The sequence below is a fragment of the Cohaesibacter haloalkalitolerans genome (assembly GCF_003574655.1).
GTDB lineage: Bacteria > Pseudomonadota > Alphaproteobacteria > Rhizobiales > Cohaesibacteraceae > Cohaesibacter > Cohaesibacter haloalkalitolerans.
This window is the reverse complement of the sequence record NZ_QNUM01000014.1, coordinates 1-54,809: the sequence shown is the minus strand read 5'-3', so window position 1 is coordinate 54,809 and position 54,809 is coordinate 1. Positions and strand designations below refer to the sequence as shown.

General features: G+C 59.9%; 39 protein-coding genes. 35 read left to right on the top strand and 4 right to left on the bottom strand.

Going from position 1 to position 54,809, the window contains the following annotated elements:
- Positions 1 to 253: 253 nt before the first annotated feature.
- From DSL70_RS21460 to DSL70_RS21375, 18 genes are all read left to right on the top strand, one after another.
- Positions 254 to 1,180, top strand: a complete 927-nt coding sequence (locus tag DSL70_RS21460; RefSeq protein ID WP_119310032.1) for an HAD-IIA family hydrolase — start codon at positions 254 to 256, stop codon at positions 1,178 to 1,180.
- A 377-nt stretch (positions 1,181 to 1,557) separates the two neighbouring features.
- The gene (locus tag DSL70_RS21455) at positions 1,558 to 2,925 is read left to right on the top strand and encodes a hypothetical protein (protein WP_162916977.1); all 1,368 of its coding nucleotides are present in this window, start codon (positions 1,558 to 1,560) and stop codon (positions 2,923 to 2,925) included.
- A 7-nt stretch (positions 2,926 to 2,932) separates the two neighbouring features.
- A complete protein-coding gene (locus DSL70_RS21450) occupies positions 2,933 to 4,147 on the top strand; it encodes an AAA family ATPase (protein ID WP_119310030.1) in 1,215 nt (404 codons plus the stop codon).
- On the top strand, positions 4,144 to 5,121 hold the full coding sequence (locus DSL70_RS21445) for a DUF58 domain-containing protein (protein ID WP_119310029.1): 978 nt from the start codon (positions 4,144 to 4,146) through the stop codon (positions 5,119 to 5,121). Before DSL70_RS21450 ends, DSL70_RS21445 begins: the two co-directional genes overlap by 4 nt.
- Complete coding sequence (locus DSL70_RS21440) at positions 5,118 to 6,791, top strand: hypothetical protein (RefSeq protein ID WP_119310028.1); 1,674 nt, start codon at positions 5,118 to 5,120, stop codon at positions 6,789 to 6,791. Before DSL70_RS21445 ends, DSL70_RS21440 begins: the two co-directional genes overlap by 4 nt.
- Entirely contained in the window at positions 6,788 to 9,469 is a 2,682-nt protein-coding gene (locus DSL70_RS21435; protein ID WP_119310027.1) for a vWA domain-containing protein, read from the top strand. The genes DSL70_RS21440 and DSL70_RS21435 overlap by 4 nt, the downstream gene beginning before the upstream one ends.
- Complete coding sequence (locus tag DSL70_RS21430) at positions 9,466 to 10,425, top strand: hypothetical protein (protein ID WP_119310026.1); 960 nt, start codon at positions 9,466 to 9,468, stop codon at positions 10,423 to 10,425. The genes DSL70_RS21435 and DSL70_RS21430 overlap by 4 nt, the downstream gene beginning before the upstream one ends.
- 32 nt (positions 10,426 to 10,457) lie before the next feature.
- The gene (locus DSL70_RS21425) at positions 10,458 to 11,549 is read left to right on the top strand and encodes an AAA family ATPase (RefSeq protein WP_119310025.1); all 1,092 of its coding nucleotides are present in this window, start codon (positions 10,458 to 10,460) and stop codon (positions 11,547 to 11,549) included.
- On the top strand, positions 11,549 to 13,168 hold the full coding sequence (locus DSL70_RS21420; RefSeq protein ID WP_119310024.1) for a hypothetical protein: 1,620 nt from the start codon (positions 11,549 to 11,551) through the stop codon (positions 13,166 to 13,168). The genes DSL70_RS21425 and DSL70_RS21420 overlap by 1 nt, the downstream gene beginning before the upstream one ends.
- Positions 13,161 to 15,371, top strand: coding sequence for a hypothetical protein (locus DSL70_RS21415; protein ID WP_119310023.1), 2,211 nt, complete (start codon positions 13,161 to 13,163; stop codon positions 15,369 to 15,371). The genes DSL70_RS21420 and DSL70_RS21415 overlap by 8 nt, the downstream gene beginning before the upstream one ends.
- Entirely contained in the window at positions 15,364 to 15,891 is a 528-nt protein-coding gene (locus DSL70_RS21410) for a hypothetical protein (RefSeq protein WP_119310022.1), read from the top strand. Before DSL70_RS21415 ends, DSL70_RS21410 begins: the two co-directional genes overlap by 8 nt.
- An 11-nt stretch (positions 15,892 to 15,902) precedes the next feature.
- Positions 15,903 to 17,201 (top strand): hypothetical protein, encoded by a 1,299-nt coding sequence (locus DSL70_RS21405; RefSeq protein WP_162916976.1) that lies wholly within the window; start codon positions 15,903 to 15,905, stop codon positions 17,199 to 17,201.
- 2 nt (positions 17,202 to 17,203) lie between these two features.
- Entirely contained in the window at positions 17,204 to 24,754 is a 7,551-nt protein-coding gene (locus DSL70_RS21400; protein ID WP_119310020.1) for a ligand-binding sensor domain-containing protein, read from the top strand.
- The gene (locus tag DSL70_RS21395) at positions 24,738 to 25,736 is read left to right on the top strand and encodes a hypothetical protein (RefSeq protein WP_119310019.1); all 999 of its coding nucleotides are present in this window, start codon (positions 24,738 to 24,740) and stop codon (positions 25,734 to 25,736) included. The genes DSL70_RS21400 and DSL70_RS21395 overlap by 17 nt, the downstream gene beginning before the upstream one ends.
- 109 nt (positions 25,737 to 25,845) lie before the next feature.
- Positions 25,846 to 27,696 (top strand): M48 family metalloprotease, encoded by a 1,851-nt coding sequence (locus DSL70_RS21390; RefSeq protein ID WP_162916975.1) that lies wholly within the window; start codon positions 25,846 to 25,848, stop codon positions 27,694 to 27,696.
- Positions 27,693 to 28,055, top strand: coding sequence for a hypothetical protein (locus DSL70_RS21385; RefSeq protein WP_119310017.1), 363 nt, complete (start codon positions 27,693 to 27,695; stop codon positions 28,053 to 28,055). The genes DSL70_RS21390 and DSL70_RS21385 overlap by 4 nt, the downstream gene beginning before the upstream one ends.
- A gap of 244 nt (positions 28,056 to 28,299) precedes the next feature.
- Complete coding sequence (locus DSL70_RS21380) at positions 28,300 to 28,839, top strand: TRAP transporter small permease (RefSeq protein ID WP_119310016.1); 540 nt, start codon at positions 28,300 to 28,302, stop codon at positions 28,837 to 28,839.
- 12 nt (positions 28,840 to 28,851) lie between these two features.
- Positions 28,852 to 29,904 carry a TRAP transporter substrate-binding protein gene (locus DSL70_RS21375; protein WP_119310015.1) on the top strand — a complete coding sequence of 351 codons (1,053 nt, stop codon included), beginning with the start codon at positions 28,852 to 28,854 and terminating at the stop codon, positions 29,902 to 29,904.
- Positions 29,905 to 29,982: 78 nt separating this feature from the next.
- Here the strand turns inward: DSL70_RS21375 and DSL70_RS21370 are convergent, their stop codons facing one another.
- Positions 29,983 to 30,747 carry a DeoR family transcriptional regulator gene (locus DSL70_RS21370; RefSeq protein ID WP_119310036.1) on the bottom strand — a complete coding sequence of 255 codons (765 nt, stop codon included), beginning with the start codon at positions 30,745 to 30,747 and terminating at the stop codon, positions 29,983 to 29,985.
- Positions 30,748 to 30,983: 236 nt separating this feature from the next.
- Here DSL70_RS21370 and deoC point away from each other — a divergent pair, with 236 nt between their 5' ends.
- The 14 genes from deoC (at position 30,984) to DSL70_RS21300 (ending at position 46,000) form a co-directional block, all read left to right on the top strand.
- Positions 30,984 to 31,655 (top strand): deoxyribose-phosphate aldolase, encoded by a 672-nt coding sequence (gene deoC / locus DSL70_RS21365; RefSeq protein WP_119310035.1) that lies wholly within the window; start codon positions 30,984 to 30,986, stop codon positions 31,653 to 31,655.
- Between the two features lie 93 nt (positions 31,656 to 31,748).
- Positions 31,749 to 32,795, top strand: coding sequence for an autoinducer 2 ABC transporter substrate-binding protein (locus tag DSL70_RS21360; protein WP_119310014.1), 1,047 nt, complete (start codon positions 31,749 to 31,751; stop codon positions 32,793 to 32,795).
- An 81-nt stretch (positions 32,796 to 32,876) separates the two neighbouring features.
- Complete coding sequence (locus DSL70_RS21355; protein WP_119310013.1) at positions 32,877 to 34,376, top strand: sugar ABC transporter ATP-binding protein; 1,500 nt, start codon at positions 32,877 to 32,879, stop codon at positions 34,374 to 34,376.
- 10 nt (positions 34,377 to 34,386) lie between these two features.
- Complete coding sequence (locus DSL70_RS21350) at positions 34,387 to 35,364, top strand: ABC transporter permease (RefSeq protein ID WP_119310012.1); 978 nt, start codon at positions 34,387 to 34,389, stop codon at positions 35,362 to 35,364.
- An 11-nt stretch (positions 35,365 to 35,375) separates the two neighbouring features.
- Entirely contained in the window at positions 35,376 to 36,365 is a 990-nt protein-coding gene (locus DSL70_RS21345; protein ID WP_205563508.1) for an ABC transporter permease, read from the top strand.
- 120 nt (positions 36,366 to 36,485) lie between these two features.
- Entirely contained in the window at positions 36,486 to 37,568 is a 1,083-nt protein-coding gene (locus DSL70_RS21340) for an aldose 1-epimerase family protein (protein ID WP_119310010.1), read from the top strand.
- Positions 37,569 to 37,613: 45 nt separating this feature from the next.
- The gene (gene rbsK / locus DSL70_RS21335; RefSeq protein WP_119310009.1) at positions 37,614 to 38,543 is read left to right on the top strand and encodes a ribokinase; all 930 of its coding nucleotides are present in this window, start codon (positions 37,614 to 37,616) and stop codon (positions 38,541 to 38,543) included.
- Between the two features lie 208 nt (positions 38,544 to 38,751).
- Positions 38,752 to 40,314: a putative bifunctional diguanylate cyclase/phosphodiesterase gene (locus tag DSL70_RS21330; protein ID WP_119310008.1), complete on the top strand. Its 1,563-nt coding sequence runs from the start codon at positions 38,752 to 38,754 to the stop codon at positions 40,312 to 40,314.
- A gap of 214 nt (positions 40,315 to 40,528) precedes the next feature.
- On the top strand, positions 40,529 to 41,011 hold the full coding sequence (gene nikR, locus DSL70_RS21325; protein WP_245418311.1) for a nickel-responsive transcriptional regulator NikR: 483 nt from the start codon (positions 40,529 to 40,531) through the stop codon (positions 41,009 to 41,011).
- 130 nt (positions 41,012 to 41,141) lie between these two features.
- Entirely contained in the window at positions 41,142 to 42,707 is a 1,566-nt protein-coding gene (locus DSL70_RS21320) for an ABC transporter substrate-binding protein (RefSeq protein ID WP_119310007.1), read from the top strand.
- Positions 42,704 to 43,768 carry an ABC transporter permease gene (locus tag DSL70_RS21315; RefSeq protein WP_205563506.1) on the top strand — a complete coding sequence of 355 codons (1,065 nt, stop codon included), beginning with the start codon at positions 42,704 to 42,706 and terminating at the stop codon, positions 43,766 to 43,768. The genes DSL70_RS21320 and DSL70_RS21315 overlap by 4 nt, the downstream gene beginning before the upstream one ends.
- Positions 43,765 to 44,652 (top strand): ABC transporter permease, encoded by an 888-nt coding sequence (locus tag DSL70_RS21310; RefSeq protein ID WP_205563504.1) that lies wholly within the window; start codon positions 43,765 to 43,767, stop codon positions 44,650 to 44,652. The genes DSL70_RS21315 and DSL70_RS21310 overlap by 4 nt, the downstream gene beginning before the upstream one ends.
- Positions 44,652 to 45,395, top strand: coding sequence for an ATP-binding cassette domain-containing protein (locus DSL70_RS21305; protein ID WP_119310005.1), 744 nt, complete (start codon positions 44,652 to 44,654; stop codon positions 45,393 to 45,395). Before DSL70_RS21310 ends, DSL70_RS21305 begins: the two co-directional genes overlap by 1 nt.
- Entirely contained in the window at positions 45,389 to 46,000 is a 612-nt protein-coding gene (locus DSL70_RS21300) for an ATP-binding cassette domain-containing protein (RefSeq protein WP_119310004.1), read from the top strand. The genes DSL70_RS21305 and DSL70_RS21300 overlap by 7 nt, the downstream gene beginning before the upstream one ends.
- A gap of 22 nt (positions 46,001 to 46,022) precedes the next feature.
- On the opposite strand, the gene DSL70_RS21295 is transcribed toward DSL70_RS21300, so the two are convergent.
- From DSL70_RS21295 to DSL70_RS21285, 3 genes are read right to left on the bottom strand one after another with little or no spacing between them, the layout of a single operon-like run.
- On the bottom strand, positions 46,023 to 47,405 hold the full coding sequence (locus tag DSL70_RS21295) for an FAD/NAD(P)-dependent oxidoreductase (RefSeq protein WP_119310003.1): 1,383 nt from the start codon (positions 47,403 to 47,405) through the stop codon (positions 46,023 to 46,025).
- Positions 47,398 to 47,727 carry a (2Fe-2S)-binding protein gene (locus tag DSL70_RS22690; RefSeq protein WP_280955370.1) on the bottom strand — a complete coding sequence of 110 codons (330 nt, stop codon included), beginning with the start codon at positions 47,725 to 47,727 and terminating at the stop codon, positions 47,398 to 47,400. The genes DSL70_RS21295 and DSL70_RS22690 overlap by 8 nt, the downstream gene beginning before the upstream one ends.
- Positions 47,705 to 48,802, bottom strand: coding sequence for an NAD(P)/FAD-dependent oxidoreductase (locus DSL70_RS21285; RefSeq protein ID WP_119310001.1), 1,098 nt, complete (start codon positions 48,800 to 48,802; stop codon positions 47,705 to 47,707). The genes DSL70_RS22690 and DSL70_RS21285 overlap by 23 nt, the downstream gene beginning before the upstream one ends.
- A gap of 297 nt (positions 48,803 to 49,099) precedes the next feature.
- Here DSL70_RS21285 and DSL70_RS21280 point away from each other — a divergent pair, with 297 nt between their 5' ends.
- The 3 genes from DSL70_RS21280 (at position 49,100) to DSL70_RS21270 (ending at position 54,537) form a co-directional block, all read left to right on the top strand.
- The gene (locus DSL70_RS21280; protein ID WP_119310000.1) at positions 49,100 to 50,281 is read left to right on the top strand and encodes an aromatic amino acid transaminase; all 1,182 of its coding nucleotides are present in this window, start codon (positions 49,100 to 49,102) and stop codon (positions 50,279 to 50,281) included.
- Between the two features lie 258 nt (positions 50,282 to 50,539).
- A complete protein-coding gene (locus DSL70_RS21275) occupies positions 50,540 to 52,519 on the top strand; it encodes a tetratricopeptide repeat-containing sulfotransferase family protein (protein WP_162916974.1) in 1,980 nt (659 codons plus the stop codon).
- Between the two features lie 479 nt (positions 52,520 to 52,998).
- On the top strand, positions 52,999 to 54,537 hold the full coding sequence (locus DSL70_RS21270; RefSeq protein ID WP_119309998.1) for a UxaA family hydrolase: 1,539 nt from the start codon (positions 52,999 to 53,001) through the stop codon (positions 54,535 to 54,537).
- Positions 54,538 to 54,809 lie beyond the last annotated feature (272 nt).

The window sequence follows — 54,809 nt, the reverse complement described above, 5'->3', positions numbered from 1 at the left end:
ATATCCTCTGCGCCAATGGTACTCCGTCTCAAGACGTGGGAGAGTAGGTCGCTGCCGGGCCTGCTAATAACAAACAATGCCTAAAACCCCCCGCTCAGTCGCGTACTGACGGGGGGTTTGGCGTTCTTATGCTCAAAAAAAGGACGGCGAAGGGGGAATCCAACACCCTCGTGGGTAACAAAGGTTAGCACGTAGAACAACGGCTGACGTCTGTGCTAAGGCAAGACCAATATTTTATCGTGGGATAGTTGGAATGTCACAAGCTACATTGAGTTCGGAAGAGGCCTTCAATCGGTATGAAGCTGTGCGGGAGCGGTTCCCGCTGTTGCCGGTGCTTCAGCGTGACTTGGGCGACATCTCTGCAATTTCCAGCCTCGCCGACATTGCGGGCCAGTTCGATGCCTTCGTGTTTGATGCGTTCGGAGTTCTCAATATTGGTGATAGGGCTATCGAAGGCGCATGTGAGCAAATTGATCAGCTTCGCAAAGCGGGAAAACGCCTCTTCGTCTTGACCAATGCAGCTTCTTATCGGTTTGAGCAAGTCGTTGAAAAATTTGAAAAGCTCGGTTTTTCATTTCGAGATGACGAGCTTATTTCTTCGCGCGCCGTTTGCGAAATGCATTTGGGGGAATTCGACGCTAGCCTTGTCTGGGGTGTTGTCGCCCCCAAAGATTTTATGCCCGAAGAGTTGGCGGTTAAATGTCACAGCCTGTTGGACGAGGCGGCAACATATGATCAGGCCGATGCCTTTCTGATCCTATCAAGTGAAAGCTGGACGGGCGAGAGACAGGAACTGCTGGTTGCCAGTCTTGCAAGGAAAGCTCGGCCTGTCGTTGTCGCCAACCCGGACCTGGTCGCGCCGCGCGAGACGGGGCTGACGGTCGAACCGGGCTATTACGCCCACGATCTGCTTGATCGCGTGCCCGGTCTGTCAATGATTTTTCATGGCAAGCCATTTGCCAGTGTCTATGATGAGGTCGAGCGCCGTTTGGGCGACACTGTTACGCCGCATCGAATCGCAATGATGGGCGACAGTCTGCACACGGATATCTGGGGTGCTCGTGTCAGGGGGTGGGGTTCTGTGTTGGTAACGGACCACGGATTTCTCCGAAGGCAGGATCCGTTCGAAGCGATCAGGAAAAGCGGCATCGTTCCGGATTTCATGACTCCGTCCATCTGAGGCCTGCGGTTGAAGGTGCGCTCCTCGCCGAAATTCTGTCCTCGCGCTTACCCAGAGATGCCCATATGGTGTAGCCTGATCATCACCGGATGATTCTGACCATGGACGAGCGTCGTCATAGTCTCTGACGGTATCCATCGAGGGACAGCCTATTCTTTAACTGCAATTGATTTCATATGGACACGCTACCACGTTCCGTTCCGATCTCGAATCCTGCGATTGCGCAAATGTGGTTGCGTCGTTTCCTTGCGTCTGTGCGTGTCATGGGGATTTCTGGACTGATCGCTATTGTCGCGTCGCCAGTTCTGCTTGTCGGAGTTGGCCTGTTTCCGCCTCTCCTTCCGCTTCTTTTCCTTGTGGCTGGTTCAGGGGTGTTCTTGGCGATTGCAATCGCTCTTCTGGTTCGCATCAAGGTGAAACGGGCAGAGCGGCTCTACCGTAGCGGTTCCTTCAATCGAGTTGCTGCAATCCGAACCATGGCTGCTTCGCATAAGCTCTTTATGCTGTCGCAGGGAGTTTGGTGGGGCAGTATCTTCCTGCTGTTGTCCGTGGTTATCCTTCGGGAGTTCGGGGCAATGGTGCCGGTCTTCTGCCTTGCCGGCGGGGCTCTCGGGGTTGGATCTGCGCAGTTCGCAAGTGCATTGAAAGCGCGGTCGTCTTTGTTCCGTCTCATATGCTGCAAGCAGGGGGCCGTGCCCGTTCTCGGGCGGAGTGCGCTGGTTCTTTATGCGCTGATACCCGACGAGCGATTGGCTGTCGATCGGCTCGTTGACCCGGATGGTCTGGCTTCTCTGCTGGCAGTGATCGCACATGGGGATGGCAATTCCAATGGGGCGGCCTTGCGCATTCCATTGTTTGGAGAGTGGCCGGGTCTGTCATGGCTGCGGGAAACGCGGTTACGCTTGCGGGCAAGCGTTCCGCTGTTCGGACTTGGCTGCCTTTCCGGGGTAATCACGGGTGGCATTCTTCTTTGGGGTGTCGGGCTCGATCCGATGATGAGCGGAGCGACTGGTTCCTGGCCCGCATTCGAGCCAAGGCCAGTGGTTTCGGACGGGGTGTCCTCTGATGTTGCTTCCAATGGCAAAGCAGGCTTTGCCGAAAAGGCTGGCGATGCAGTGGCCGGGGCAGGGCAAACCGGGCCGGGACATGATGGGGGCTCCGCTCGGACGGGACCTGAGCAGGACCGCAGCCAAGGTGCGCCTGGAGGGCCGGATCAGACTGCTAGCGAGGTATCAGATCTGCTACCGTCCGGCAGTCTTCCTGCCGACAAAGAGCAGGCAACAGCGCAGGACAAGGCCTCCTCGTTCATGACTTCCGTTGCTCAGGAGGATGCAGGTCCAGACACCGGTGAGACGGAGCAAACGGATGCTGAGGGTTCGGAACTTGCCGCACTGGGGGGCGGCAGGGCAGAAGCGGAGCCGCAAGCCCTTTCCGATACGCTGGCGCCTTTTCCGCCAGAGAACCGGGCCATATATCGGCTCGAGGTGGACCTTGTGCCCGGCAGGGCGACAGGTGCTGCCTCCTCGTTTGAAGGAACTGGCCGCGATCAGCGCGAAGGCATTGCCAGTGCTGCCGGGGCTGCTGAAACCGCTGGGTCACACGGTCGTGGTGCAAAAGATTCCCGCATCGAGGAAATTCACGCAAAGGCGACGAATCGTGACACAACTATGCCAACACGCCCCCATATTCCGGTGCAGCAAGTGCCCCGCTGGATGAAATCCCTGATCGCGCCGCCGTCTGAATGAGGAAGTCATGAGTCAAATCACTCCGGAACAAGCAGCCCATTTTCTGCTGCAGGTCAAACAGAGCGTGCAGCGGGATATAGTCGGGCAGGATGCCGTCATTGACGGGCTGATCGCGGCGCTGTTCACCGGTGGGCATGTGCTGCTGGAGAGCAACCCCGGGCTTGGAAAAACCTCACTGGCCGTGTCTTTCGCCAACAGTCTCAAGATGGGGGATGGCGCTGGGTATGGCCGGATCCAGTTTACGCCCGACCTTTTGCCTTCCGATATCACCGGCACCTTCATGCCCGATATGAGTGGCGGCGGTAGTGCGTTTGTGTTCCAGCCGGGGCCGATTTTCCGGCAGCTGTTGCTGGCTGACGAAATCAACCGGGCGGCACCGAAGACGCAGGCCGCGATGCTGGAGGCCATGGCCGAGAAGAAGGTCACGGTACTGGGCGAGACGCGGTCGCTGGTCGAGCGCAAGGTTCTGTCGCAGGGGATGCAGCAGGCTGGCTATGAGACCCCGTTCATGGTGATCGGCACTCAGAACCCGATCGATCAGGAAGGCACCTACGAGCTGCCTGAAGCACAGCTGGACCGCTTCCAGCTCAAGCTGCTGATGAAGCCATCCGACAGCGAGACGCTGATCGATATTGTCGAACGGGTTTCCGGCGCCAACCGGTTCCGGCGAGACGAGCGCCCGGCTCTCGATATCGATCAGTATTCAGCCGAGCAGTGCGGCTGGCTGATTGACCAGACAAAGGCACTCCTCGCCGAGACCGAGATGCCGCGCAAGATGGTCGAACATGCGGTCAATTTGGTGCAGACCACGCATGGAGCCGCCAAGGCTGATGATTTGATCGATGTCGCGTCACGAACCGGGGCCGAGATCATGCGGTTTGTCGAGCGCTATTGTGAATGGCCGCTTGGGCCGCGCGCGGCGATTGCCCTCATTCAGGCGAGCAAGGCCAAGGCCTTTCTGTTGTCGGCGGAAAGCGTCGCTGGCGACATGCAGGCCATGGCGGCCAGAGCCTTTGTCGAGATGGCTCCCGGTGCCTTGCGCCATCGCATGAAACTGAAGTTTGGCTGGCAGCGACAGGCCGTCGAGGAGTTTCCATCGCTGAAAGCGCATCGGGATGTGGAAGAGGTGCGGACCAGACTTCTATTGCATCTGCTTGCGCTCAGTGCGCCGGATGCTGCCGGTTATAGCGAGTTCTTCAAACCCTATCTTCTCAGCCAATGATCCGTTTGCGCCCCAATCCCTTTGATCCAGCAACGCTTGAGGACATCCGTCTTCAGGCGCAAAAGTCCTTTGTGACTGCGGGAACAGGGGCTCTTCTGCGGCGCAAGCTGGGGCAGTCCCTCGACTATCGTGAGCACCGGGCCTATGCCTTTGGCGATGATGTGCGCCACATCGACTGGCGTGCCTCGCTGCGCCATGGCGGCAAAGAGGATTATCTGGTGCGGTCTTTTGAAGCCGAAGAGCGGTTCCTGCTTCTCGTTGTTATTGATGACAGTGCCACCATGCGCGCCGGGCTGGGGGAGGCCGGACGGGTGAGCAAGCTCGAGATTGCTCTCTGGATCTGTGAGGCGCTTGGGCACATCGCCACAAGGCAGGCTCTTGATATCGCTCTTGCCTGCCTCGATCACGGCAGGGAGGGGGCAGATGATCGGATCGTCTTTGCCCATGGCAGGCAGATCGAAGAGCAATTCGCCCGGTTTTCTGAGATGGTGCTCAACGCTTTTCCCGTCGAGGAGGATGGCGGGGCACCTATGGCCGGGGCTCTGGGCCGGTTGCCGCAGTCTTCCGTGACGGTTTTTCTCACAGATTTCTACCGGACTGGTGACGCCAAGGTGGTGTTTGAAGAGGCGGTTTCGCTTGCCCGTCGCGGCTATCGGCAGGCGGTGGTGTGTGAGCTCGACAGCTGGCCGACGGAACGGGCCATACTCGCGGAGACCGTGGTTTCTCTTGGCCGGATCGGAAAGACGAAAGGTCGTGACGGCAGTTTTCTGGCAACAAGCCATGAGCTGGCTCTGGCCGATGACGCCATCGCCGCCCAGCGCTCCGGCTATCTCGACATGATCCATCAGGGCGGCGTGATCCATTGCCCCTGGGCGCTGTCCGCACTATTCGATCCAGCGGCGGGCGACGAAGCTTTCCGCTCCGGCTTTCGGGAGTTTCTCTTGCGTAGTGAGCTGTTCGGGAGGACCGGATGACTGGTCTGTCTTTTCTGGGCGGCAGCTATCTGGCCCTTGCCGTGGTTGGCTTGATCATTGTTGCGCTGCTGGTCCGCTACATGCGGCGATCGACTGTCCGACAGGTTGACCTCTCCTCCTTGCGGTTCCTGCCCGAACTGTCTCCTGCGACGAAGAAGCGGACGCGCTGGCAGTTCGCCGCACCACTCGCCAGCCCCCTGTTCTGGTTGCGCCTGCTGGCCCTGCTGTGCCTGTTTTCGGCCCTGCTGCTGGATGGCGTGACGCTCGCCAAACGGGAAGCACCAACGCTGGGGGTGCTCATTGCCGTTGACCAGACGCCGAGCATGGCTGCCGGCGCTCCGAGCCGGGCACAGCAGGCCCGCGCTCTGGCCGGGGACATCGCCAATCATGTTGTTGCACTTGGCGGTTGCTGGCGGCAGGTTGCGCTGCCTTTCACCCCGATCGCTGAAGGGGCGCGGGATCAACTGGCGCGCGACGGACTATCGCCAATCGAGATGGAAACGCTGCTGACGGCAAGCCTTGAGCAGGATTCGTCCTGCCTCTGGACACATGTCGCCGTAGTTTCGGATTTGCCAAGGCCGCCGCTCCTTGCCCTTGCGCCGAAGGCCGGGGGAAAAGGGCAGGCTCCAATGATGCCATTGTGGTTTGAGGTCGGAGGCACGGTTGCCAACCGGGCGCTGCTCGGGGCTGGCTTCAAGGCAGCGGGCCTTCAAGGAGACGATGCTCGTCTGACCCTTTCACTCGCCGCCTACGGTGCGCCACAAGATGATGCGGACCTTGTTGTAACTGGACCGGATGGCGAGACGATTGCGCCTGCGGAGCCGGTTGATCTCTCTGGGGATGGTCCTTTGGTGGCAAGCTATCCGGTTTCCCGCCCGGGCGTCTATCATGCAGTTCTAAGCGAGGCGGGCGGCATCGAAATCGACAACCGGCTGGACATCACCCTTGGCGCCATCGCCGGCCTGCCCATCGCGCTTGGGGCCTCGCTTTCTGGGCGTCCGATTGCTGCCTTTGCTGGTCGGATAGCTCCGCTTGTCGAAGGCGCGGACCGGGATGATGTGGTTCACCTTGACGTTTACAGGGGTGGGCAGGATGTTACCCGGCGGGGGATCTATCTCGTGGACGGGCCGCAAGGAGATGCAACGCCACTTGGCTATTTCGACAGCACCAGTCCGCTCCTTGAGGCGCTTGACCTTGATCTGCTGGAGGCGCTTCATCCGCACGGGCTTGATCGGCTGCCGCAAGGGTTCGAGGCGGTTGCCTCCGGTGCCGATGGCTCCATATGGCTTGCCACCAGAGGTGGCCCCGATCCGGCTGTGATCATGCCCGCGCCAACTGGCGGACTGGGTGCGGATCTCTCTGATCCTGCGCAACTCACATGGCTTGTGGCCTTCATCAACGCCTATCGCCTTGTCTCGAATGACCGTCAACAGTTGCTGGCGGTGACGCATGTGAACGAGGCCGGGGAACCGCTGCGGGATGTGGCCTTCGAGAGCAATCTGGCAAAGGTTGCCGGACACAATCCGTCGATTGTCGATATTCAGCCAGTTGTCCATGCTGGCGGAACTGAGGAACCTTTCTGGCCGTGGCTGCTGCTTTTGGCCGTGATGGCGCTTTGTGTGGAACGGTTCCTTGCCCTCAGGCGAGGCGGAGAAAGGAGGGCAGCATGACGGCTTGCGAGCTGATTGTTTCCCATGTCTCCCGCCTTGGCTGGGTCGCGACCTGTCAGGAAACAGGTCTGGTCGCCAGCCTTGCGAGTTGGGGCGTTTTGCTGCTGGTGGCTGGTCTGCTGCTGCTGACGCTCTGGCGTATGCTTTTGCGGCCAGCCGAGGGGAAAGGACGCTGGCGGGGGGCGGTTCTGTCTTCCGGAGCCGTTGTTCTGTCTGCGTTGCTGTTGGCTGTTGCTGCCGGAAGACCGGCGTTCCTGCACCGGCCAACGGACGGGCAGCAGCATTTCATTTTTGTGGTGGATCAGTCTGAGAGCGCCCACCGGCAGGGAGCGGCCCGCGCAGCCCGGCTCAAAGCCCTTGTCGAGGACGTTCAGGCCCTCGCCGAGGGGCGGGAACAGGCGACGAGGGTTTCTGTTCTGGATTTCGCCGCAGGGGTCGACATCCGGCTCAATCGCGGCAGCCTTGCCGACGGGCTGGCCGTTATTCTGCGCGATGACCGCTCAGAGCGCCTGTCGCGGGATGGCAGTGACCTCGCCGGTGCTATCAAGGCAGCCGAAGGGCTCGCCGATCAGCTGGGTGATGACGATGTCGTCTTTCTGATCAGCGATGGCAACAGCACCGGCGCCTCTCTTGAGGCCATCGCGGCCACCATGAAGGGACACTTGCATCGGCTCTATGTGACCACACTTGATGCTGGCGCGCCAGCAGAAGGGATCGTGTCGTCCTATCTGCCCGCCAGTGTGCAATCGGGCAGTGACCCGACCTTCCGGGTGGTGCTTGATCCGGGTGACCCGGTGCAAAATGGCGCTCAGAGCAAAGACTGGGCGTTAGCGCTTGAGCGGGATGGCGCGCCGGTCGCACTTGAAAAAAGCGAGATCCATGGAACCGGCGCCATTGAGGCTTTGCGGCTGCCTGTGCGCTTTGATGGTCGCGGGATCCACTACGCTGCGGTCAATCTTGCCAACGGGGATCAGTCTTTTGTGACCAGAGCCTTCACACTGGTCAATGCGCCGGTGCGGGTGCTCGGGGTTGGGGACACGGCGTTCCTTGACGGGCTGCCACCGGATCAGTTCCAGCTCACTGAGCGTAAGGCTGGCAATCTGTCAGGGCTTGAGGATTTTGACGTGGTGGTGTTGGGCGGTGTTCCGGCTTCCACTTTCAGCGGTGCGGACCTTGAGAGGCTCGCCGGGGCTGTTGGGTCGCGCGGGTTGGGGCTGTTGCTTGTCAACGGTCCGATGCGCGGCAGTGCCGAGGACCCGACCGTTGTTCAGAGCTATGCCGACACGCCACTCGACCCGCTGTTGCCCGTTTCGCCGGACCCGCGCTTCCTGATGGATGACCCGCCGCCACGCGATACCATCGTGCTGGTCGATACCTCCGGGTCGATGTCTGGCGGTGGTCTGGCTGCCGCCCGGTCGGCGGTTGCCGATCTCCTTGGCTATCTGCGCCCGGAAGACAGCTTGCAGCTTGTTACGTTCGGCGGCTTGTCATCGGGGCGCCAGTTCGGGACCGAGGACGGCAAGGCGGCGATTCGCGCCTTTGCCCGTCGTTTTCCCACCGGTGACAGCTCCAACGTGACCCGGGCGTTCGAGACCGCTCTGGCATCAACCGGCAATTATACATCGGTTTTTCTGATCACCGACGGCATGGTCGACCCTTATGACTATGCCAAGGCCGGTTTGTCCTTCTATTATCTGCAATATGGCAGCGGCCTTGCGCCGCTTAATGAGGAAATCGCGAAGGCGGCGCGGCAATCTCAGATCCTGCAATCCGGTCAGGGGCTTGCATTCAGGCCCGATTCCTATCAGCCGGAGGAGAAGGCGGAATTCTTTTCGCCCGACCCTGTGCATCCACGCATTGTTTCGCCGATCGAGGATATTCGCGGTGGCATAGTGACCCCCGGTGTTGCCTTCAGCTATGCGAGGGCCGATGCCATCAGGGCGCTTGTCAGCGATGGTATCGAAGGAGAACCCGTGCTCGCATTCAGTCAGTCCCGGCAGGCGCAAAGTGGTCGCACAGGGGTGTTCCTGTCGGCCTTCGATGCGGCGTGGAAAGACAGCGAAGCAGGCCGGAAGGCCATCGCGGCCAGCCTGTTGCAACTGGTCAAATGGTCGGCACGATCGCGCTATGCCTTCCGCCTTTCCGATCTTGGCGGGCAGATCGGCCTGCAAATTTCGGTGATGGAGGAGAAAGGGGCGTCGCATCTGCCACAGGGCCTGCCACAAACCTTGGCGGCAACGCTCGCTGTTGGTGGGCGGACCATCGGCATTCCGCTTCAGCCTGTTTCCGAAGACAGTGGCGTGTTTGAAGGGCGGCTGCCGCTGTCCCTGACCGAAGAGGGAACTGGCGAGGACGCCAGGGAAGGGGCTCGCGAGGGGCTGCTCTATCTGCAGGAAGGGGGGGCTGGTGCGCTGGACGCACCGCAGGCCATCCCGATCATGCTGCCCCCCGCAAGGACGATCAAGGGCAATGGACGAGAGGCGGCCAGCTTCGGTGTCAATCGCTCCGGGCTTGAGGTGCTGGCCGGAGTGAGCGGCGGCGCTGTTGACCATTTGCCAGCGCCCCGGCAAGCGGGCCTTCAGCCAGTGGTGCCTCCACAACCTCTGCATCTGCCGCTCATCCTGCTTGCGGCCATCTTCGCAGGCTTTGGCTTCCTGATGAGGGGGAACCGGTTATGACGGAACGCTCTGCCGACCTGTCCCCGCCCGCCAGCACAAGGCGACGCAAGGCGCACTGGTTTGCGCCGCTCGATGCCGCGTCCTATGAGGCAGCGGATGTGATTGCGCTTTTGCGCAGGCTTGGTCATGAGGCTTTGGCCTTTCTGTTCGAAGGCGGATCGCAGCCCCGTCTGTCACGCGCCGATGCCAAGGCGCTGCAATCGCTGTTTGGCGGCAATGACTGGATGGAGAAGCGGCCCGGAAGTTATCTGGGCTATCTCGACTCGGTCCTCTATTTCACCGGCAACAGCGCCGATTTCAGTCACAACGAGATGGCGCTTGCCCTCGGGGTAACGGTGCAGAAGCGCTTCTGGCGTCGCTGGGCCTTTGCCAGAAAGGCGCGGGGAGCGGGGCTGATCGGTGGTGAAATGCTGGCTCCGGTGTTGCTTGAAGGGGCGTGGTCCGACCCGGCGTTCCAGATGCATGCCCTTGGGGTGATCCGCAAGGATTGGCGGCAAAGAACGCTGCATTATCCGGACGACATCGATTGGCCTGATTATGTATCTATCAGGCTGGTTCTGATTCTTGTCCTGCTGGCGCTGTCGGGAGACAATGGCAAGAAAGAATCACATGTTCAGCATCTGGGCAGACGCCTCCGGGCCTGGTGGCAAAGGCCGGTGCGGCAGATGGAACGGCGTCTGTTGCAGCTGCTACCGCCCGCGTTGATGGCGGCAGGGGAAGCGGTGGATCTGGAGCATCTGGTCGTCATGGACGCCATTGTCCGCGTGCCGGGTGCTCTGCGGTTCGAGCCGGTTCGCCGGTTTTGCGAACGCTCGGCGCTTGGCGGGGTCTACGGCTTTGCGGGTGAAGCCAATGAAGCTGAAGCCGGGGGTGCGTGCCGGGAGCAGATGCCGGATCGCGAGGAAGAAGAAGCCGTTCTGGCGCTGGGGTCGCGTCTGGCCGGACGTTTGTTGTAGGCGGCATTGCCGCTTTTTAGGAGAGTCGTTGTATGTTTTCGCAAAGAGTCATGGCGGAATTGCTGGAGCGCCACGGGGATCTTTTTTCAGATCTGGTGGCGGTCAAGAAAACTCTCAACGAACGCTTCTACGGCCTTTCCGAACAGATCCATTGCCAGATGCTGGCGGTGGCCTCGGGCGAATCGATGCTGCTGATCGGCCCTCCGGGCACGGCCAAATCCCGCCTGATCCGTGCCTTTGCCCATTTGTGTGGTCTGTTGGGCGATGATGAGTTGCTTGGCAACGAGAGCCATGGCGAGAATGGCGTCTTGCGGCAATTGCAGCAGGAGCCGCGCTATTTCGAATATCTGCTGACGCCCTTTACCGAGCCGGGGGAGTTGTTCGGTTTCTTCGATATCGGCAAGCTGTTTGACGCCAACGGGCGCAGCGGCGGGCTCGAACGCTTGCATGAAGGCATGATGCAACATGCCGAGATCATCTTTCTGGACGAAGTGTTCAATGCCTCGAGCGCCATTCTCAACTCGCTGCTGACTTTCATCAACGAGCACAAGTTTCACGACCGGGGCAAATCCTTCGAGGTCAACCTGTCCTGTCTGTTCGGGGCGACCAACTATCCGCCCAAGCGGCCCGAGTTGCTGGCGATCTATGACCGCTTTCTGCTGCGTAGCTGGGTGGACAATGTGCCCTCCGAACCGCATGCCATCGGGGCGCTCATCCAGACCGGCTGGCAGGAAAGCCACGCCGCCGATCTAGGCGTAACTTTTCCGCTTTTGCTGGAACGGGCGGAGCTCTTCCGGGCCGATCTGCGCGCCATGAGCCAGAGTGGCGGACTGTCGATCGACCTGCAGGACGACGGGGTCAATGACATGCTGGTGCGCCTCACCTGCATCGCCGACTATGCGCGCGGGCGTCGTCTGTCGCAGCTTTCCAACCGGCGGCTGGTGCGCTTTTCAAGGATCTTTCTGGTCAATGCCCTGATGCGGGCCGCCGAGAAGGGCGAAGCCCAACCGATGGCTGACATCGGCGAGGATCTGATGCTGCTGGCGCGACATGGGCTGGACCGCTTGCCGGATCCGTTTCAGGAAAACGACCTGATGTCGCTGCTGGTCAAGGGCCAATTGTAATGAATGTGACCATCGTCGGGAGAGAACAGGCTGATCGCTGGATCACCGCTGCTGTGGGAGAGACAACTCTCCCGGTGCAGGGAGAGACCCGCAAGGTCCTGCGCCTGTTCCATGATCGTCATATCGGCATCCCGCCCGGCTTTGCGCGTGAGCTGGCTCAGGGATTCTCTGTGCGCTATCCGGATTTTTCCAATCCGGTGCGGCTGTTGGTCTATCGTCGTCTTCTTGATGCGCTCGACGCAACTCGCAGCATGAAGCAGGATCCGCGGCAGTTCGATCACATCCCGCGACCGCAATTCTATGACATCTGTCTGCTGCCGCTTGCCGCAATGGTCATGGAGGAGATGGGCGAGACCTTCCTGTTCAGCCTTGAGAGTGGGCTCGATAGGGTCGATGAGGAGGCGTATCTGTCGTTTGCGCGGCGGTTCGAGGCGCGCTTTCTCGCGGTTTGCGAAACGGACCTGACGGCGCGTGAGGACGGAAAGCCCGAAAAACAACGGGAATCGCAGGCCTGGCCGTTGTTCTGGGAGCGGGTTGCGCATCAGCTTTGGGGAGAATTGCAGCGGGCCCGCCACGGCGGCGGTGACTTTACCGAGCAGGCTTTTGCCCGGGTCTATTATGATGATGTGCTGTTACGGATGGTCCATGGTCTTGCGCCGAAACCGAGTTTTGTGCCGGAACCGGGGCAGGACAGTTTCGAGCTGACCGAGGAGCAGAATGCCCATCTGGCGCACCCTAAACAGGGGGGCGTGGTGGGCATCCATACCACCGCTCGCGTCGAGGACATCGAGGACATGCTGTTGTCGGAAATGGTTTTGCCGCCGCATCTTCTGGCCGACAAGCTGCTCAATTCGTCGTTTTTCGCAAGGCACCGCCCGCCACCGCTCGACCAGAAGCAGCAGGTGCTGCTGCTCGGGGCAAGCCTTGATGACGGCGACGACCCGGCGATTGCGCTGGCCAGGGCCTGCTGGCTCGATGCCATCTTTCGCATGGCGATTGTTCTGGCCAAAAATGACCTGTTGCAAAGCGAGGTGCGCTTTGGGCAATGGCGTCGGCAGATGGGCGTTGTCACCGCTCGCATGAAGGTGGGCGACTATCGCCATCTCAAGGTGCTTGATGCCACCACTGTCAGTCGTCTTCAGATGCACCGGTTTTTCTGCGATGCAGGCTGGTTGCCCGGCTTCCTCTCCCTGATGCCGGGGCTTGACAGTCGGCAGGATGGCGGGATGGCTGCATCCTGTTTCTGGCAGCAGAAGGAGCCGGGGCTCGGCGATATTCTGGGCACGCTGTTTCCCGAAGCCTCCGGGCCGGGGGATGACGATCTGCCGGATTTTGCTGCGGCCCTGATGGTGGTGATCCGGCGCGCCCGCGTGGGTGCTGCACCGTTCATCACTTCTGGTCCTCATTCGACGCCGCCGACCGTCACGATGGTCATCAATTGCCCCGCCGCGATACGTGGTGGCGAGCGATACACTCTCGAGGATGGGCAGAAGGCGGCCCTGTCCATTGCCATTCCGGGCGGAGCCTCTGATCCGGTCAGTCCGGAAGCCCTCAACAAGCTCGCAGGCGAACTGGTTGGTGCAATGCTGCAATTCTTTTGGGACGAGGTAAATGGCTGAACAACTGGTCTATGTGCTGCCTCGCCTTTCTGCCGAGGTTGCTCTGGAAATTCTGGCGGATCTGATCGAGAAGACCGGGGCCGAGGGGATCGACCGCATCCATATTCAGCCGGAGCGTAGTGGTCAGGTCGTGCTGTCCTTCCGCACCGACCATACCCGCCCCGGTGCCGATGTTGATCCGCGCATCGAGGGGATGCTTTACCAGAGCTACAACCGGCATCCGTCCATCGCCAGCAAGGGTGGGCGGCTGCCCGACGATCTGGCCGACGCCAGACTGGAAGAGTGGATTGCCGAGGATGCCACGCGGGCCTTTGCCGGGCTGATCGGGCTTGCCATCGCATCAAGCCAGAGCCGCTTCCTGATGGCGATCGGCTCTAATGCCATTGCCACGGCGACGGCTCTTGACGACACGGCCTATGTGCTTGGAGTGGTCGGGCCGATGACCTCGGTTGCCGAGGCCTTTGCCCGCATTGAATGGCGATCCAGCGGCATGAACCTGTCGTGCCTCGGGGTCGAGCGGGCCGAGCCGCCGCGGGCTGGTGATATTCCCGGCCATCTGGCCATTGCCAGGATCGGGATCAATCCGGAATGGGGCGGTACCGAAGCGATTGTCCTCAGGCATCAGGAGCTGTTTGAAGGCAACGTCGATTTCCGGCTTGCCTATCCGCTTGTCGGAGGTCACCTGCTGCTGCTCAAACCGCAGGTGCAGCTTGCTGAAACCGTGCGGGTGGCCGCGAGCCGCATCGTCTTCCGGCTGATGCTGACGCTTGGAGCGGAGGCGCCCAAGGGGTTGGCACTTGATTGGCAGAGCGACGACAGCGGCATGGTGAGCATCGATGCGCTTGAGGTCGATCTGCCGAAGCTCGACATTTTGTCGTCCGTCTCCTCCGCTGGCAATGATGCCGTTGCTGCTGACGGGGCGGGAGGCGAAGCTGCTGCTGCGGCGCCCGTTTCTCCGCCGGTCGATGTCGATTTCGTCAGGCTGGCCCATCTGGATGATGCGACGGTCCATCTGCGCGGGCTGCTGGAACAGCACGCCAGCACGATCGGTCACCGCCTGAGCCTGCAACGGTTGCCTGATTACAACGACAGCTCGGAGCTGTTGATGGAGATCGACCGGCAGATTGATGAGCTGGCGATCCGGCGAGACCTCATTCTCGGCGAAGGGGCAGGGGACTGGCGTCTGCTGCGCTTTCCTGCCGAGGGGATCGAGGCCTTTGTCGACTATCTCAGGCGGTTCAGTCTCGAGGTTATCGATTCGGGCCATCTCCGCTATGGCTTTTCGAGCAGCAGCGAAGATCCGCACGGGGTTCATTTCCTGCTCTATCGGTTGCGGGATGTGGGAACGGAACCGGCCTATCCGACTGTTCTCTGGCGGAACAGGCTGAAATGCGGCACCATCAGTCATCGGGTCGACCCGATGTTTGCCCAGTTTGCTGTTGCCCGGAAGGCCCGCAGTCTGGTCTTCACGCCACCGTCCCATGTGGTCGTGCCCAACTTTCGCGCCACCCAGAGCGATATCGACAGCTATCTTAAGCAGGGCTTTGGCGGCTTTTTCAATGCGTCCGATGTGGCAGACGTCATGAAGATGGAGAACCCGATCTACTGCTTTGGCCAGAGCGAGGATGGCAGGCTGCGTATCGAGATTCTCGATGGTGCCGACTTCCTGCCCGTGCGGCGCGTGATCCCGTTCCTCAACGACAATCTGCAGATCGGCCATTATCTGGATACCGCCTCTTTTGTGTCCGAAATGGTGGATGCCCATTGGCGCGGGGAGCAGATGCAGAAGATCGAGACAAGCAATGCAGCGCTTGCAACAAGGCTTGAGGCGGATATGGCCGCTGTGGACCGGGCGCTTGCATCGCGCAGCGAGGGATTGCTGGACGCGATGGCCGAGGAGGTCAACGCACTCAGGGTTTATCTGTCCAAAATCACCGGTCTGATGGAAGATCTCAGCGACCGGTCGGTGGCGCTGGAGCAACTGGTTGGCGAGAGCATTCGCAATGCCTCTTCCTATGAGGACATGATCCGCAAGGTACCGGGCAAGTTCTCCGAGCTGGAGAGCACCCGTCGCACCATTCAGGATGCCATCTGGACGGAGCATCAGAATTCGCAGGCCTTTGTCCAGACCGCCAGCCGGAATATCGGCGCAATCAATGAGATGATCGAGCGTTTGCGGGAGGAGCTGGACAAAAATGCCTGATCCTTCACCGCCAAGGTCTCTGGGAGACACTGCAAGACTGCTGGATCCGTTTGACCGGACGTTTGAGCAGGGGCTGGCCGAAATACCCGAAAATATCGCCCGGTCGCGTCAGAATATCGGCCGTATCCAGAAGGCTTCCAGCAGTGGCAAGGCGAGGGTTGAAGGCTTTCTGCAGACCCGCTCGGCGCTTGGCAAGCAGTCGCGGCGCGACTTGAAAAAGGCGCACTGGTCGATGCGCTGGACCCGGCTGCATTATCGCCTTGTGATGGTGGCGCGGCGGGGGGAGTTCCTGTGGCTCAAGGCTCGACGGGTCTGGTCCCGTTTCTGGCGCTGCATTCTTGTGCTGGTGGTCGCCTTGGGGCTGGTCTATGGTGCCTTTGTCTATCGGGCCGACATCAGCGGTCTTGTCAGTCGCGGCTGGGGCTGGATTGCTGGTGCGGGCAGCATCGAAGTGTCCATGCGCGACCATGAGAGCACAGACCTCTCCGGGTCTTCAGGTCTCAGGTGGGGGCAAGGCTGATGATCCGGCGAGTGAAACAATTGTTGGCCCTTTCCTTGCGGAAAAAGCCTGTGGCCGTGCCGCCGCCGGAAGAGCGGCGAGCGGGCTCGCTTTCGCTGTTGCTGCAGGACAATGCGCCTGACCCCTATCGACCCAATCGCAACCGGCGCATTTGGATGCTCGGTGGCGGGCTGGTGGGGGTGCTGCTCTTTTCTCTTCCTACCGTCTTTGAGCTCTGGCCGGACATCTTTCCCTTCTTCGATATCTACCGGCTGCATGATGCCTATTGGCTGCCGCTCAAGGGCTGGCTCTGGACCGCGTGGTATCCATGGTGTCTGGTGCTATGGCTGCCCGTCGGGATCATCCTTGCGTTGCTGTCGGTGAGCTGGGCAAGCGGCCATGATCCGTTGCGGCCGTTGCATCGCATGGTCATTCTGGTGCTGGCAGGGCTTGTGCGGCTGCGGGTTCAGGGCAATGAAGCGCCCGACATGGGACTGTTGCAGACAGTGGTTGGCTGGGCGCGGCGAACCGGTGTTGGAGCCTCCTATGCCGAACTGGTGATCAAGCATGCCCTTGATGCGCAATTTGAGCGGATGGAGGCTGCTGTCCTTGCAGGCAACGGGGTGGAAAAAGGCTGGCTGCGGCAGGCCGACCGCCTGATGCGGGCGCGAGCACTGTTTCCCGTCATGTGTGATGGCAACAGGGCGGAGCCGCATCAGGCTGGCGATGACCATGAAAAGCGGGCACGGTGGCTTGAGGCCTTTTTCGATCTGGCCTTTCTCAGCCATGTCGACAGGCATCAGGATGTCGCTGTTGCCGACTATCTCAACGAACTCCTCGCGGCGCTTGATCCGGACGAACGGCCACGCTTGCAGTTGCTGGAAGCCTTCTGCGCCGGGCGGCCGCTGGCCTCCTGTCAGGGAGCCCTGCGGCAGGCTCTTGCCAGTCTTGATCAGCTTTCGGCTGCCACCTCAGCCCAGTTTGCGCAGACGCGCCGGGTCCAGCCGGGGGAATGCGACATGACAAGATTGCTGGCTCCCTGCTGCTTTGCCTTTCTTGCGGTTGCTGACCGCAACTGGTCGGTGGCCTCGGCGGCGGTGCTTGCCAGCCTCGACCGGACCTACAATGCGCTGCGTCTCTCGGACGACTTCGAGGCCGAGGCGGACGCGCTGGCGTGGTGGTTTGCCCGATCGCGTCTTGCCACTATCCGTCTGCTGCACGAGACTGTTCATCGCAAGGGGCTGGAAGACGGAGCGCTCAGCCTGTGGCCCGAAGGGCAGCCCGCCTATCGGGTGATGGATGGCAGTCGGCTTGCTGCGGGAGGGTTCTAGGCATGTTTTCCCGGTGGCGTGACCGCGCTTTTGACAGAGTGGAAGCCAAGAGGCGTACAATCGAGCGGTTGGTGCCCTTGCGCGGACGGCTGGACGCAATCCTGTTGTCGCTGTTCGGGCTTGTTGCCGTCGGGCTGGTTGTCCTCGGGGTGTTTCTTGCAAGCGGGCAGGCGCGGTTCGGCTGGTTTGATCCCGAGCCGATCGAGCCATTTGCCGATGACCGTCTGGCAGCCAACCTCCGGTCCGATGCGGCGCGGCAGTCTGGTGCGTTTGTCGGGGCTGCCTATCTGGCCGACGATGATCTGCTCACGCTGTTGCGCAAGGGCGGCGCGCTGCACAGCGTCGATCTCGGCAGCGGTCTGTGGTCTGACGATGAAGGGCCGGGCGGTCTTGCGGGTATCGAAAGCGCCTTTTCCGATCTTTCGTCCGGCTGTTCCAACCAGAGCGGCGAGGCTCTTGCCGCTTGTGTCGATCCTCGGGCGTTGTTTGCCTATAGTGAAGACGGTGGCCTGCTTGTCCGCTATGACGGCAAATGGCAGGTGCTCGTGTCGGACACGCGCTTTGTCGGAGCCTCCGGCAAGGCAATCGACCATCAGGACATTGCCGATCTGGCGATCTCTGCCGACAAACACTGGCTGCTGCTGGCAACACGTGCCGAAGGGCTGGGGCTGTTCGATCTGACCCGCCGCCTTTGGGTGCCGCTTTCTGCCAAGAGCCAGACGGCTATCATGGGCGATGACAGTCTCGCCCCGCCGTCGCGGATGGTGGCGGTTGGCGACGGGTTTCTGCTGGCAACTGCATCGGGATTGCGGGCGGTGTCCTTTGATGCGCATGGTGAAGTCAGCACGGCCCGGCTGGTTGATGATGGCTTCAAGGCTGTCCTCGATCTGTCGGTGTTCGAGGGCGAGGCGCTGGTGCTGGCAACACGGACCTGTGGCGAAGGGGCTTGTCTCGGGCTTTACCGCTATGAAGCGCCCGGCTCGCTGGTGCGGTTGTTTGGTGAGGACAGGCTCTATCCCGAACTGTCGCAGGCGCGTCTGTCGCGCGCCCTGATCTCGCAGGATGGCAAGAGCATTTTCACGCTCGGGGAGGCTGGCATCTATCGCTATGAGCGGGCGGCGCGCAGTTGGGAGCAACTCGCCGATGAGCCTCTATCAGTCTTTCTTGACGCCCCGACTCTCAATGGCCTCTATTTCGCCTCTGCTGGCAATGTCGGCCTGCTGGATCGCAATGGCAAGATCAGCACGTGGTCGCTCGACGGACAGGCGGTGCGGTCGATGGCTCGCGACCGGGATGGACAGCTTCTGGCATTGACGGCAAGCAATCAGACCTGGCGGATCGGTACGGATGGCGTGCAACTGCTGACCGACGGGGTCGCGGCGCTTGAACCTCTGGCGGAGATGACACGGGCCGTCTCGGCTTTTGGGCGTCTGGTGATGGTCGGCAAAAGCTATCTGGTGCTGCATGATGTTGCCCGTCGGTCCTATGTCTCCGTTCCCAGGGCCATGCTGTTGCCGGGGCTGTTGTTCGACGCTGATGCGCAGCTATTTGGCGGGGAGCACGTCCTGTGGGCGCTGGCTAAGGGGGAGGTCGAGGCCTGGGGGATCTCCGGCGAGGGCAATGCGGTCTCGCTCACCCGGCTGGCTCATCAGCTGCTGTCGCAACCGGTGCGTTCCGTCCATCGGGATGGCGATACGCTGCTATTGGTCGATGGCTCGGGCCGCCCCTTTCGGTTGAAGGCTGAGGGACGGCATATTGCCATGCAATCACTGCTGGGCCAGATGGATCGGGCACAGGGGATTGTGAAGGATGTCCTGCATCAAGGGACCCTCACCTATCTGGCTCGAGATCGGGCGGTCAGCGTCTATTCTGAGATGGAGCGGGGGTATGTCGATACGATCCTCATGCCGGTCAACGAGGATATCCGCGAGATCGCAAAGGTTGGGGACAGCCTCTATCTGCTTGGTGAGGCGGGCAGTGTCATTGCGTCCGATCGCAATCAACGGCTGACTGGCAGCGACGTGCCGTTTGCCTTTGGCTCTGACGCGCTGACCGATGCGCTGAGCAACGGTCTTGAGCTGTTTCTAGCGTCCGATCAGGGGGTGACGGTCTATTCACCCTCTGCCCGCAGCATCACGCGCCGCTTCGAACTCGGGGTGTCCGGAACCTTGCGGCTTGCGGGCGTGACAGAGGGAGAGCCCGTCAGCTATGACGGTCAAAGTGCCTGGTTCGGCGAGCGCAGTCTGTCGATCGATGGGGCGCAGGTGCTTTCGGCCAGCAAGGTGGGGCAGGATATCGCGACCCTGCAGACTGACGGCGCCGTCACCTTTCTGGCCCGCCACCCGATCCATGACGGCAGCCTTGGACAGCCCGTCTGCTATTATCGCAATCCGGGGCTATCCGGGGAGAGCATCATTGATGTGGTGGCGCTGCCCGGTCTCGGTGTTGGTGCTCTGGTCGATGGTACCTTGTGGCTGCGGGACCAGCCGCATCGTCGCTTTGCCGGGTTCACGCTGTCGCTTTCCACCTTTCCGCCGAATGCAAGAATGGTGATCCTCAAGGATCAACTGGTCATTCACAATGAGCAGGATGCCTATCTGGTGCCGCTCGAAGCCCTCAAACCGTCCGATAGCTGTGACCGCTATAATGTCGACCTCACCCACGCGGTTGTTCATCTTGCGGCCGAGCAGTTGGCAGTCTCCGAGGCCAATGATGAAATCGGTCTGCTGCTGGCCGACGGGGCCTATCAGGTTTGGAAGGACGGGGTCATTTCCGAGCGCATTCCGGCCCGCGCGATCAACAGCCCGGATCCACGCGCCTTCCAGTCGATGGCGCAGATGGGCAACGGACTCTATTTCACCGATCAGAGTGGCATCTGGCGCTATGAAAGCGACCGGCGGCACTGGTCCCATCGCGCCTTCCCGATGGAAGCGGGAGCCGTGGTGCGCAGTGATCTGACCGCGAGCGGTGATGATCTGGTGGTGACTGTCGAAACAGCAGATGGTCGTAGCCTTGGCGGCGCGGTGGATGCTGCGCTTACCTCTCTCTCCCTCTCGCCCCTGCGGCAATGGGCCTCTCCGGCATTGCCATTCTCTCCTGATGCATTGATAGACGTTGCGAGGATGGCGGATGGCCGCTGGCTCTATCTCAGCGACAATGCCATCGCCGTGGCCGAGGAGCCGGGCAGTGTCCGGCCCACGATGTCCCGCGCCATCGCCATGCCCTATGCGGCGGGCGGTCGCAAGGTCATGCAGCAGAACGGCCAGACGATCATTCTGGATGGCGATCCGGAAGCGCCCTCTTCGCTGCTCGTGATAAGGGGGCAGGGTCTTTTTGCCGTAGAAGGTGAGGCGCCTGCACTGTTTTCCTATCAGCCTGCCGCCGGAGAGACGGTGACGGTGCTTGCCGACAATCGGCTGTTGCTGCATGAGGCGGACGGTGCTGTCAGGCTTTGTGAGTGGCAATCGGGGCAGACGGGGTTCTCCCGATGCACCCTCATTCTGCCCAAGGCCCTGCGCCTTGATGTGAGGAAGATCAGCCGTGCCATTCCCCTTGTGGATGACCGCTGGCTGGTCGCGATGGATGACGGTCGCGCATGGCTTGTTGATCGTCCCCACCGCAAGCAGCTGGCGTTGTCTTCGGATGGTGGTCCGATCAAGGCGGTTCTGAAGCGGGCGGACGGGGCGATACTCATTGAGCGGGAAACTGGTGTTTTCCGGCTTGATGCCGTGACCGGCACGCTCACTGCGCAAGGAAAAGCTGAAGATGCCGAGAGCCTTGAAGCGGACACGGAGCGCCTTGTGGCTGCGATCGATGCGGACAGCGGCATGCTTGATGCCACGCGGTTGCAGGACGAGCAGGGTCAGATCCTGATTTCTGCGGGCGCTTTTGCCGTTGAACGGGTGATCGGGCAGATGGCGACGGTTGAAGCGCCGGAAGCTGGCAACGATGCGGTCCGCTGGGACCGGCAAAGTGGCCGCTTCGCCTTTGTGGATGAAGCCGGTATGCCCTTGATGTTGACCGTCCGCGAGGCGATGCCTGATGGCACGTTTGCCTTTGCGGCATCTGGCAAGGCTGTGGCGCTCGGGGATGAACACTTCATGGTGGTCAATCGATACGGTGTCTGGCATTACCACACCGGCCTTGACCGTCGGCTTGAATGGCGGCGCCTGTCGCTGTCTTCGACCATTGCCGGAGCCGGGCAGGGAAAGGTCTATTTCGCTGATGGCCGGGCAATCGGCGCGGAGGATGAACGCCCAGAGGCGGCGAACCCGGACTATGCTCTCTCTCTTGGTTCTCTGCAACTGAGGGCCAATGCCATGACGGGACGGGTGTCTGCGAGCTGGTCGGACGGGCTGAAGATCCATGACGCCTTCGCGGCTGATGGCTTCAAATTCGATGACCGGCGCGACGTGGCCTATGCTGACGGCGAGGGGTGGTTCCTGACGCCGGTAGGGCTGGTTCAGGCCGACAGTCTTTCCGATGCTGCACCATTGCCTTCGTCACGGTCGGTGGAACTGACCAGTCTTGGCAACAGGCTGTTTGCGCTTGATGGGGGCCGCCAGTGGCTGGTGTTCGATGTGCTCGGCTGGCAGCGGGCGGACAATCCCTTCTCCGATCGACAGGTCGCCTATGATCAGGATCTCATCTGGCTCTATCAGAATGGCCGACTGATCACCCGCTCGACCACGCGCACCATGAGCGCCGAGCGGCGCCTTGGTCTGCGCTTTGAAAGTGATATTCTTCTCGATGCTGCCTTCGCTGAGGATGGGCTGGTTGTCCGGCTCGGCGATGGGGTGCGGCAGTTTTCCGGCTTTGATGCTCTGGCCATGACGGTTGAGGCAAGTGCCGACCTGCCTGCAGGCCTGACGCTGGCGGTGCGACCGATGCATGATGGCAGGCAGGCCATCGTTGCCGTCACGCGGCGCGGGGCCGTCTCCCGACGCTGGACCGGGCACGGTTTCGACCGGGTCGATTATGGCGACAATCCTGATATCGAGCGGATCGCTGCCGAACTGGACTGGCTGCGGGTCCGCTTTGTTGCCAATCGTTCGTCTGTCGAGCTTAAAACCGAAGCGATCGGTGTTGCCGGTGGCTGGTCGCCCATTGGCTGGGGCCGGGGCGAGCCGATGCCGATGGACCGCTTTCTCGCCATTCTCGGTGTTGGCAATAAGCTTTATGCGGGCACCCCAATCGGGCTACAGATTCTGACGGTTGATGCCGGGCACATCGCCTCGCAGCGGTTTGTCGAGCTGGATGGTGCCGGAGCCGGACAGGGACGGCACGAACCCGCCTATCACATCGGGGCCTATCGCAACCGCGATGCGGAGGCCTATGTTCTGGGGCGCGATGACTGTCTGGCGGTTGAGGACGGGGTGTTGCGCCCCTGCGAGCGCGGCGAAACCCTGTCTGTCGAGACGCTGGGGGGCAATGGCTTCTGGCAATGGGAACGGCAGAAGGGCGCGATCCTTCTGCGCTACATGGACGACAGTGGATTGCCCTCGGGTGAGGCGGTTCCGGTGCCTGCCTCCGGACAATTCCCCCATGACAGCCTTGATGACGTGGTGCAATGTGGCGGTACGCTATTCCAGAGCTGGCGCGGCACGGTAACGGCGCTTGGTGGCTCCATGGCGCTGGAAAGGAGCTATCCACTGGGCAGACGCGGTGCGGGGCGCTCTGCTCTGGGCGCCTTGCGGTTTGACTGTCAGCCGACCACGATTGCTCCCTCCCGCTCGGAGCCAAAGGGCTTGCCTGCCGGGCTTTATGTCGGCGGTGGCGATGCCTTGTGGCGGTTTGAAGGCTCCCGTTTCGAGCGGGCCGATGCCTATCGTTCGGCGCTCGCTATGCGGCAACGGGCGGGCATGGCCTTCGAGACAGGCCGGATGCGCGTGCGTAACGAAGCCGGTGCCGTGCAGTTTGACTATCGCGATGGTGACAGCTGGCGACCGCTGGCTCTGGCGGGCGGGCGGCTTGCAATGGATGAGCGGCAGGGGTTGGTTTCTGCCAAGGGGCAGGTCTGGGCCTATACCAGACAGGGGTTTGTCGCCCTCGACAGCGGAACCGGAGCAATCGACCCCGATCAGTTTTCGCTGACGCCGCTTGCCGGTGACGAGGCGGCGCATTGTGACTTTGATCTGGCGGAAACGGCGGGCGATGGCTCGTCTTTCCTGTCGTTGGCAGGAGAGGCGGAGGAAGCCGGGGAAGGCTCCCAAACCGTTCTGCGCTGTCTGGACGGGCGGCTTTGGCAGGGGCGGCTTGATCATTCCGGCACCCCATTTGAAGCCTATTTGGCTCCGGACGGCCCGGTGGATCCCTTTGTGGAACGGGCTCTGTTCCAGGGGCGGGACAGTGCAATCGAGCTGATCGGTCGGACAGCCGGACAGCCGGGCAGCCTCAGGTTCCTTTGGCGCGGTGAGGACAACGCCCTTTCTGGAGGCCGGTTCGCCCTTGATGCGGTCAGCCAGATTGCGCAAATCGAGCGGGATCATATCGACATGATAACGGGGCTTGGCTGGGTGCGCCAGCAGGTGGGCGACTGGGAGGGCGAGAGTGCTGTCCGCGCTGCCGGTCAGCAGGCGCTTGCCGGAAGGCTGATTGTGCTTCAGACGGACATGGATGTGGACCGGGCGCTGGAGCGGGATCGGCCAGCCAGCGCCTCGCTTTGCCTTGAGGGCGAGAACGGGGACTTCTATCGCTGGCGACCCAGAGGCCAGTTGGACCGGGTGCCCGCCTGTGAAGGCCTGTTGGCCGATGATGGTCATTTTGCCTATCGCGGTGGCAAAGATGGTGTACACATGACGGCCGCCAGTCTCAATGGTAACCGGATTTCGCGGCGGCTGGTCGAGGGACGGTTCTCGGACCTTTCCGTGTCAGGGCATGCGGTTCTGGCGCGGCAGGATGGCCGGATCGTGGCAGCCGCGCGCACTGATGACCGGGTGATCCTGTTCGATCCGGGCTCAGGGGAGCTCGTGGGCGAATGGGCACTAACACAGAAACCCTTGGCCTTGACGACCGATGACAGCGGGGCGATTGCCCTTCTCTCGGCAACCGGACGCCAGACGCTGAAAGGAGAAGCGGTGAACTCCTGTCGCGCCCTTTCTGGTCTTGCTGAAGCCTATGGGGGTGATGGGGTCGCGGGCGTGGAGGTTGCTTCCGCGCGGGCCTATGCCCATGTGGTGCGGCCCGGCATGGGGGCGTCGATCCTGTCCCTTGATTGTGAGGGCTATAGTGAGGACGCAGGTGTCTATGGGGACGTTACCAGACTGGATGACCGGATGCGCTATCTTGGCAATTTCGAGCTTTGGGGCCGACCTGATGCCGCCATGGCGTTGGAAGTGGGACAGGGGAACGCCCTGTGGGCGACATTCGGGGGGCGGCGCGCGATGCTGATGACGCTTGCCAGCGGCCCACTGTTCATCCGCCGGGTCGGCGACCATTTCATCGTTGCTGATCGCAACGAGGTCTATCAGGCTGATCTGGATGCCCTGATGTCCCATGTCATGCGATATGGCAGCCTCATCGGGCAGGGAGGGCGGAATGATCAAGACCCCTGACGAGACCCTGACGGTCAAGGATGTCGTCTTTTCCTTTGATGCGGAAACGCTGAGGGTCAAGGTCGGTATGGTGCAAGGGCAGGGGCTTGATGATCTGTCGATTGTTGGCGGGCTGGCGGAGCGTCTGCCATGGCTGTGGCAATGGTCCTATTGGATTGATCGGCACGTCGATCCGTTGCGAGGCGTTTCCGAGGATCTGAGGGCCGAGGATATCCTGCGGGCGCTGTTCGACTACTCCGCCTCTGCGGGCGGGGCTGGTCGGGACTGGTTGCGCATTGGGGCGTTGCCGAGGCTGTCGCGCTGGTCCAGCCTTGTCGCACAGCAGGGCTGGTTGCCGCGCCGGTTGCGGTCCCTGCAGGGCAAGCGCATCCACGCGCATCGGCAGGCGATGGCCGGCTGGCTTGATGGCGAGGTTGATCGCTGGGAAGTGCTGCGCGAAGAAATGGCTACGGATGAACAGACCGAAGGCCCGTTTGAAGCCTATATGGGCCATTTGCGGCGGCAGATCGAGAGCGGTACATTCACACTTGAGGTCCGGACCGCCTTTCAGGCGTTGCTTCGCTCCGTGTCGCCGTTGATGGAAATCGTCGAGATCAAAAGCTCGGACAGCGAAAATCTCATCCTGATGCTGAAAGTACTTGATGAGGACGGCCAGTTATCCCGAACACGGCACCAGCCAGCCGAGGCGCTGGATCGTCTGGTCGGGGTGAGCGGGCCGGTTGTCGCCGAGCAGCGCGTCCGGGAGATGGCCTACCGGATCGCGATTCTGGTGAGTGAAATGCTGCAAATGATGCATTGCCGCCGGAATCAGGTTGCGATGGCTTTCATTCTGTCGCACGATCGGGTCAGTAAACCTGTGTTTGCATTGACGTTTAAAGCAACTCTTCTTTTGACCTATCGGTCGCAGGTTCTTTCCATGATCGGGCGGCGCAGAATTCCTGATCTGCCGGTCTGCAAAAATTTGAAGTTCGATGAATTCTGAAGCCTCTTCGGGCAGGCCAGGCGCCCAAAGCCCTAAAAGAACTAAAAGCTTACAGCCTCTCTATCCGCAGATCCGGTCCTTTGCCCTCTCCGGGCCCGGATTTTGGAGCATGGTTGCGTTTCTTTCTCTGGGGGCGGCCTGCTTTGTCGCACTGGCGCTCTCGATGATCTGGGCGCTGGACATCATAAGAGGGGCCGGGTCGCTCTATGCCCAGTTCAGCTTTCTGGTCAATGGAGCCAATCCGCTGTTGCTGCTGCCCTGGCTGTCGAAAGCGCTTCCGGTGTTCGAGCAGGCGCGGGGCAATTCCGTCTTCGATCCGTCCGCCTGGCATTTGCTGCTGTTCATGTGCTGCCTGCTGTTTGCTGCCCATATCTGCCGCTTCAACAAGCCCAGAGGCGAGAGCCTGTTGCTCTATCCTGCCGCGCGGCCGGTTGCCGAGCATCTGTTGCAAAGCCTTGGCTATTTTGTCGATATCCGTATGCCGATGGGACGAAATGGTGCGGCGGAGACGGATTTTTTCGGCTCGGATGCCGTGTTCTTTGCACCGAGGGGCCATCTTGGCCGCATTCTCAAAGGCAAGCGATCCGACGCTCTGCAAAGGCGCCTTGCCTTCTTCATGGTGCATGAATGCGCCCATGCGGTGACGCGGGATAATCTGGCGAACTCTGCCTTTGTGGTGGTGGTGGCGCTTTTGAGCTTCATGGTCTTCACGATTTTCGGGCCGCTGATGCTGTTCGGCTCGACGCTGTTGTCGATGACACCGGCGGGGCCCAAGCTCACTCTGCCGCTCTCGATCCTCATCTTCGTCCTGTTCTGCGGTGGCATCTATCTGTGTTATCGCGGGCTGGTCGTTAGCTATATCAAGGCGCGGGAGTTTTTTGCCGATCAGGCCGCCTTCCGCTTTGTTGCCGATGTCGAGGCCCCTTACGGCTTTATCGACACCCCGCCGGAGCCGGACATCCTGTCAGCCCTGCGCACGAGTATCTCGCCTCATGAAAGGGCTCTGCATGAGCAAGGCTTCAGCCTCCATGCGCGGGACATGTTGATCTATTTCTGGGGGATCGTCTTCAGCATCCGCACCCTCTATGTGTTGGTGGCGCCCAGAGATCTGTGCTGGACCGTGCTGGTTTTTGATGCCGTGGCGCTCGGAGCTTTTGCCGGATTGTCTTTCACCTTGCCGAAGCGACCTCCGGCGACAAGCGGCAAGGGCGGGCTGGCATGGTTGTTGACCTTTCTGGCGGTGCTGGCGGTCGAGGTCTGTGGGCCGGGGCTTGTTGGTTCGGTGATGATGCTCTATCGGGGAATCTTCTCCAATTTCAACGCCCAGCTGATCGGTGTGCCGGGGCTTGTCCTGCTGCTGGTCTTTCTGATCGGTGGCATCGTGAAGGCCATCAGGGGCCTGCTTTCCGGGCGCTTCAAGCCGCCGTGGCACAAGGGGCGGCTGGTTCGGCATCTGGCGCTGTCCCTTGCCTCTGTTCCGGGGGCTGCGGTTGGCTTTCTGATGATCGTTCTTACGGGGGTGGTCTTTTGCGTCATTCCGCTCAACTATGTTCTGCGCTTTGGCCTGTTCCACACCGGCTGGCTGTTGACCTGGATCGTGCTGCTCATCATGGCGGCGGGAGCCCTGTTGCTGTTCCATCAGTATCTTTTGCTGTTCGTGCGGCGCTGGTCCCTCATCGCTGCCGTTGGAACGGCTGAACTGGCGCTGGTGTTGCTCTTTTCCTGCACTCTTGCCATCGGGCAAGCCGACGTTATGGACGGGGTACGGCATGGGGTCGTCCACTCCATTCCGAGCCTTGATCGTCTTCCCGGTCTATTTGCTGGGGCAGACTGGTCTGAGGTCTTGCCTTTTGCTGCAATTTCGACCAGTTTCTACCTGGTGTTGAGATTGCTTGCTTTTTGGGCGCAGGACACACTCGGCAAAATGGATATGAGACTGGCACGGGAGAGCAGCCGATGATGATAGATGCGGAAAAACTGCGCAGGGATCTGACACGATCCATGGCAGAAGCCGTTGATGACGCCGACAGTTTTGACGACTATTTCGGCGAGCCATCAGGGGCTGCTGATTATGGGGTTGCGCGGGCCGACGGGGTCATGCCTGCCGATTTGCTCTATCTGTGGAATTTTGCCGGACAGCTCGTCGACTATGTCACCAACCATGGCCTTGATGCGCTCGACCTTGCCGAGCGGGCTGGCAATCTGTTTGTGGCCTATCAGGCGCTGCGGGGCGTCAAGAGCGACTTCGATGATGGCGATAAAGACGCAATCCTCAAGGCCGCCGCTGCTAAACTGAAAGATCTTGTCGATCAGAAATAAGTAAGCCTGTCAGGAGCCTTCCGGGTAGGTGCCTTTGTCTGCAAGGAGGTCTCAGCAAAATGCCCTGTTGCCAATCACGCCTGACAGGGCTCTGCAACCCGAATTGTCACACCCTTGCGTTTTTTCCCCCTTATGCAAGACTGGGTGGACTGATTTGTTGCGCCCGGCTCAGATCGTGCCGAGTGTCAGTGTGACCTGATTTCGTATTTGCTGATTGCTGTACCTTGGGGGAGGGGATACCACCGTGCTTGAGGCCATGGAAAAAGGGCTGAATGCCATCAATGCGCCGCTGGCGCGGTTGGGCAGCTGGATCGGCGGTGGCATGCTGGTCATCATGACTGTGGTCGTGCTGCTTCAGGTGGTGTTTCGCTATGGTCTGGTCATGCCGCTGAGCTGGACCGACGAGCTGTCGCGTTTCCTGATGATCTACATGACCTATCTCTGCCTGCCGCTGATCTATCTGCAGGATAGGAATATCGCCATGACCTTTCTTGGCGACTTTCTCAAGCAACGGCGCGTGCGGCATCTGATGATGGTGGTCATTCATCTGCTGGCAATCGTCACATTGCTCATGTGGATCAAGTTCGGCTACGACTTCTTTTTGCGTGGAGGCAGCCGGGCCGACAGCCTGCCGATTTCCATGCGGGTCATCTATATCGCACCGCCGCTGATGATGGCGATAACGCTGCTCAGCGCATTGCAAAAGGTTATTTCAGAACTGCGTCTGTTTTTTCTGGAAGGGTCCGGTGAGCAGGGTGATAGCCAATCCGGCTGGACGAATTGAGAGGAGGATTTCATGAAGATCAGAACATTAGGCCTGTCATTGCTTTCGGCCATGGCGCTCTCTGTCAGTGCCGGGGCCGCCGAGTATGAGCTGACGGTGCCACATGTGACGAACATCGAGAGTTACAATCATCAATCGCTGCTGGTGTTCAAGAATTTCGTCGAAAACCACTCCAACGGTGCGATTGCGGTCAATATCTATCCGAGCGGCCAACTGTGCGGCACGGCGCGGGAATGCCTTTCCGGGGTGCAGGCGGGAACATTCGACTATTTCCAGACCACTATCCCGGAACTGGCCAACTATTGGGGCCCGGTCGGCGCATTCGATCTGCCTTACATGCTGCGCGATGACCGTGTGGCCGAATGCGTCTATGACAATGAGGATTTTCTCGCCGATATTCGCAAGAATGTGCTTGAGCAGACCGGCAATCTGCGCCTGATGATGGTGTCCAACTCCGGTGGCTGGCGCAACTTTGCCACCACCAACAAACAGATCAAGACGCCCGAAGACATCAAGGGCTTGAAAATCCGCACCGTGCCTGCACCGATCCAGCAGGAGCTGGTCAAGTCGCTTGGTGGTGCGCCGACGCCCATTGCGTGGCCCGAGGTCTACACGGCGCTGTCCACCGGTGTTGTTGACGGCACTAAGAATGGTATCGTTGACATCACGATGATGAAGTTCGAGGAGAGCCTCAAATACATCATTCTTGACGGCCACGCCTACATGGGCGGTGTCTGGATCATGAATAACGAACGCTTCAATTCCTTCCCCGAAGAGCTGAAACGGGTGGTCATCGACGGCATCGCCGCCCAGAACCAGTTCCTGCGCGTCTATCCGAAATGGAAGGAGTATGACGCCTATGAGACCTTCCGCAAGGCAGGCGGCAGCATCTACACGCCGACGGCTGCGGAAAAGACGGCGTTTCGGGAGGCTACCGCTCCGGTGAAGGACTTCTTCATCAAGCAAGCCGGGGATGAGGGCAAGGCGTGGCTTGATCGCTTCGAGAGCGAAATCAAGGCCTGCGAAACCAGGCTCGACGCCGCGTTCGCCAAGGTTTCCAACTAGAATTCTGAAAACCTGAACGAAGAACAGGGGAGCCCGATTGCGTGTTCCCCTTTTCTGTTTCCCCTTCAGGATGGCGTCTCAGGGCACCAGTTCTATGCGGGAATCCATGAGCAGGGCGCGCTGTTCGTCGGTAATGTCGTCATCGGTTGCCAGATAGTCAATGGCGTTGAGGTCGGCAAAGGGCGCTGCCTTGACCTTGCCAATCTTGCTCGATCCCATCACCAGAATGTTGGTAACAGCCCGACTCATGGCGATCTGCTTGATGCGGACCTCGTGGAAGTTGGAACAGCTCAGACCATGTTGTGGGTGCAGGCCGCCAGCTGAAATGAACGCCTTGTTGATGCCAAGCTTGGACAGCATTTCCAGAGCTTCCTCGCTGGCAAAGGACGCCGAAGACGGATGATATTCTCCGCCCAGCAGGATGACTTTCAGATTGGGTTGCTTGCAGATGATTTCGGCAATGTTGACCGAATAGCAGATCACGGTCAGTGGATTCAACCCGGAGAGCTTTTGCGCGATGTAGGGCAGAGTGGTGCCGCAGTCGAGGAAGATCACGTCACCAGGCTGAATGAGGCTGATGGCCTTCTGGCAGGCGGCCTGCTTGGCGGCAACGTTGGTGGCATTCTCGCGGTGGAGGAAGTAGCCCTTGCCGGAACCCGGCTCTCCGGCTCCAACGATATGACCGCCGAAAAAGGTGAACCGGTTGTCGCTTGATGCGATGTCGCGCCGCACGGTCATTTCTGAAACCCCGAGGATGGAGGCGGCGTCGCGCAAATGAACCATGCGCCCTTCCTCGAGCGTTTGTGCCAGTTTGTCTAGCCTCGTTTTCCTGCGGCTCTGCATCGTCATAAGCCTTGCATTTCTGCGAACTGAATCGTTTCGGTCTTGCGAACTGATCACCTTATAACGGAAAAAAATTGGAAGGCCATCCCGTTATTGTGAAAAAAATATCACAATAATCTTTTACTATTTGACTTTAAAGGCGTCAATATGTGAATATGATTTCAACAAATGTTAGAATAGTAACATTGATTAACAAGACCTTGTTTTCATGTGTTGAATACCAGGAGCAGCCTTCCATGACATCCAGAGCTTCAGATCTCACCTCCGAGCAGTTGGCCGGTTATATCGATCACACCATCCTGTCGCCGCAGGCGACGCCGGGGGAAGTGGAGAAAATCTGTCGGGAAGCGATCGAGTTCGGTTTCTGCTCCGTGTGCGTCAATCCGATCAACGTTCCGCAAGTTGCCAGCCTGTTGAAGGGCAGTGCCGTTTTGACCTGTTCAGTCATCGGCTTTCCACTCGGGGCCATCCCGACGTCTCTCAAATGTGAGGAAGCCCGCTGGGTGGTCTCCGAAGGGGCGCAGGAAGTCGACATGGTCATTCCGGTCGGGCAGCTCAAGGCGGGGGATGCGGATTACGTTCGGTCCGATATTGCTGCGGTCAAGAAGGCCTGTGGCGATGCCAAGCTCAAGGTGATCATCGAGACTTGCCTTCTGAGCGATGAAGAAAAGAAGTTGGCCTGCAAGCTGTCGAAAGAGGCAGGGGCTGATTTTGTCAAGACCTCCACCGGCTTCATGGGCGGGGGAGCCACAGCAGAGGACGTGGCTCTCATGCGTGCTGAAGTCGGGCCGGATATGGGCGTGAAAGCGTCCGGGGGCGTGCGCACTCGCGACGATGCCCTCAGAATGATTGATGCAGGCGCATCGCGGCTTGGTGCCAGCGCCAGCATCGCAATCATCTCCGGCTGATGCCATGTGAATGGCCGCAGTGGTTTGGAGGAACATGCGGTCGTTCTCTCACTTATCCGAATAGATGACATAGACAATCCAAGGGAGGATTCAATGAAGTCTTTGTTCTCATCAATTCTTGTAGCGGCTGCGCTTGTTGCCGCTCCTGCTCTGGCTGAAGGTCCGGTCGACACCTCTCAGGTGCGCAAGGACATTTACAAGAGCGCTACGGGGAAAGAATATTCCATTGCTACGGTGGTCAAGGTTGACGGTATCGCCTGGTTCGACCGCATGCGGGATGGCGTCAAGCAGTTTGCTGCCGAAACCGGCCATGACACCTGGATGCTTGGCCCAAGCCAGGCAGATGCTGCTGCACAGGTCCAGATCGTTGAAAACCTGATCGCTCAGGGCGTTGACGCCATCGCGATCGTGCCTTTCTCTGTGGAAGCTGTTGAGCCGGTTCTCAAAAAGGCCCGTGACCGTGGCATCGTCGTCGTTGCCCATGAAGCATCCAACATCAAGAACGCCGACTATGTCCTGGAAGCCTTCGACAACCATGCCTATGGCGCCAAGTTGATGGAAGTGCTTGGTGGTTACATGGGCGGTGAAGGCAAATATGCCGCAACCGTCGGCAGCCTGACCTCCAAGTCGCAGAACGAATGGATTGACGGTGCAATCGACTACCAGAAAGCCAACTTCCCGAAGATGGAACTGGTGACCGATCGTCTGGAAACCTATGACGACGCCAACACCGACTATAACAAGCTCAAGGAAACCCTCACCACCTACCCGGATCTCAAGGGTATCGTCGGGGGGCCGATGCCTACATCTGCTGGCGCTGGCCGTCTGATCGCTGAACGTGGCCTCAAGGACAAGCTGTTCTTTGCTGGTACGGGTCTTGTTTCTGTTGCCGGTGAATATCTGGCCAATGACGACATCCAGTATATCCAGTTCTGGGATCCGGCTGTTGCAGGCTATGCAATGAACATCGTTGCCGTGATGGCTCTTGAGAAGAAGGATGCGGAAATCAAGGCTGGCCTCAACCTCGGTCTGCCAGGATATACCGATCTGATCACTCCGGTCGCCGAGCAGCCAAATCTGCTCTATGGCGCAGGCTGGGTCGGTGTGACCAAGGACAACATGGATCAATACAACTTCTGATCCGGTCGCCTTCGGGGCAGCGCTTTTGCGGCGCTGCCCCTGTTACACCCAATTTCAAATTCTCAAACGCCTGGGTCGAGCATGTCTGAAGCGTTCATTGAACTGCGCCACATCGGGAAGCAGTTTCTCGGGTTGCGTGCACTGGATGACGTCTCCCTAACCATCAACAAAGGCGAAATTCATTGCCTTGCTGGTGAGAATGGGTCGGGGAAATCCACTCTTATCAAAATCATATCCGGGGTCTATCAGCCCACCGAAGGTGAGATCATCATCGAAGGGGAGAAGGTCGAGAATCTGTCGCCCATCGAGTCGGTGAACCGCGCCATTCAGGTGATCTATCAGGATTTCTCCCTGTTCGGCAATTTGACCGTGGCGGAAAACCTCGCCCTCAACACCGAACTCAGGGCCAAGACCAAGATTGTCAGTTGGGGCCGCGTGAAAAAGCTGGCGCGTGAGGCGCTGGACCGTCTGGGCGTCGATATCGATCTGGATGCCGAGGTGGAAAGCCTGCCGACATCGAGCAAGCAGTTGGTTGCCATTGCCCGTGCCCTGATGTCGGATGCCAAACTCATCATCATGGACGAGCCGACGACGGCTTTGACGGGCAAGGAGGTCGAGACGCTCTTCCGTATTGTGCGGGATATTCAGAGCCGCGGCATTGCCATTCTGTTCGTCAGTCACAAGATGCGCGAGATGCTGGAGATTTCCGAGCGTCTGACGGTCATTCGCAACGGCGTGAAGGTGGCCGAGGGGTCAACCTCGGACTTCGATGAAGCCGCCGTGATCCGTCATATGACCGGGCTCGATATCGAGATTGAACCGTTTCGCAAGGAAAAGCCGGGGCCGGACGTCATGCCGCGTCTCGATGTGCAGGGGCTGACCCTGCCCGGTGATTATGAAAACATCAATCTGCAACTCTATCCCGGCGAGATCGTCGGCCTTTCCGGTCTGCTCGGCTCGGGCCGCACGGAGCTGGCGCTCAGCCTGTTCGGGATGCTTACGCCCGCAAGCGGCAGCGTCAAGGTCGATGGCAAGGCCATTGCGCTTGACAGCGTGCAGGACGCCATTGCCGAGGGCATCGCTTATGTACCGGAGGATCGTCTGTCCGAAGGTCTGTTCATGACGCAGTCGATCAAGCGCAACATCATTGCTACCTCGCTCGACAATCTTGCCAAGGGCGGCATCATCGACATTCCCCGGGTGGACCGGGTGGCCGATGAAACCATCGCCTCGATGCAGATTGCCACGCCGAGCGCCGAGAAGATGGTCGGCGAGCTTTCCGGCGGCAACGCCCAGCGGGTCGTGCTCGGGCGCTGGTTGCTGACCGATGCCAAGGTGCTGATCCTCAATGGCCCGACGGTTGGCGTCGATGTCGGATCAAAGGCCGAGATTCACCGCAAGATCCGTGAGCTGGTCGAACACCATGGTCTTGCCGTGCTGATGATTTCGGACGATGTGCTCGAAGTGGCCCAGAACTGCAGCCGTGTCATCCTCATGCATCGCGGACGGTTTGTTGATGAGCTCGAAGGCGACGCCATCAGCGAAGATGTGATCAGCGAACAACTGAAGTCGTTCACGTAAGGACAAGGCCATGAAACTCTTCAAAAGATCTGAATTTGTCATTGCGGCCATCCTTTTGCTTGCCATGGTCGTGATCGGCCTGATCAACCCTGCCTTCTGGCAGTTGGACAATATCTTCTCCCTGCTGCGCAGCAATGTCATCATCGGCATCATGGCACTGGGAGTGCTGATTGTCATGATCTCGGGCGGGATCGACGTGTCCTTCCCGGCCTTCGCCGTGGCTGCGATGTATCTCACCGTCAAGGGGATGATCTATTTCGGCTATGACGGGGTGATCGTGCCCTTCATTGCTGCCACCATCATGGGCATGCTGTTTGGCTGTCTCAACGCCTTCTTTGTCTACAAGTTCCGCATGATCCCACTGATCGTGACCCTGGGTACGGGCAGCATGGTGCGCGGCTTCCTGCTCGGCATCGTCGGCACCAGCATGATCAACATCAACAAGATGCCCGATGCGCTGATCGATTTTGCCAAGACTGAAGTCATCTCGATGGACAAGGCGGACGGCACCCACTTCGGCCTCACTGCCATGGTGCTCATCTATGTGGGGCTGGCGATCCTTGTGCATCTGGTGCTGCGCTACACGATGATCGGACGCAGTGTATTCGCTCTTGGTGGCGATGAGGAAGCGGCCAAGCGTGTCGGGTTCGACGTCCGCAAGACGATCTTCTTCATCTATTGCTTTGCCGGCATGCTGGCTGGCTTCGGCGGACTGCTGCACAGCGGCATGATCTGGCTGGCCAACCCGCGTGATTTTGTCGGCCTCGAGCTTGATGTGATTGCTGCTGTCGTGCTGGGCGGGGCGAGTATCTTCGGCGGGCGCGGATCGGTGCTCGGCACAATGCTCGGTGTGTTCATGCTGGTCATGGTCAAGAACAGCCTGATCATCATGAAAGTGGAAACGACCTGGCAGCGTGTTGTGGTCGGTATCGTGATCGTTATTGCGACAGCCATGACCGCATGGCGTGATCGCAAACGGAATGCATGAGGAAACAGAGCATGAAATTCTCCCTCGATTTTCGCAACATGGTCAATCGCGACAATAATATCCTGCAATTGATCATGATGACCGTTCTGATCTTCATCATCATGACGGCTCTCAGCCCGGACAAGTTCCTGCGCTATTACAACTTTGAATCCATCACCTACCTGTTCCCCGAACTGGGTCTGCTTTCCATCGCCATGATGATCGCCATGCTGACCGGCGGGATCGATCTGTCGGTTGTCGGGATTGCCAACCTGTCGGGCATTCTCTCCGGTGTGATGTTCCATTATCTCAACCGCGAGCTGGGTATGGAACAGGGTGTGCCGATGGTGCTTCTGGGCGTCTGCCTGTCGCTCGGTGTGGGATTGATCGCAGGGACGATCAACGGCTTTCTGATCACCAAGCTCAACATCATTCCCATCCTGGCGACGCTTGGAACCGGGCAGGTGTTCATCGGGCTGTGTCTGGTGCTGACCGGCGGTCCGGCCATCGTCGGCTTCCCGGATGCCTGGGCCTTTCTGGGCAATGGCAAGCTGTTCGGCATCGCCGTGCCGTTCCTGCTGTTCCTGCTGGTGGCGGGAGGCATTGCCTTCCTGCTGACGAGAACGACGCTTGGCGTCAATCTGATGCTGATCGGGTCCAACCCGCGGGCTGCGATCTTTGCAGGTCTCAAGAAGTCGCGCATGGTGCTCTACAGCTACATGCTGTCCGGCGTTCTGGCTAGCATGGCCGGGATCATCCTGTCCGGGCGTACCAATGCGGCCAAGTCGGACTATGGCACATCCTACCTGTTGCAGGCGGTGCTGATTTCCGTGCTCGGTGGTACCAATCCGGCTGGTGGCAAGGGCACCGTTGCCGGTGTGTCGATTGCTGTGGTGGCCTTGATGCTGCTCTCCAGCGGCTTCCAGATCCTGCGCTTCAGCAATCATCTGATCGACTTCATCTGGGGGGCGTTCCTGCTGCTGGTCATCGCGATCAACGCCTGGAAGAACCGCGCCCGCTAAAAGGGATCACCAACGACCGTCGCAGGCTTCAGTGGCTGCGGCGGCCTCATGTCAAACAAATGGACCGAGGCACCTTGCAGCGCTTGCCGCTCGGCTTCGGACAGGACGGAGGAAAATACCATGAACCCGGTAAGGATCACCCTTCGCAAAGTCGACTTTGCCGCCCATGAGCAGACGGTAGCCAGCTGCGATGAAATGACCGCATCCACCTTCCGCTATGACAGCGGCATCGAAGGTCTGCGTATCAGCAACGCCAGAGGCCATCTGGTCATTCTGCCCTTCTATGGCCAGATGATCTGGGACGCGGTATTCGACGGCGTCGACCTCACGATGAAGAACATGTTCTCGATGCCACGCCCGGCTCACGACATTGCGGGCACCTATGGCTGCTTTGCCTTCCACTCGGGCCTGTTGCGCAACGGCTGCCCGTCGCCTCAGGATTCCCACGCGCTGCACGGTGAAATGCCGGTGGCCGCGCTTGACTGTGCCGGTCTGGAATTTGGCGAAGATGCCGAAGGGCCCTACATGGCGGTCACCGGGACGGCGGAATATGTGATGGGGTTTGGCGATCACTATATCGCACATCCGAAGGTGGTCTTGCGTCCGGGCAAGAGCCTGTTCGACATGTGCATGGATGTGACGAATGTCGGCGGTGCCCCGATGGACCTCATGTATATGTGTCACGTCAATTTCGCCTATTGCGAAGGGGCAAAGATCATTCAGCCTGCACCCTTCACGCCTGACAGGACTGTCGTGCGCACCGCCGTGCCCGGTCATGTGCAGACCACCCCGGCGTATCTCTCCTTCATTGATGATCTGGCCAGGGACCCATCCGGTCTGGAAGTGCTTGACGAGCCGGATCGCTACAATCCCGAACAGGTGCTCTATATCCGCGGCGTTGGTGCGGACGGGGATGGCAATACGGCGTCGATGATGCGTCGCCGCGAAGGGGATGGATTCCATATTGCCTATAACCGGGATGATTTCCCCCAGACGGTGCGCTGGATACTGGTCAATGCAGATCAGCAGGTGGCCGCCTTTGCCCTGCCATCGACCTGCGAGCCGGAAGGCTATCTGGCCGAGAAGGCCAAGGGTCATGTCCGGCAGTTGGCAACCGGAGAGGCCGCGCGCTTCAGGGTTCGGTTGGGGTATGTAACAGCCAAGGAGGCCGAGGCGGCAGAAGCGCATATTCGGGCGCTTTGATCCGGCATCGGGTGGCAAACAGAAGCTAGTCAAGGGAAGAGAACCATGTCAGGAAAAGTCGCTGTCGTTGGCAGTAATATGGTCGATCTGATCACCTATGTAACCCGCATGCCCGGGCCCGGGGAAACGCTGGAGGCGCCGTCCTTCAGTCTCGGTTGCGGCGGCAAGGGGGCCAATCAGGCGGTGGCTGCGGCCAAGCTTGGGGCTGACGTGATGATGGTCACGCGGGTTGGCGATGACATCTTTGCCGACAACACCATCAACAATCTGGAAAAGCTTGGCGTCGATACGCGCCATGTGATCCGCGTTCCGGGCACGTCTTCCGGTGTGGCGCCGATCTTTGTCGAGGAATCCGGCGAGAACAGCATCCTGATCGTCAAGGGGGCCAACGAGTATTTGACCCCCGATGAGGTGGACAAGGCGGCGGAAGACCTCAAACAGTGTGATCTCATCGTCATGCAGCTGGAAGTGCCGTTGGAGACGATCTATCACACCATCGCCTTCGGCGCCAAACACGGCATTCCCACCTTGCTGAACCCTGCTCCGGCGCAACCCGGCCTTGATGCCTCGCGCATCACTGACGTGACCTATCTGGTGCCCAATGAAAGCGAACTGGAGCTTCTCACCGGCATGAAGGTCTTCGATGAGGACAGCGCCGAGGCGGCTGCCCGCAGTCTGATGGCCAAGGGGATCAAGACGGTCATCGTGACGCTGGGCTCGAAGGGAGCTCTACTGGTCACCAGTGAGGGCCGCAAGCATTTTGCCCCGATCTTGGTGACACCGAAGGATACGACCGGGGCTGGCGACGCCTTTATCGGCTGCTTTGCCCATTTCTACACCAGGGACAAGGATCTTGATGGGGCGCTGTCGATGGCTGTTCGCTATGCCGCCGATTCCATCACGCGTCCGGGAACGCAGAAGTCCTATGCCACGGGCAAGGAATTCGAGGCCTTCTGCGCCACCTTGAAAGAATAGAGGAAGCCACAAGCAACTTCGACTGAGCCAGTGTCTGCTCCCTGATCCTCCGATAGGCGGAAACCGGGTGTCGGATACTGGCTTTTTGTTTGGCAGGCTTGATCGCTCCCGGGCCCGTTTTCTGATTGTTAGTGCCGTTAACTCAATGACTACGTAATTATGCCATAGTGGGGTTCTGCTTTTGGATACGAGGGGGGCAGGCATCGCCATGTCTGTGAAAGAGTTTATCAAGAGATATGCTGAAGTTGCCCTGGTGCTTGCTGCAGCGGGGAGCTTCTGGATTGCCGGATCTCAGCTGGATATTTTCGAGTGGTTTCACCAGTTTTCCCGGGCACACGAGGAGTATGAGGTCGATGAGATTGTCTGGGGCATCCTCTGCTTCGGGGTCGCATCCGGCTTTTTTGCCTACCGCTATCAGGAGAAGCAGCGCCGGGAGATCGAGCGCCGCATTCAGGCGGAGGACGATCTTGAGTGGCTATCCAAACACGACAGTTTGACGCGTTTGCCCAATAGGCGCTTTCTGCAGAAGGTGCTCGATTCAAAACCCTGTGATGACTTTATCGAGAAACACGATCGGTTCGGCGTCCTCGCCTTCGACCTCAACGGTTTCAAGAAGGCCAATGACCTTCTTGGCCACAAGGCAGGCGATGCCATTCTCAAGCAGATTTCCCGGCGGATCCAGTCGGCTGACGGGGTGAAACTGGCGTTCCGCCTTGGTGGTGACGAGTTTCTTGCCTTTGTCGATTTTCCCAAGCATACCGACCCGGTAGAGTTTGCGTCTGGTATTGCCAAGGTGCTCACACGTCCGATCAATGTTGACGGGTCCATGCAGTTTGTTGGAGTGAGTGTCGGTCTGTGTCTTCTCAATGAGGATGCAGACAATCTGACCGATGCCATTCATTTCGCCGATCTGGCAATGTATCACGCAAAGCGGTCGCGTACCGTTCAGGTCGTTCACTATGAGCCGGGCATGTTGATCACCAACATCGCACGAGCGAAGCTGGAAAAGGATCTCGTCAGAGCGATCTCTGCCAAAGAAATCAAACCTTATTACCAACCGCTGATCGATCTGGATACCGGGGAGATCAGTGGCTTTGAGGCTCTTGCCCGGTGGTACAGAAAGGGGCACGGATTTGTGTCGCCACTGGAGTTCATCGCGGTTGCCGAGGAAGTTGGCCTGATTACGGAGCTGTCCGACCATTTGCTGCGGACTGCCTGTCTCGATGCCAAGAAATGGCCGGATCATGTTGCCCTGTCCTTCAACATCTCACCGCTGCAACTGGCCGACCCGCAGCTTGGCCTGCGGATCCTCAAGCTGCTCAACGAAGTTGACTTTCCGGCCAGACGTCTAGAGCTGGAGATTACGGAATCTGCGCTGATCAATGAGCTGGATACGGCAACCGGGACCATCCAGCAGATGCATCAGCTCGGCATCCGGATTTCGCTTGATGATTTTGGCACCGGCTACTCGAACCTTTCGCAGCTGTCGCAGCTTGAGTTCAACAAGATCAAGATTGATCGCAGCTTTATCGACAGCTTCCAGCGCGATGACAAGCGGATGACGATTGTCAAAAGCATGCTGGCGCTTGGGTCATCGCTGGGGATGGAGATGACGGCAGAAGGCGTGGAAACCAGTGCCCAGCTCGACAAGCTGAAGGAGTTGGGGTGCAACCGCGGCCAGGGCTTCTATCTGGGAACACCTGCGAATAGTGATGAAACGCTCCGGCTGCTCCAGTCCCACTCGACCCAGCATGTCAAGAACGTCGGCTAGAGCTCAGGAAAGTCTGCTTGCCATGCCATGACACTGCACTTTTCCCGGCGCGGGCGGTGCTGGCCTTGCCTGTGTCCGTATTGTCTGGTGCAAACGTCTTTTGCCGCAACAATTTGGTGGCATGCGGGCGGCCTCTTGCCTAGTATCGCCGTGGTATGCGCCATCACCGCTGTTGACGGTGCTGTGGCTTGATGTCGGCACAAGGGGAGATCCGATGAACCAGATGACCAGAACGACCATCACGCTGGATGCTGAACTGACTGAAGCGCTCGATAGCTATATCGCCCGCTCCGGGGCATCGAACCGGTCAGAGGCCATTCGCGATCTGGTGCGCCGCGGGCTCAACAGCATGCCTGCCGAAAAGCCGTCAGCATCCTGCATCGGTGTCGTCTCCTGCACCGTCGACCAGACCATCATCGGCCTTGAAAAGAAAATCAGGGCTGGTCGGCAGGATCGTCATGAGCAGGTTCTCTTCTCCACCAGCATTCCCATAGACCATGACCAGAGCTTTGATGTCTCGGTGCTGCTGGCAACGGTCGAGCAGGTCAATGACTACGCCCAGACGCTGTTTCTGGAGCGGGGAATCAAGCACGGGTCGACCTCGCTGGCGCCGGTCGAGAAGAATATCCAGAGCCATTCCCACGCCAATGAAAGTGCCAAGGACCACGTGCATCTGAAGGTCAGAGAGAGCTTTTAGGGCATTTCTCCACAATCAGACTCCGGTTTTTAGCGGTTTGGCGGTTTTCTGCCGCTACTGGCCGTTTCAGACTTTTGTGTACAATACAAGTATGATATTTTCATTGAAAAATCATACTTCGGAGTCCGAGATGCTGCGTTCCCTGCTGCTTGCCTCAAGCCTTGCCACCCTTTTGTGTGTTTCCCCGGTGGTTGCTGCGCCGCCGCTGGTGTTGGCGGTCGGGGGCGAGCCAGAGGCCGGATTTGATCCGATCATGGGCTGGGGGCGCTATGGCAATCCGCTGTTTCAGGCAACCCTGCTCAAGCTTGATGCCAATCTCGAGATGGTCGGGGATCTGGCGACAAGCTGGACCCTGTCCGAGGATCGCCTGACCTGGACCATTTCCTTGCGCCAGGACGCAAAATTCTCCGATGGATCGCAGTTGACGGCTGAAGATGTCGCTTTCACCTTCAACACTGCCCGCGATGCAGGTGGCCTCACCGACATGACCATCCTCAAGGAAGCGCGGGCTGTCGGACCCTACAAGGTTGAACTGGAACTCAAGAAGCCGCAGATCACCTTCACCTCGCATCTTGTGGCCCTGGGGATCGTTCCCAAGGACCATTATGGCGCTAACTATTCCCGCCACCCGATGGGCGCTGGGCCGTTCAAGCTGGTGGAATGGCGGGAAGGCGAGCAGCTGATTGTCGAGCCGAACCCTTATTGGCACGGTGGCACCATTCCCTTCCCGCGCGTGACTTTCATCTTCGGGGACGAGGCCGTGGCGCTCAATCTGGCACGGTCGGGCGCGGCGCAACTGGTTGCCGTGCCGCCGACCGATGCGGACATGGTGCCCGCTGGCATGCATGTGACCCATGTCCAGACCGTTGACAATCGTGGCGTGATGTTCCCTACAGAGCCCGCAGGCGGCACAACGGACACCGGTGCCCCGATCGGCAATGACGTGACGGCAGACCGGGCCATCCGAGTTGCCATCAATCAGGGGCTGGATCGGGAGGCGCTGGTGGCGCTGGCGCTCAATGGCCACGGCACGCCGGCCTATGGTCCGGTCGACGGGTTGCCTTGGGACAATCCCGATGCCCATGTGGCGGGGCATGATGTTGCTGCCGCAAGGGCGACGCTGGAAGCTGCTGGCTGGCAGGATGAAGACGGCGACGGGGTGCGTGAGAAGAACGGAGTGGAAGCGCGGTTCCCGCTGGTCTATCCCTCGTCTGATTCCCTGCGGCAGGCACTGGCGCTCGGCTTTGCCGAACAGCTGCGGGCGCTTGGGATCATTGCCGAACCGGTCGGTGCCAGCTGGGATGCTCTTGCCCGACAAATGCACTCCAGCGCTGTTGTCTTTGGCTGGGGTGCGCATGATCCGTCCGAGATCTATGCCCTCTATCACGGCTCTTTTGCCGGGGTTGACTGGTATAACCCCGGCTTCTATCGCAATCCGGTTGTCGATGCCCATCTCGATGCGGCGCAAGGCTCCGCTGATTTTACCTCCTCCTTGCAGGAGTGGAAGGCCGCCCAGTGGGATGGCACCACCGGCTTCGGGGCAAAGGGGGATGCGGCATGGGCGTGGATGGTCAATATCGCCCATTCCTACTGGATCAGTGACTGCCTCGACATCGGCCCGTTGCAGATCGAGCCGCATGGCCATGGCTATCCCATCACACAGGGGTTGGCCTCCTGGAAATGGACCTGCCAATGAAATGGTCGAGCTGGCTGATCCGGTTTTTTCTTGAGAGGATGCAGCGCCTGCTGTGGCTGGTGCCATTGGCGATGGTGGGGCTGTTCACGCTCATCCGGATCGCGCCGGTTGATCCTGTGCAGGCCTATGTGGGTGCGCGCGTGGCTCTTGTCGGACCCGAGCAACGGCAGGCGATTGCAACGGCCTGGGGGCTCAATGATCCCATTCCCGAGCAGTTTCTGCGCTGGCTGGGGCATCTGCTCCGTGGCGATCTGGGCGACAGCATGCTGTTCAACGCGTCGGTGAGCGAAGTGATCATGGCACGCTGGCCTGCCTCCCTTTCGCTGATCGGGGCCGCCTTTATGCTGGCCTTTGTCGTGGGTACTTCGCTGGGGCTTATTGCCGCAGCCTACAAGGGGCGCTGGCCAGACCGGATCATCCGGGCCTTTGCCATCACCCTTGCGGTCAGTCCGGGTTTCTGGCTGGCGTTGCTCTTCATTGCCCTGTTTGCGGTCTCCCTTGGCTGGTTGCCAGCCTGCTGTTCCGCGCCTCCCGGCCTTACCCTTGGCGAGGTAACGTGGGGCGAGCGGCTGCGGCATCTCATCCTGCCAGCGGCAACGGTGTCGATTGTCGGCATCGCGCCGCTGATCATGCATACACGGGCGCGGGCCGGGGGCTTTCTGGAAGGGGCGGCCGCGCGGCATCTCAAGGCCCATGGGGCGCGGGATTTGCCGCTGCTGCTCGGGCCGGGTTTGCGCCACGCTCTTGGTCCGGCGCTGACAGTGCATCTGGCCGGTGCCGGTGAACTGATCGGCGGGTCGGTGCTGGCAGAAAGCATTTTTTCATGGCCCGGGCTGGGCGAGGCAACCGTTCGCGCCGCCAAAGGCGGCGATGCACCGCTGCTGATGGGCGTTGCCCTTGCAACGCTGGCGATGGTTTTCATCGGTAACCTTTTGGCCGATCTGGCCGCTCACCTGCTGGATCCACGGTTGCGCAACAGGCCACTGGGCGAGGCCCGGCGGCGGCGTTGGGGGCTCTCGCATGAGAGCGGGTCAGCAAACATGACCGGAGGGCAGCCATGACCGATCTGGCGCAGGACGTTGCTCTGGCTGAAGAGCCGTCCTTCCCCTCCGAACCCGTCCGGCGGTCGCGCCTGTCGGTGCGGCGGCGAGCCATGCTGAGTGGTGCTGTTGCCCTGACGCTGGTGCTTGGGGTGTTGATCGTTGCGGCCTTCATCCCTGCCGATACGCTGCGCGTGAACCCGGCAACCCGTATGCTTGCGCCTTCGCTGGAGCATCTGTTCGGCACCGATCTGCTTGGACGGGACATGTTGCTGCGTACCACGCTGGCGCTTGGCCAATCGGTGGGGATCGGGCTGTTCGCGGCGGTGGTGTCGACTGCGTTGTCGGTGATGCTGGGTCTTGTTGCCAGCGTCAACCGGGTGGCTGACCGCATCGTCGGGGTGGCGACCGAGCTGTTTCTGGGCCTTCCTCATTTTGTGCTGCTGATGCTGGTGGCCTATGCTGCCGGAGGCGGCGTGCGCGGGGTGATCCTTGCGGTCGGGCTGACCCATTGGCCGCGCCTTGCCCGGGTGTTGCGCCACGAAGCGCAAAGGGTGATGGCGTCGGACTATGTTGCCGTCTCCCGCGGGCTTGGACGGTCTCCCTTGTGGGTGGCACGGCGCCATTTGCTGCCCCATCTCATTCCGCAGATTGTCGCCGGGTTTGTGTTGATCTTTCCTCATGCGATCTTGCACGAGGCCGGGCTGTCGTTCCTCGGGCTGGGTGTGCCGCCGCATCTGCCATCAATCGGGGTGATCCTGTCGGAATCCCTGCGGGCGCTCGGATCCGGGCTGTGGTGGCTTGCCTTCTTCCCCGGTCTGGGACTGCTGCTGGTTGCGTTGTCTTTCGAGGTTTTCGGTGAATCCCTGCGTCGGGCGACCGATCCGGATGAGGGAGTGGCCTGATGCTCAAGGTCAACAAGCTGACGGTCCGCTTTCGCCAGCATGATGGCTCTCGGCTGGTGCCCATCGAGGACGTCTCCTTCACGCTCGGGCGCGGGGAGCTGGTCGGGCTGGTGGGTGGTTCCGGGGCGGGAAAAAGCCTCATTGCCGAAGCGCTGATCGGCACTCTGCCACGCAACGCGGAAGTGTCGGGAGCGGTTTCCCTGAATGGTTCGGCGCCGCAAAAAGGGGCAATCGCGCTGGCCCCCCAAGGGCGGGACGCGCTCGATCCGCTCGCGCCTTCCGGTCGACAGGTGGCCCGCTTTGCCCGGCTTGCCCGTGTGTCCTGCGATGTGCCGCAGTTGTTTGCCGATCTCGGCCTTCCGCCCTCCACCGTCAAGCTCTGGCCGCATGAACTCTCCGGCGGGATGGCCAAGCGCGTGCTGGTGGCAACGGCGCTGGCGACCGGTGCGGACTATCTCATCGCTGACGAACCGACGGTCGGGCTTGATGGTGCCAGCGCCGACCGGATCATGGCGCTGCTGGCCGATCTTGCCGTAAGTGGCCGTGCCGTTCTGGTGATCAGCCACGATCTGGTGCGGTTGGCCAGAGTGGCGTGCCGCATGGTGATCCTAGAAGAGGGCAGGCAGGTGGAGGTGGCCGATGCCGCCGCCTTTGCTGAAGATCGGTTGGTTCATCCCTTCTCCCGGGCGCTCTGGCAGGCTCAGACTTGGGAACATTTCGCATCGGAGGAGGAGGCATGCTGAGTGCTGAAGGGCTGGTGTACGGATTTGGCGCAACACCCGTGCTCGACCATGTTGCTCTCACCGTGAAACCGGAGGACCGGGTTGGCATTGCCGGGCCGTCCGGCGTTGGCAAGACGACGCTCGGGCGCATTCTGGCCGGTCTGATTGCCCCTCATGCCGGGACGGTTCGCTGGGATGGCAAACCACTGAGCGATTACCAAGGCGCGTCGCCGGTGCAGCTTGCGCCGCAGTCGCCGGAGCTGGCGGTTGATCCGCGCTGGACGATTGCCGAGGTTCTGGACAATGGCGGGGGCGTGGATGGTGCGGTTCTGGCTGCGCTTGGCATCCAGCCCGCTTGGGGGAGGCGGCGCAGCCGTGAGCTGTCTGGTGGCGAGCTGGCGCGGGTTTCCCTTGCCCGACTGTTGCTGCCGACGACCCGGGTTCTCATCTGCGACGAGATCACTGCACAATTGGATGCGCTGGCCGCACGGCAGATCTGGTCAGCGCTGTTGCCGCTGGTTGCCGAGCGCGATATCGCCCTTATCGTCATCAGTCACGAGGACCGGCTGCGCTCGGCTGTTTGCACGCAGGAGTTCACCCTGAGTGGCGGAAGGCTGGAAGGCTGACCCGCCGTCCCGCAGGTCAGGTTCAGTCGGCATCCTTTTCAAGGGATGCCAGTTCGCCCAGCGTGATGGGCTTGAGCGGAGATCTGATCTTGAAGTAGCCAACCTCCGCGATCGGTTTTCCGGTTTCCTCGGCAAAGAGGGCCGAAACGGTGAGGCCGCAGCCACGTCCCTGACAGGGGCCCATGCCTGCCCGCAGGAAGGCCTTGAGCTGGTTCGGACCCTGACAGCCAAGGGCAGCGGCCTTGCGGATGTCGCCTGCAGTCACTTCCTCGCAGCGGCAGACGATGGTCTCATCGCGTGGCGACAGGGCCTCGCGGAACGGCGGATAGGCCCGGTCAAGGAAGGGGCGGGCAGCGCATTCGCTCGATAGCTCTGCGTTTATCGGGGCTGCTTTGGCTGCAAGCTCGGCATCGGTAAGTTTGCCCAGCTCGTTGGCGATCTTGAGGGCCGAGAGCCTGCCGCAGAGGGCGGCAGCCTTGGCGCCGCCGATGCCTGCGCCATCACCGGCGATGAAGATGCCTGCCTCGGAGCTCTTGCCCCACAGGTCGAGTTTCGGGCTGAAACAGGCCTGTTGGCCATTCCAGTCATGGTCCAGCTGCAGAGCGCGACTGATCTGGACGTTCGGCACGACGCCGTGATGCAACAGAGCTGTGTCGCAGGCGATTATCTGGCGTTTGCCGCCGGTATCAAAACTGACGCCGGTGACGGCCTCTTCGCCCTCGATGCTGATGTTGCGTGCGCCGGTGTAGCGCTTGACACCGCCGAGCTTCAGAGCCGCGAGTAGCTTGCTGCCCTTGAGCAGATAGCGCCAGCCGCGCAGGGCACCGCCGACATGCTTCATGGCAGCCATCAGGTCGCCTGTAGTCTGGGTTTCGATGATCGCCAGCGGCGGGGTGTTGGCTTTCAGCATCTGGCTGGCCAGCACATAGAGCAGCGGACCACAGCCGACGAGCACCGCCCTGTTGGGGATGAGCCCGGATTGCTTGAGCAGGATCTGTCCCGCCCCGACAGTCATCACCCCGGGCAGGGTCCAGCCCGGCAGGGGCATCGGGCGTTCGATGGCGCCAGTGGCGATCAGGATGCGGCTTGCCTTGACCTGGTGCGACTGGTCATCAATGGAATAGGTGATGGTGCCATCCGTTTCCACCTGCCAGACTACCGCTCCGGCGATATGGCTGATGAGCGGATTGGCAACGGCCCTTGCCAGCGGCAGGCCATCGAGATAGTCCTGCCCGAGCATCGCGCCTCGCAACGGGGCCACGCGCTGGACATCGCGATAGATCTGGCCGCCGACGGTCGGCTGCTCGTCGATGAGGATGGTGGCAATGCCCGCATTGGCCGCCTCGCTGGCGGCCGCCATGCCGGCTGGCCCGGCGCCGATGATGGCAAGGTCTGTCTCACGCATGATCGTCCTCCCGGAGTGCGGCTGCGGGTATCGCCGGTTTGCTGACCTGCATGTTGGCGGAAACCTGTGTCTGGCAGGCCTGACGGGTGACGCCGTCGATCTCAACGAGACAGTCGTAGCAGACGCCCATCATGCAGAAGGGGCCGCGCGGTGCACCGGAGGCGGGGGTGTTGCGGAAGACGGAGACCCCGGCTGCCAGCAAGCTGGCTGCGAGATTGGCCCCTTCGGGCAGCATGTAGTCCTTGCTGTCAAACTGCACGGGAACGAGGGCCGCCTGTTCTGCGGCCTCGCCAATGGTGTTAAAGCCTGAAGCGGTCTTCACTGAACTTCTCCAAATTTGGTGCATCGTCTTTCTGGTCGAACCAGCCAGGCAGCCGTTTGCCATGGACGGCAGCAAGGGTGATGCCGCTGTGGCAGGTCACCAGATAGGCGCCCGGCATGGTCGGGCTTTGCTGATAGATGGGCAGGCCGTCTCTCGACATGATCCGGAGGGCGCCCCAGCTTCTGACCAGTTTGGTTTTGGCAAGGAAGGGGTGGGTCCGAATTGCCTCGGCGGCCAGAGAGGCGAGGCCGCGGGTGGTCGTGTTGTTCTGGAAGCCGACCCGCTCGTTGGTGGCACCGATCTGGATGCCGCCTTCATCGACCTGTCGAGCGGTCACCGAAGGGCGGTTGAGCATCGGCGGCAGCTTCTCGGTGATCAGCACCTGACCTCTCTCCGGCTCCAGCGGGGTGACGAAGCCCATAGAGGGGCCGAGAGCCAACGCACCCAGTCCGGCAGACAGGATGACCCGTTCGGAGTGGAAGGTTTCGCCGTTGGCGCAGGTCAGGGTGAAATGATCGGTCTTGCTGACGGTCACCACCTGATGGTTGGGCAGGTAGGTGCCGCCCATGCGCTGGACGTCCTTATGCAGGGCATGAAGGAGTTTCAGCGGATTGAGATGGCCGTCTTCGTGATGCAGGATCGCCGCCTGAACTTCTGGCCCAACGGTCGGCTCTTCCTTGCGCAGGGCGTCGCCGCGCAGCACCTCGAAGGGATAATCGGCGCCAAGGTCCTGTTTCAGCTTCTCATAGGTAGCAAGGGTGCGGGCAAGGCTTTCCTCGGAGAAATGGTAATCGAAGCCGCCATTCTGCTGCAAGCCGAGCGGGATGCCTGTCGTCTCGGTCAGTTCCTCAACGAAGTCGGCAAACAGCGAGGCGGACAAGCGGGTCCATCTGGCATAGTGGGGGGCCTTGGCCCCCTTGCCCTGAACCCACACAAGGCCGAAATTGCCCCTGCTGGCCCGGTAGGATCCGTCGTCACCATCCAGTATCGTCACCTCGTGGCCATGCTTGAGCAGGCCCCATGCCAGTGACATACCAACCACACCGCCGCCGATGATCGTGAAATTCGTGTCCATTTTGTCTTTGTTCGTCTGAAGAAAGAGGGAGAGCTGCCGTTGTCCGGCGATGTGATCTCGTCTGACAGGCTGAGTGTCTGCATATCCTATTCCGGAGCCTTGTCAAGGATGGATGCCGTATATTGTGGCGTCGACGGGGTGCTGCACAAAAATTGCTCAGGATAGTGGACGCGCAGGCACCTTCGGATGGGTGCTGCGTTCACTGGCTTGTTGACTGTGCTGCAAGAAGTCTTTGCCTTGTGGTCGTTTTCGTGGAAAGTGACATACCACAAAAAGAAAATCACCAAGAGGTAAAGCATGTTTGACAAATTGCAGGAGCAGCCGCAGGTCGGTCTGCTGGGTCTTCTCATCGCCTTTCAGGCAGATCCGCGCCCCAACAAGATCGATCTGGGTGTTGGCCTTTATCGCGATGCGACGGGCAAGACGCCTGTCATGCGGGCAGTCAAGGCTGCCGAGAAATATCTGCAGGAACATCAGGACAGCAAGAGCTACATCGGCCGGGAAGGCGATCTTGCGTTCGTCAATCTGCTCAAGCCGATCATTTTCGGGGAGGGAAGCGATCTCATCGATTGCACGGTGGGTCTGCAGACCCCAGGCGGATGCGGCGCCATCAGGCTCGGTGCCGATGTGATTGCCACCGCCAGCCCTGAGGCGCGGATCTGGACCGGAACACCGGGCTGGCCAAGCCACAACCTGTTTTTCGAGGCTTCCAGCCAGCAGATCGTCGAGTATCCATTCTTTGATCTGGTTGAACAGAAAATCCTGTTCGACAACGTGCTCAAGGCCCTCAACGCTGCTAGCGAAGGTGATGTTGTCCTGCTGCACGGCTGCTGCCACAACCCGACCGGACAGGATTTCTCCACCGAGCAGTGGCAGGAGATCACAGACCTGCTGGTTCGGCGCAAGCTGGTGCCGTTTCTTGATCTAGCCTATCAGGGGCTGGGCGGTGGGCTTGAGAAGGACGCCCAGGCCCTGCGGCTGGTTCTTGGGGCGGTCGATGAGGCGATCATTTCCTATTCCTGCGACAAGAACTTCGGCCTCTACCGTGATCGTGTCGGGGTCCTGTTCCTGATGAGCCGCAATCCGCGCGATCTCAAGGCCGCGGGCAGCACGGCGGGGGCCTGTGCTGCGCCCAGCTGGGGCATGCCGCCGGATCATGGTGCCGCTGTCGTGCGGACGGTGCTGCAGAGTGAGGAACTGACGGCCATCTGGAAGGCCGAGCTTGAGGAAATGTGCGCCCGCGTGAATGGCAACCGCGCCGCGCTTGCCGATGCTCACCCTGATCTCGGCTTCATCAGGCAACAGGGAGGTCTGTTCTCCACCCTCAACATGACGCAGCAGACGGCCAAGCGCATCCGGGAAGCCTATGGCATCTACTTTGCCGATTCCGGTCGGATGAATCTGGCAGGCATGCAGCCACGCGATGTTCAGCCGATCATCAAGGCGCTTGTCGCCGAAGACGTGCTCAAGGCGGTCTGAGAACCGGAAAACGGCTGCATCACATCGCAAACCCCATTCGAAGGGTCGCAAGCCAGCAAGGATTGCGGCCTTTACTTTTGGCGCTTTTCTTCCTAGAAAATTTCAGCTTTCACTTTCAACCGGTTGGTTCGGGGGGGCGTCCCGAAGCGCTCTGCCAAAGGCAGGACCATTCCTCTGGAAGTGTGGATTTTTCAAAGCCGGGCAAAGGGTTTAAGGCCCTGTAGGATGCCTTGCGTGCAAAGGGCTGGGCAGAGTGGAATGTCGAAGAAGAAATCAGTGCATCGAGGCGTCGCCATGTCCGTTGAAGACAATGCAAAACTGCTGCATCAGCAGTTGCTGCGCGGTCAATTCCAAGCCGTTGCCGAGCAGGCCAAGGCGGTACTGAAAAGCCATCCGGATGCTTTTGTTATCTGGAACCTGCAAGGGCTTGCCTACCTTCGGCTTGGCAGGTTCGATCTGGCGAGGAAGGCGTTCATCAAGACCAACCAGATCAATCCCGACTACCCGTTCAGCTACAACAATCTTGGCATTGTTCTGCTCAATTCCGGCAAGCCAGAGGAGGCGCAAAAGGCGTTCGCCACTGCTGTTTCCCTGAAGCCGGACTATATCGAGGCCCATCTCAACAATGGTATCGTTCTGCAGGCAACGGGGCGGCTGGACGCTGCCATCCAGTCCTATGAAGCGGCTCTGGCTCTGAAGCCGGATCTGGCGCAGGCCCACAACAACATGGGGAATGCCTTGAGGCAGATGGGCCGGGTGAAGGAAGCCGAGGAGTCCTACAGGCGGGCCATCTCCCTGAAGCCGGATTTTGCCGAAAGCCTTTATAATCTGGGGCGGGCGTTGCAGGATCAGGGCAAATACAGCGAGGCCCTTGGCGTCCTTGAAAAGGCATTGTCCGTTCGGCCCGACCTTCCCGAAGCCCATAATGATATCGGCACCATCCTGTGCGAGCAGCAGGACTTTGCCGGGTCCATCAAGGCCTTTCAAAAGGCCATTGCACTGAGGCCGGATTTCTTTGTGGCGCATAACAATCTTGGCAATGTTCTGTTCGAGAATGGCGAGTTTGAAGCGGCGGTTAGCGCTTGTCAGAAAGCCCTTGCCATCAATCCCGACTATGCGATGGCCTACAGCAATCTGGGCATTATCCATGAAACCTGCGGCCGGCTGGACGAGGCGCGGGCTGCCTTCAGGAAGGCCCTTGCGATCAAGCCCGATTTTGCCAAAGTGCACCGGGATCTTAGCCGGATTTTCAAATATGCCCCGAATGATCCCCAGGGCGCGGTAATCGAGGGGCTGTTGCAGGGCGAAGGGCGCTCAAATGAAGACAGCTGCTTTCTCCATTACGCATTGGCCAAGATCTGCGAGGACTGTGGCGACTTCAAAGGGGCTCTGGAGCATTATGACGCCGGTGGGGCCTTGCGGCAGGAATTGTTCGGCTACAGGTTCGAGCAGGACGAGGCGCTGTTTGCAGGCATCAGGGCGGCAGCGCCCGGTTTGCGTCAGATGGCCTTGCAGCCTGACGCGGGGACGAGCGGTGTTACGCCCGTTTTCATTCTTGGCATGCCGCGGTCGGGTACGACACTGGTGGAGCAGATCCTTTCCAGCCATTCACTGGTGACCGGCGCCGACGAGCTGTTGGAGGTAAGTCAGCTTGGTGGTCGCATCAGTGCGGGCAAGGAGCCTGTGACAGAAGAGGCTCTGCGCGCGTTCAGAGAGGGATATCTCAACGCCATTGCCAAACTTGCCGAAGGCAACCTCTATGTAACCGACAAGATGCCGCAGAATTTCCTGCATATTGGCCTGATCTGTGCTTCGCTTCCCGAAGCCAGAATCATCCACGTCAAGAGAAATGCTTCTGCCACCTGCTGGTCCAATTTCAAGACCTTTTTCCTCTCCAATGCGCTTGGCTACAGCTACAGCCTTGACACGGTTGTCCGCTATTACAAGCTCTATGAAGCCCTTATGGACTTCTGGCAGGAGAGCTTTGGCGAGCGGATTCTCGATCTCGATTATGAGGCGCTGACTATCGATCCTGAAGCGGCAACGCGAGCTCTGGTCGCGTATGTAGGGTTGGATTGGGAAAGTGCCTGCCTGTCTCCGCATCTCAACCGCCGGGTTGCCCGAACCGCATCCAACCAGCAGGTTCGGAAAGAGATCTACAAGGGAAGTTCCGAGGAATGGCGCAAGTTCGAGCCGTTTCTCGGTGGTGTCTTCGATGCTCTTGGAACGGATGGCTGATCGGGCAGATTAGTCGCATTCCCTGAAAGCTCTCGAACCTTTTGGTGGTTTCCTCAGTCCTCCCATGATTGCTATCTTCTCCCGATCTGGCTGACGGAGTCGCATTGTGTCCGGCTTTTGGGTGCTGGCCCCATGCGTTGGCTCTGCAAGGCTTTTCGGTCCTTTCATCTTGCAACGTCTCCGGGCTGTCGGTGGCACATGCTGGTTTGGTGGTAGGTTGAATTTGGCGCTAAATACATTGGATGTATTTTGCAAATATCGGTGACTTATCGCCAATAATATTGACAAATTGAGTTTTCTGTACATATTCATAGGATGACTGATGGGTGCCATGCGCTTGCCTGTTCAGTGCGGGAGTGAGCTGTTGTCCTGAATGGCCGTCATTGCGGCTGCAGGTGAATGCATGCCCCCTGTTCTGAAGCTGGGTGAAACGCGGCGCGAAGCACCGGATAAAGGACTTGAGAAAGGGCAAGGACAGAATGACTAAACGTCCACCGATCGTTTTGAACCCAACCGACACGATAGCGATCCTGCCGCACGGGGCAAAGAAGGGTGAAGACCCGCTAGAGCTTGGCGTGGCTCTCGAAGCCAACATCATGCCCGGCCACAAGATTGCGCGCAAGGCGCACGAGCAGGGTGAGGCGATCATCAAGTTCGGTCAGATCATCGGACGTGCGACGCAGCCCATCGCTGCTGGTGACCATGTGCATTCGCACAACTGCGCCTTTTCCGACCATGGCCAGAACTACGAGATCGGCTGCGACTATGAAGCCGCTCTGGCTGCCGTGCCGAAGCTGGAAGCCCGCACTTTCATGGGCTACAAGCGCGCCAACGGCACCTTTGGTACCCGTAACTATGTCGGGCTTTGCTCGACAGTGAACTGCTCATCGACCGTGGTTCATCGCGCGGCCCAGGAGCTGGAAATCGAAGGCGCCTTCGATGCCTACGAGAATGTTGACGGCGTTGCCATCTTTACCCATTCCTCCGGTTGCGGCATGAACAACAAGGGCCTTGGATTCGAGATCCTCGACAAGGTGCTCTGGGGCCATGCCACCCACCCGAATGTTGGTGCTGCCGTGTTCATCGGTCTTGGCTGCGAAGTGATGCAGATCGCCAAGATGCGCGAGAATTATGATGACCCGAGCCAGAGTCTGATGGACCGCTTCTATAGCATGACCATTCAGGAAGAGGGCGGCACCCGCAAGACCATCGACGCCATCAAGGCCAAGGTGCGCGAACTGTTGCCCGAGCTCAACAAGGCCCAACGCGAGCCGATCCCGGCTTCCGAGCTGAAGATTGCCTTGCAGTGCGGTGCATCGGACGGTTTCTCCGGCATCACCGCCAACCCGGCGCTTGGCGTTGCCTCCGACCTGCTGGTTGGGCTTGGTGCGACGTCCATCCTGTCGGAAACCTCCGAGATCTACGGGGCTGAACAGCTGCTGCTGCGTCGTGCCGCCAGCAAGGAAGTTGGCGACAAGCTGGTATCCCAGATCCGCTGGTGGGAAGACTATGTGGCCATGCACAAGGGCAGCCTCGACAACAACCCCAGCCCGGGCAACAAGGCCGGTGGTCTGACGACCATTCTGGAGAAGTCCCTCGGCGCAACCGCAAAGTCCGGCTCGGCTCCTCTGACGGCTGTCTATGACTACGCAGAACGGGTGACCGAGCATGGCTTCGTCTTCATGGACACGCCGGGCTATGATCCGGTTTGCGGTACCGGGCAGATTGCCGGCGGTGCTCACATGATTATCTTCACCACCGGTCGCGGCTCTGCTTATGGCTCCAAGCCGGCTCCGACCATCAAGGTGGCTTCGAACGACACGCTGTTTGAAAACATGCCGGACGACATGGACATCAACTGCGGTGACATCCTGTCGGCAGGCGTCAGCCTTGAAGACAAGGGTGCTGAAATCCTCGAGCTCATCCTGAAGGTTGCCTCTGGCGAGAAGACCAAGTCGGAAGAGCTGGGGCTTGGCAACAACGAGTTCATTCCATGGCACATCGGTGCGGTGATGTAATCATCGCGCTTGCTGGGTCTGATCTGTCGGTGCGGTGAGTGATCTCCGCGCCATCAGACCCGGATTATGCGACGCGGGCTCCAAGTGCCGCGCCTTCCGGCTTCCGGAAAGATTATCAAATACAGGTTTTACAAGGATAGCGATTATGCAACGCGTTAATGAGAGCAATCTTGGCGGGCGGGCCCGTCCGACCGAGCGCATCATCCAGTTTGGTGAAGGCAACTTCCTCAGGGCCTTCATGGACTGGAAGATCGACCGCATGAACGAAGACT

Coding starts and splice junctions, on each gene's coding strand:
- DSL70_RS21460 (WP_119310032.1), top strand. CDS start 254: ATGTCACAAGCTACATTGAGTTCGGAAGAGGCCTTCAATCGGTATGAA.
- DSL70_RS21450 (WP_119310030.1), top strand. CDS start 2,933: ATGAGTCAAATCACTCCGGAACAAGCAGCCCATTTTCTGCTGCAGGTC.
- DSL70_RS21445 (WP_119310029.1), top strand. CDS start 4,144: ATGATCCGTTTGCGCCCCAATCCCTTTGATCCAGCAACGCTTGAGGAC.
- DSL70_RS21440 (WP_119310028.1), top strand. CDS start 5,118: ATGACTGGTCTGTCTTTTCTGGGCGGCAGCTATCTGGCCCTTGCCGTG.
- DSL70_RS21435 (WP_119310027.1), top strand. CDS start 6,788: ATGACGGCTTGCGAGCTGATTGTTTCCCATGTCTCCCGCCTTGGCTGG.
- DSL70_RS21430 (WP_119310026.1), top strand. CDS start 9,466: ATGACGGAACGCTCTGCCGACCTGTCCCCGCCCGCCAGCACAAGGCGA.
- DSL70_RS21425 (WP_119310025.1), top strand. CDS start 10,458: ATGTTTTCGCAAAGAGTCATGGCGGAATTGCTGGAGCGCCACGGGGAT.
- DSL70_RS21420 (WP_119310024.1), top strand. CDS start 11,549: ATGAATGTGACCATCGTCGGGAGAGAACAGGCTGATCGCTGGATCACC.
- DSL70_RS21415 (WP_119310023.1), top strand. CDS start 13,161: ATGGCTGAACAACTGGTCTATGTGCTGCCTCGCCTTTCTGCCGAGGTT.
- DSL70_RS21410 (WP_119310022.1), top strand. CDS start 15,364: ATGCCTGATCCTTCACCGCCAAGGTCTCTGGGAGACACTGCAAGACTG.
- DSL70_RS21400 (WP_119310020.1), top strand. CDS start 17,204: ATGTTTTCCCGGTGGCGTGACCGCGCTTTTGACAGAGTGGAAGCCAAG.
- DSL70_RS21395 (WP_119310019.1), top strand. CDS start 24,738: ATGATCAAGACCCCTGACGAGACCCTGACGGTCAAGGATGTCGTCTTT.
- DSL70_RS21390 (WP_162916975.1), top strand. CDS start 25,846: ATGGTTGCGTTTCTTTCTCTGGGGGCGGCCTGCTTTGTCGCACTGGCG.
- DSL70_RS21385 (WP_119310017.1), top strand. CDS start 27,693: ATGATGATAGATGCGGAAAAACTGCGCAGGGATCTGACACGATCCATG.
- DSL70_RS21375 (WP_119310015.1), top strand. CDS start 28,852: ATGAAGATCAGAACATTAGGCCTGTCATTGCTTTCGGCCATGGCGCTC.
- DSL70_RS21370 (WP_119310036.1), bottom strand. CDS start 30,747: ATGCAGAGCCGCAGGAAAACGAGGCTAGACAAACTGGCACAAACGCTC.
- deoC (WP_119310035.1), top strand. CDS start 30,984: ATGACATCCAGAGCTTCAGATCTCACCTCCGAGCAGTTGGCCGGTTAT.
- DSL70_RS21360 (WP_119310014.1), top strand. CDS start 31,749: ATGAAGTCTTTGTTCTCATCAATTCTTGTAGCGGCTGCGCTTGTTGCC.
- DSL70_RS21355 (WP_119310013.1), top strand. CDS start 32,877: ATGTCTGAAGCGTTCATTGAACTGCGCCACATCGGGAAGCAGTTTCTC.
- DSL70_RS21350 (WP_119310012.1), top strand. CDS start 34,387: ATGAAACTCTTCAAAAGATCTGAATTTGTCATTGCGGCCATCCTTTTG.
- DSL70_RS21345 (WP_205563508.1), top strand. CDS start 35,376: ATGAAATTCTCCCTCGATTTTCGCAACATGGTCAATCGCGACAATAAT.
- DSL70_RS21340 (WP_119310010.1), top strand. CDS start 36,486: ATGAACCCGGTAAGGATCACCCTTCGCAAAGTCGACTTTGCCGCCCAT.
- rbsK (WP_119310009.1), top strand. CDS start 37,614: ATGTCAGGAAAAGTCGCTGTCGTTGGCAGTAATATGGTCGATCTGATC.
- DSL70_RS21330 (WP_119310008.1), top strand. CDS start 38,752: ATGTCTGTGAAAGAGTTTATCAAGAGATATGCTGAAGTTGCCCTGGTG.
- nikR (WP_245418311.1), top strand. CDS start 40,529: ATGAACCAGATGACCAGAACGACCATCACGCTGGATGCTGAACTGACT.
- DSL70_RS21320 (WP_119310007.1), top strand. CDS start 41,142: ATGCTGCGTTCCCTGCTGCTTGCCTCAAGCCTTGCCACCCTTTTGTGT.
- DSL70_RS21315 (WP_205563506.1), top strand. CDS start 42,704: ATGAAATGGTCGAGCTGGCTGATCCGGTTTTTTCTTGAGAGGATGCAG.
- DSL70_RS21310 (WP_205563504.1), top strand. CDS start 43,765: ATGACCGATCTGGCGCAGGACGTTGCTCTGGCTGAAGAGCCGTCCTTC.
- DSL70_RS21305 (WP_119310005.1), top strand. CDS start 44,652: ATGCTCAAGGTCAACAAGCTGACGGTCCGCTTTCGCCAGCATGATGGC.
- DSL70_RS21300 (WP_119310004.1), top strand. CDS start 45,389: ATGCTGAGTGCTGAAGGGCTGGTGTACGGATTTGGCGCAACACCCGTG.
- DSL70_RS21295 (WP_119310003.1), bottom strand. CDS start 47,405: ATGCGTGAGACAGACCTTGCCATCATCGGCGCCGGGCCAGCCGGCATG.
- DSL70_RS21285 (WP_119310001.1), bottom strand. CDS start 48,802: ATGGACACGAATTTCACGATCATCGGCGGCGGTGTGGTTGGTATGTCA.
- DSL70_RS21280 (WP_119310000.1), top strand. CDS start 49,100: ATGTTTGACAAATTGCAGGAGCAGCCGCAGGTCGGTCTGCTGGGTCTT.
- DSL70_RS21275 (WP_162916974.1), top strand. CDS start 50,540: ATGTCGAAGAAGAAATCAGTGCATCGAGGCGTCGCCATGTCCGTTGAA.
- DSL70_RS21270 (WP_119309998.1), top strand. CDS start 52,999: ATGACTAAACGTCCACCGATCGTTTTGAACCCAACCGACACGATAGCG.